The organism is Luteococcus japonicus (assembly GCF_003752415.1).
Lineage (GTDB): Bacteria > Actinomycetota > Actinomycetes > Propionibacteriales > Propionibacteriaceae > Luteococcus > Luteococcus japonicus.
Window position 1 is genome coordinate 112,639 of record NZ_RKHG01000001.1, and the last position, 56,020, is coordinate 168,658.

General features: G+C 67.1%; 56 protein-coding genes and 1 tRNA gene (2 of these 57 running past the window's edge). 37 read left to right on the plus strand and 20 right to left on the minus strand.

Annotated elements, in window-relative coordinates; translation table 11 throughout:
• A protein-coding gene (locus tag EDD41_RS00505; RefSeq protein ID WP_123574623.1) for a zf-HC2 domain-containing protein crosses the window boundary here: on the plus strand, positions 1–141 show its 3' portion. Its footprint begins 129 nt before the window's first position; only the last 141 of its 270 coding nucleotides appear in the window; its start codon lies beyond the left edge, outside the window; the stop codon is at positions 139–141.
• 68 nt (positions 142–209) lie between these two features.
• On the opposite strand, the gene EDD41_RS18030 is transcribed toward EDD41_RS00505, so the two are convergent.
• A complete protein-coding gene (locus EDD41_RS18030) occupies positions 210–284 on the minus strand; it encodes a 50S ribosomal protein bL37 (RefSeq protein ID WP_123576733.1) in 75 nt (24 codons plus the stop codon).
• Positions 285–434: 150 nt separating this feature from the next.
• On the opposite strand from EDD41_RS18030, the gene EDD41_RS00515 reads away from it, so the two are divergent.
• Positions 435–1,910, plus strand: coding sequence for a sensor histidine kinase (locus tag EDD41_RS00515; RefSeq protein ID WP_094764719.1), 1,476 nt, complete (start codon positions 435–437; stop codon positions 1,908–1,910).
• A 65-nt stretch (positions 1,911–1,975) separates the two neighbouring features.
• Here the strand turns inward: EDD41_RS00515 and EDD41_RS00520 are convergent, their stop codons facing one another.
• Complete coding sequence (locus tag EDD41_RS00520) at positions 1,976–2,227, minus strand: WhiB family transcriptional regulator (RefSeq protein ID WP_094764718.1); 252 nt, start codon at positions 2,225–2,227, stop codon at positions 1,976–1,978.
• A 188-nt stretch (positions 2,228–2,415) separates the two neighbouring features.
• On the opposite strand from EDD41_RS00520, the gene EDD41_RS00525 reads away from it, so the two are divergent.
• A complete protein-coding gene (locus tag EDD41_RS00525) occupies positions 2,416–2,811 on the plus strand; it encodes a hypothetical protein (RefSeq protein WP_143813932.1) in 396 nt (131 codons plus the stop codon).
• On the opposite strand, the gene galK is transcribed toward EDD41_RS00525, so the two are convergent.
• The 6 genes from galK to EDD41_RS00550 all read right to left on the minus strand — a co-directional run bounded on the left by galK (position 2,802) and on the right by EDD41_RS00550 (position 10,911).
• Positions 2,802–3,953 (minus strand): galactokinase, encoded by a 1,152-nt coding sequence (gene galK / locus EDD41_RS00530; RefSeq protein WP_094764716.1) that lies wholly within the window; start codon positions 3,951–3,953, stop codon positions 2,802–2,804. The two genes, EDD41_RS00525 and galK, sit on opposite strands and share 10 nt — an antisense overlap.
• A complete protein-coding gene (locus EDD41_RS16685; protein ID WP_094764715.1) occupies positions 3,953–4,129 on the minus strand; it encodes a DUF6104 family protein in 177 nt (58 codons plus the stop codon). Before EDD41_RS16685 ends, galK begins: the two co-directional genes overlap by 1 nt.
• Positions 4,130–4,145: 16 nt before the next feature.
• Positions 4,146–7,994: a multifunctional oxoglutarate decarboxylase/oxoglutarate dehydrogenase thiamine pyrophosphate-binding subunit/dihydrolipoyllysine-residue succinyltransferase subunit gene (locus EDD41_RS00535; RefSeq protein ID WP_425454325.1), complete on the minus strand. Its 3,849-nt coding sequence runs from the start codon at positions 7,992–7,994 to the stop codon at positions 4,146–4,148.
• Between the two features lie 70 nt (positions 7,995–8,064).
• Complete coding sequence (locus EDD41_RS00540) at positions 8,065–9,381, minus strand: glycosyltransferase 87 family protein (RefSeq protein ID WP_094764713.1); 1,317 nt, start codon at positions 9,379–9,381, stop codon at positions 8,065–8,067.
• A gap of 9 nt (positions 9,382–9,390) precedes the next feature.
• Positions 9,391–10,752, minus strand: a complete 1,362-nt coding sequence (locus EDD41_RS00545) for a glycosyltransferase family 87 protein (protein WP_123574568.1) — start codon at positions 10,750–10,752, stop codon at positions 9,391–9,393.
• A gap of 84 nt (positions 10,753–10,836) precedes the next feature.
• A tRNA-Arg gene (locus EDD41_RS00550) sits at positions 10,837–10,911 on the minus strand.
• Positions 10,912–11,045: 134 nt separating this feature from the next.
• Between EDD41_RS00550 and lysA the strand changes: the two genes are divergently transcribed.
• From lysA to EDD41_RS00650, 20 genes are all read left to right on the plus strand, one after another.
• Positions 11,046–12,449, plus strand: a complete 1,404-nt coding sequence (gene lysA / locus EDD41_RS00555; RefSeq protein WP_123574569.1) for a diaminopimelate decarboxylase — start codon at positions 11,046–11,048, stop codon at positions 12,447–12,449.
• A 46-nt stretch (positions 12,450–12,495) separates the two neighbouring features.
• A complete protein-coding gene (locus tag EDD41_RS00560; RefSeq protein ID WP_094764710.1) occupies positions 12,496–13,830 on the plus strand; it encodes a homoserine dehydrogenase in 1,335 nt (444 codons plus the stop codon).
• 13 nt (positions 13,831–13,843) lie between these two features.
• Positions 13,844–14,749 (plus strand): homoserine kinase, encoded by a 906-nt coding sequence (thrB, locus tag EDD41_RS00565; RefSeq protein ID WP_123576719.1) that lies wholly within the window; start codon positions 13,844–13,846, stop codon positions 14,747–14,749.
• 343 nt (positions 14,750–15,092) lie between these two features.
• Entirely contained in the window at positions 15,093–17,084 is a 1,992-nt protein-coding gene (gene rho, locus EDD41_RS00570; RefSeq protein ID WP_281273071.1) for a transcription termination factor Rho, read from the plus strand.
• Between the two features lie 145 nt (positions 17,085–17,229).
• Complete coding sequence (gene rpmE / locus EDD41_RS00575; RefSeq protein WP_094764776.1) at positions 17,230–17,436, plus strand: 50S ribosomal protein L31; 207 nt, start codon at positions 17,230–17,232, stop codon at positions 17,434–17,436.
• Between the two features lie 140 nt (positions 17,437–17,576).
• Entirely contained in the window at positions 17,577–18,647 is a 1,071-nt protein-coding gene (gene prfA, locus EDD41_RS00580) for a peptide chain release factor 1 (protein WP_123574571.1), read from the plus strand.
• Positions 18,644–19,483, plus strand: coding sequence for a peptide chain release factor N(5)-glutamine methyltransferase (gene prmC, locus EDD41_RS00585; RefSeq protein ID WP_245995477.1), 840 nt, complete (start codon positions 18,644–18,646; stop codon positions 19,481–19,483). Before prfA ends, prmC begins: the two co-directional genes overlap by 4 nt.
• Positions 19,484–19,528: 45 nt before the next feature.
• Positions 19,529–20,290, plus strand: coding sequence for an L-threonylcarbamoyladenylate synthase (locus tag EDD41_RS00590; protein ID WP_245995478.1), 762 nt, complete (start codon positions 19,529–19,531; stop codon positions 20,288–20,290).
• On the plus strand, positions 20,290–21,387 hold the full coding sequence (locus EDD41_RS00595) for an MraY family glycosyltransferase (protein WP_094764707.1): 1,098 nt from the start codon (positions 20,290–20,292) through the stop codon (positions 21,385–21,387). Before EDD41_RS00590 ends, EDD41_RS00595 begins: the two co-directional genes overlap by 1 nt.
• A gap of 130 nt (positions 21,388–21,517) precedes the next feature.
• Entirely contained in the window at positions 21,518–21,991 is a 474-nt protein-coding gene (locus EDD41_RS00600) for a hypothetical protein (RefSeq protein ID WP_094764706.1), read from the plus strand.
• A 112-nt stretch (positions 21,992–22,103) separates the two neighbouring features.
• Complete coding sequence (locus EDD41_RS00605) at positions 22,104–22,298, plus strand: hypothetical protein (protein ID WP_094764773.1); 195 nt, start codon at positions 22,104–22,106, stop codon at positions 22,296–22,298.
• Positions 22,299–22,339: 41 nt separating this feature from the next.
• Positions 22,340–23,110, plus strand: a complete 771-nt coding sequence (gene atpB / locus EDD41_RS00610) for a F0F1 ATP synthase subunit A (RefSeq protein WP_245995698.1) — start codon at positions 22,340–22,342, stop codon at positions 23,108–23,110.
• A 57-nt stretch (positions 23,111–23,167) separates the two neighbouring features.
• On the plus strand, positions 23,168–23,380 hold the full coding sequence (locus EDD41_RS00615; protein WP_094764771.1) for an ATP synthase F0 subunit C: 213 nt from the start codon (positions 23,168–23,170) through the stop codon (positions 23,378–23,380).
• An 11-nt stretch (positions 23,381–23,391) separates the two neighbouring features.
• Positions 23,392–23,952 carry a F0F1 ATP synthase subunit B gene (locus EDD41_RS00620; protein WP_094764705.1) on the plus strand — a complete coding sequence of 187 codons (561 nt, stop codon included), beginning with the start codon at positions 23,392–23,394 and terminating at the stop codon, positions 23,950–23,952.
• Positions 23,949–24,749 carry a F0F1 ATP synthase subunit delta gene (locus EDD41_RS00625; protein WP_123574626.1) on the plus strand — a complete coding sequence of 267 codons (801 nt, stop codon included), beginning with the start codon at positions 23,949–23,951 and terminating at the stop codon, positions 24,747–24,749. Before EDD41_RS00620 ends, EDD41_RS00625 begins: the two co-directional genes overlap by 4 nt.
• 71 nt (positions 24,750–24,820) lie before the next feature.
• A complete protein-coding gene (atpA, locus tag EDD41_RS00630; RefSeq protein WP_094764703.1) occupies positions 24,821–26,449 on the plus strand; it encodes a F0F1 ATP synthase subunit alpha in 1,629 nt (542 codons plus the stop codon).
• A gap of 4 nt (positions 26,450–26,453) precedes the next feature.
• Positions 26,454–27,371, plus strand: a complete 918-nt coding sequence (locus tag EDD41_RS00635; RefSeq protein ID WP_094764702.1) for a F0F1 ATP synthase subunit gamma — start codon at positions 26,454–26,456, stop codon at positions 27,369–27,371.
• Positions 27,372–27,387: 16 nt separating this feature from the next.
• The gene (atpD, locus tag EDD41_RS00640) at positions 27,388–28,869 is read left to right on the plus strand and encodes a F0F1 ATP synthase subunit beta (RefSeq protein WP_094764701.1); all 1,482 of its coding nucleotides are present in this window, start codon (positions 27,388–27,390) and stop codon (positions 28,867–28,869) included.
• 2 nt (positions 28,870–28,871) lie between these two features.
• Positions 28,872–29,285, plus strand: coding sequence for a F0F1 ATP synthase subunit epsilon (locus tag EDD41_RS00645; RefSeq protein WP_123576739.1), 414 nt, complete (start codon positions 28,872–28,874; stop codon positions 29,283–29,285).
• Positions 29,286–29,409: 124 nt separating this feature from the next.
• Positions 29,410–29,865 carry a DUF2550 domain-containing protein gene (locus tag EDD41_RS00650; RefSeq protein ID WP_170165174.1) on the plus strand — a complete coding sequence of 152 codons (456 nt, stop codon included), beginning with the start codon at positions 29,410–29,412 and terminating at the stop codon, positions 29,863–29,865.
• A gap of 1 nt (position 29,866) precedes the next feature.
• Here the strand turns inward: EDD41_RS00650 and EDD41_RS00655 are convergent, their stop codons facing one another.
• Entirely contained in the window at positions 29,867–30,499 is a 633-nt protein-coding gene (locus EDD41_RS00655; protein ID WP_123574627.1) for a cob(I)yrinic acid a,c-diamide adenosyltransferase, read from the minus strand.
• Positions 30,500–30,568: 69 nt separating this feature from the next.
• On the opposite strand from EDD41_RS00655, the gene EDD41_RS00660 reads away from it, so the two are divergent.
• The gene (locus tag EDD41_RS00660) at positions 30,569–31,267 is read left to right on the plus strand and encodes a peptidylprolyl isomerase (protein WP_094764697.1); all 699 of its coding nucleotides are present in this window, start codon (positions 30,569–30,571) and stop codon (positions 31,265–31,267) included.
• Positions 31,268–31,315: 48 nt separating this feature from the next.
• On the opposite strand, the gene EDD41_RS00665 is transcribed toward EDD41_RS00660, so the two are convergent.
• From EDD41_RS00665 to EDD41_RS16470, 3 genes are all read right to left on the minus strand, one after another.
• Entirely contained in the window at positions 31,316–32,101 is a 786-nt protein-coding gene (locus EDD41_RS00665; RefSeq protein WP_123574628.1) for an alpha/beta fold hydrolase, read from the minus strand.
• A complete protein-coding gene (locus EDD41_RS00670) occupies positions 32,101–32,379 on the minus strand; it encodes a hypothetical protein (RefSeq protein ID WP_094764695.1) in 279 nt (92 codons plus the stop codon). The genes EDD41_RS00665 and EDD41_RS00670 overlap by 1 nt, the downstream gene beginning before the upstream one ends.
• A gap of 93 nt (positions 32,380–32,472) precedes the next feature.
• Positions 32,473–33,105 (minus strand): hypothetical protein, encoded by a 633-nt coding sequence (locus EDD41_RS16470; protein WP_148060427.1) that lies wholly within the window; start codon positions 33,103–33,105, stop codon positions 32,473–32,475.
• Between EDD41_RS16470 and nucS the strand changes: the two genes are divergently transcribed.
• The 4 genes from nucS to EDD41_RS00690 all read left to right on the plus strand — a co-directional run bounded on the left by nucS (position 33,089) and on the right by EDD41_RS00690 (position 35,441).
• Entirely contained in the window at positions 33,089–33,844 is a 756-nt protein-coding gene (gene nucS, locus EDD41_RS00680) for an endonuclease NucS (RefSeq protein ID WP_094764693.1), read from the plus strand. The two genes, EDD41_RS16470 and nucS, sit on opposite strands and share 17 nt — an antisense overlap.
• Positions 33,845–33,945: 101 nt before the next feature.
• On the plus strand, positions 33,946–34,227 hold the full coding sequence (locus EDD41_RS17295; protein WP_245995699.1) for a sigma factor: 282 nt from the start codon (positions 33,946–33,948) through the stop codon (positions 34,225–34,227).
• Positions 34,191–35,054, plus strand: a complete 864-nt coding sequence (locus tag EDD41_RS17030) for a sigma factor-like helix-turn-helix DNA-binding protein (RefSeq protein WP_245995479.1) — start codon at positions 34,191–34,193, stop codon at positions 35,052–35,054. Before EDD41_RS17295 ends, EDD41_RS17030 begins: the two co-directional genes overlap by 37 nt.
• A gap of 174 nt (positions 35,055–35,228) precedes the next feature.
• Positions 35,229–35,441 carry a hypothetical protein gene (locus tag EDD41_RS00690; protein WP_123574630.1) on the plus strand — a complete coding sequence of 71 codons (213 nt, stop codon included), beginning with the start codon at positions 35,229–35,231 and terminating at the stop codon, positions 35,439–35,441.
• A gap of 14 nt (positions 35,442–35,455) precedes the next feature.
• On the opposite strand, the gene EDD41_RS00695 is transcribed toward EDD41_RS00690, so the two are convergent.
• Both EDD41_RS00695 and mce read right to left on the minus strand, forming a co-directional pair.
• Positions 35,456–36,889 carry a coiled-coil domain-containing protein gene (locus EDD41_RS00695; RefSeq protein ID WP_123574631.1) on the minus strand — a complete coding sequence of 478 codons (1,434 nt, stop codon included), beginning with the start codon at positions 36,887–36,889 and terminating at the stop codon, positions 35,456–35,458.
• A gap of 120 nt (positions 36,890–37,009) precedes the next feature.
• The gene (mce, locus tag EDD41_RS00700; RefSeq protein ID WP_094764689.1) at positions 37,010–37,468 is read right to left on the minus strand and encodes a methylmalonyl-CoA epimerase; all 459 of its coding nucleotides are present in this window, start codon (positions 37,466–37,468) and stop codon (positions 37,010–37,012) included.
• A 267-nt stretch (positions 37,469–37,735) separates the two neighbouring features.
• Between mce and EDD41_RS16690 the strand changes: the two genes are divergently transcribed.
• From EDD41_RS16690 to EDD41_RS00710, 4 genes are read left to right on the plus strand one after another with little or no spacing between them, the layout of a single operon-like run.
• The gene (locus tag EDD41_RS16690) at positions 37,736–37,885 is read left to right on the plus strand and encodes a hypothetical protein (protein ID WP_170165175.1); all 150 of its coding nucleotides are present in this window, start codon (positions 37,736–37,738) and stop codon (positions 37,883–37,885) included.
• 39 nt (positions 37,886–37,924) lie between these two features.
• On the plus strand, positions 37,925–38,500 hold the full coding sequence (locus EDD41_RS00705) for a PH domain-containing protein (RefSeq protein WP_094764688.1): 576 nt from the start codon (positions 37,925–37,927) through the stop codon (positions 38,498–38,500).
• On the plus strand, positions 38,500–38,622 hold the full coding sequence (locus EDD41_RS17705; protein WP_256763236.1) for a hypothetical protein: 123 nt from the start codon (positions 38,500–38,502) through the stop codon (positions 38,620–38,622). Before EDD41_RS00705 ends, EDD41_RS17705 begins: the two co-directional genes overlap by 1 nt.
• A gap of 26 nt (positions 38,623–38,648) precedes the next feature.
• Positions 38,649–39,272: a potassium channel family protein gene (locus EDD41_RS00710; protein ID WP_123574632.1), complete on the plus strand. Its 624-nt coding sequence runs from the start codon at positions 38,649–38,651 to the stop codon at positions 39,270–39,272.
• On the opposite strand, the gene pgm is transcribed toward EDD41_RS00710, so the two are convergent.
• The gene (gene pgm, locus EDD41_RS00715) at positions 39,185–40,819 is read right to left on the minus strand and encodes a phosphoglucomutase (alpha-D-glucose-1,6-bisphosphate-dependent) (RefSeq protein WP_123574633.1); all 1,635 of its coding nucleotides are present in this window, start codon (positions 40,817–40,819) and stop codon (positions 39,185–39,187) included. The two genes, EDD41_RS00710 and pgm, sit on opposite strands and share 88 nt — an antisense overlap.
• An 85-nt stretch (positions 40,820–40,904) precedes the next feature.
• Here pgm and EDD41_RS00720 point away from each other — a divergent pair, with 85 nt between their 5' ends.
• Positions 40,905–41,843 (plus strand): tetratricopeptide repeat protein, encoded by a 939-nt coding sequence (locus EDD41_RS00720; RefSeq protein WP_123574634.1) that lies wholly within the window; start codon positions 40,905–40,907, stop codon positions 41,841–41,843.
• Positions 41,844–41,850: 7 nt separating this feature from the next.
• Positions 41,851–42,483, plus strand: coding sequence for a DUF4232 domain-containing protein (locus EDD41_RS00725; protein WP_123574635.1), 633 nt, complete (start codon positions 41,851–41,853; stop codon positions 42,481–42,483).
• 8 nt (positions 42,484–42,491) lie between these two features.
• Here EDD41_RS00725 and EDD41_RS00730 read toward each other — a convergent pair whose 3' ends face one another.
• The 4 genes from EDD41_RS00730 to EDD41_RS00745 are packed head-to-tail and all read right to left on the minus strand — an operon-like array spanning position 42,492 to position 48,711.
• Positions 42,492–43,268 (minus strand): NUDIX hydrolase, encoded by a 777-nt coding sequence (locus EDD41_RS00730; RefSeq protein ID WP_123574636.1) that lies wholly within the window; start codon positions 43,266–43,268, stop codon positions 42,492–42,494.
• Between the two features lie 4 nt (positions 43,269–43,272).
• Entirely contained in the window at positions 43,273–45,207 is a 1,935-nt protein-coding gene (glgB, locus tag EDD41_RS00735; RefSeq protein ID WP_123574637.1) for a 1,4-alpha-glucan branching protein GlgB, read from the minus strand.
• Position 45,208: 1 nt separating this feature from the next.
• On the minus strand, positions 45,209–46,630 hold the full coding sequence (locus tag EDD41_RS00740; protein WP_094764683.1) for a phosphotransferase: 1,422 nt from the start codon (positions 46,628–46,630) through the stop codon (positions 45,209–45,211).
• 29 nt (positions 46,631–46,659) lie between these two features.
• Positions 46,660–48,711, minus strand: coding sequence for an alpha-1,4-glucan--maltose-1-phosphate maltosyltransferase (locus EDD41_RS00745; RefSeq protein ID WP_123574638.1), 2,052 nt, complete (start codon positions 48,709–48,711; stop codon positions 46,660–46,662).
• A gap of 141 nt (positions 48,712–48,852) precedes the next feature.
• Between EDD41_RS00745 and EDD41_RS00750 the strand changes: the two genes are divergently transcribed.
• Positions 48,853–51,417 carry a glycogen/starch/alpha-glucan phosphorylase gene (locus EDD41_RS00750; RefSeq protein ID WP_245995480.1) on the plus strand — a complete coding sequence of 855 codons (2,565 nt, stop codon included), beginning with the start codon at positions 48,853–48,855 and terminating at the stop codon, positions 51,415–51,417.
• Between the two features lie 92 nt (positions 51,418–51,509).
• On the opposite strand, the gene glgX is transcribed toward EDD41_RS00750, so the two are convergent.
• Complete coding sequence (gene glgX, locus EDD41_RS00755; protein ID WP_123574640.1) at positions 51,510–53,714, minus strand: glycogen debranching protein GlgX; 2,205 nt, start codon at positions 53,712–53,714, stop codon at positions 51,510–51,512.
• Positions 53,715–53,999: 285 nt separating this feature from the next.
• Here glgX and EDD41_RS00760 point away from each other — a divergent pair, with 285 nt between their 5' ends.
• Together EDD41_RS00760 and mnmA are read left to right on the plus strand one after the other, a co-directional pair.
• Positions 54,000–55,196 (plus strand): cysteine desulfurase family protein, encoded by a 1,197-nt coding sequence (locus EDD41_RS00760; RefSeq protein WP_094764679.1) that lies wholly within the window; start codon positions 54,000–54,002, stop codon positions 55,194–55,196.
• A protein-coding gene (gene mnmA / locus EDD41_RS00765; protein ID WP_123574641.1) for a tRNA 2-thiouridine(34) synthase MnmA crosses the window boundary here: on the plus strand, positions 55,193–56,020 show its 5' portion. Its footprint extends 267 nt past the window's final position; the window shows 828 of its 1,095 coding nt (coding positions 1–828); it begins with the start codon at positions 55,193–55,195; its stop codon lies beyond the right edge, outside the window. The genes EDD41_RS00760 and mnmA overlap by 4 nt, the downstream gene beginning before the upstream one ends.

The window sequence follows — 56,020 nt, forward strand, 5'->3', positions numbered from 1 at the left end:
GCGTGCGAGAAGTGCCTGGAGAACTACGACATCGAGCAGACCATCGCGACTCTGATCAAGCGTTGCAATCCGCCGCAGGCCGCCAGCACCCAACTGCGGATGAGGATCATCAGCATGTCGCTGACCCTGCACGAGCGTTGAACAGCACGCATCACAGGAAGAAGCCCCCGATCATCAGACCGGGGGCTTCTTCGTTCACAGTTGCGGAATCAGGCGTTGGGACGCTTGCCGTGATTCGCGCCACTGTTCTTGCGAGACCGACGCTTGCGTCCACGCTTGCTCATGACAACTCCTCGTTCAAGAAATCTGTGGTCAGTAGACGGCCACCGTGTGGTGGCCTCCCCCGGCCGAGCCGGGCACGAGTACTGATTATTCCATCTGCTGCGCCCCAGACCAAGTAGGACCATCGGTCGGGCGCTGGCTAGGGTGGGGTCATGTTGTCGATGGCGCACGTGATGACCGAGCACACGGACCTGTCCGAGAGCGACAGGCAGTGGCTCAGGGGCCTGGTCAACGAGTGGCACCTGTTCGCGGACGTCTCCTTCTCAGACCTGATCCTGTGGGTCCCCGACGTCGACGACAACATCTTCTGGGCCGCCGCACAGATCCGCCCCACGACCGGCCCCACCGCGTTGGAGGACGACGTGGTGGGCGATGACATCTCCTACGACGCTGAACACCTGGTCACCGCGGCGTACATGTGCCAAGAGATCAGCGAGACCAGCGACAACCAGCTCAGTGCCGGCATCCCGGTGGACGTCTGGGCCATCCCGGTGATGCGCGGCGGACGCTGCATCGCCGTCGTCGAACGGCACACCAACCAGATGGGTGTGCGCGCCCCCGGTGCGCTGGAGGACTGCTACCTGGACACCGCGGACATCCTCGCGCAGATGCTGCAGCACGGGGCGTTTCCCATCTCCCCACCCAGTGAGCACACCTTCAGCCCGCGAGTGGGTGACGGGCTGCTCAGCCTCGACGACTGCGGGGTCATCCGTTTCGCAAGCCCGAATGCCGTCTCCGCCTACCGCAAGTTGGGTCATGCCGGAGACCTGGAGGGTGAGGAGTTCCGGCAGCTCACCCAGTCCCTGGTGGAAGGTCTCGAGGACGTCGGTCAAAGCTTCGGCCAGGACCTGTCGGGCCGAGCGGCGCGGGAACTGGAGGTCTCGAACTCCCGGGCGAGCGTCCGCTTGCGGATCATCCCGCTGCTCTCCTACGACGACCGGCCGCCGGGCATCCTGGTGCTCTGCCGCGACACCACGCAGCTGCGTCTGCAGCAGCGCCAGCTGGTCACCAAGGACGCCACGATCCGCGAGATCCACCACCGCGTGAAGAACAACCTGCAGACCGTCGCCGCCCTGCTGCGCCTGCAGTCCCGCCGCATCCAGTCGGAGGAGGCGAAGGGCGCCCTCAAGGACGCGATGAGCCGGGTGAGCGCCATCGCAGTGGTGCACGAGATCCTGTCCCAGGCCTTCGATGAGGCGGTGGCCTTCGACGACGTCGCGGACCGCATCCTGCGGATGGTGGGCGACGTGTCCGCCTCCTCCGGCAAGGTGCACGCCCGACGGGAGGGAAGCTTCGGGATGATTCCTGCCGACGTGGCCACCAACCTGTCCCTGGTGGTGACCGAGCTGTGCCAGAACGCCGTCGAGCACGGCCTCGAGTCCTCCTCCGGGGACGTGACGGTGCGGCCCGTGCGCACCGGCGACGAGCTGGTCGTCGACGTGCTGGATGCAGGCCTGGGCATTCTCGAGGACTTCGACATGCGTGCCAGCCACAGTCTGGGCCTGTCCATCGTGCGCACGCTGGTGGAGGACCTGGGTGGGACCTTCACACTGGGCAACCGTGACGACGGTCCGGGAGCCCGTGCGCGCGTGGTGCTGCCGCTGGCGGAGCACCGGGGTGGCAACTGAGCCCACACACGAGGACAGCCGCCCGGCGAACCGGGCGGCTGTCCTCGTTGATCAGCTGTGTGGGGTCAGGAATTCCGGAGGCGGGAGCGGGCCTGGCGACGCTTCATGGCTCGTCGCTCGTCCTCGCTGAGGCCTCCCCAGACACCGTGGTCCTGACCGGCCTCGATGGCCCAGGCCAGACACTGTTCACGCACCTCGCAGCGTCGACAGACCTTCTTGGCCTCCTCGATCTGGAGGATGGCCGGGCCCGTGTTGCCGATCGGGAAGAACAGCTCCGGATCCTCGGTCAGGCAGGCAGCCTTGTGGCGCCAATCCATCAGTACTACTCCTTTGGAGAAAATTGCGACGGGCCGTAGTCCAGAACCTCTGACGAACAGAGGGAAACCCGGCAACCCACTGGATCCACGAACGAACCGTGAAACCAGCCTAGATGAGTTTGGCAACTCGGAGGCCCGTTGACAAGAGATTCTGCAATCCAATGCTCAGGGCGCATACAGTAATGCAGGTGACTGACACCCGAACCAGCCCGCGCCGCTCGCTCGCCCAGACCTGTGCCACCGGTGGAACGGTCCTGGCGGCCCTGGTATTCCTGTTCGTCGGAGTCGGATCCCTGGGCGTCAACAATGGCGTCTTCTCCGCCGGGATCGCGCTGATGCTGATCGGCTACGCAGCCCTGCTGGGGCTCATCGCGCAGGCAGCGCACACCGGCTGGGGCCCGGGCAATGGTGCCGTGGTCGCCAGCTCACTGCTGCACATGTTGGTCGGTGTGTCCACCGCGCGGGGCTCGAACCAGTGGTGGCTGTGGATCTTCGTGGCGCTGGCCGCGGCCACCCTCGTCGGGGCGCTCAAGGCGCACCTCGACGAGGTGAAGGCCGACGGCCAGTCTGCCGCTCAGAGCTGACGGGCTCCCTGCGCCGGAGTGACGCAGAACCAGCTCGGGGCATTGAAGCCGGCCTCCGCGAAGGCTGCGGCCACGCTCTGCCCAATCCGGTCACCGTCCCCCTGCTCACACAGGGCGATGATGCAGCCGCCGAATCCGCCGCCCGTCATCCGGGCGCCCAGGGCGCCGTTGGCCCGCGCCGTGTCCACGGCGAGGTCGACGGTGGGCACGGTGATCTCGAAGTCATCGCGCATCGAGGCGTGGGAAGCGTCGAGCAGGGAACCCAGCTCGCGGAGCCGGCCGGCCCTGCCCAGCTCGACGGTCTGCAGCACGCGCTCATCCTCGGTCACGACGTGGCGGGTGCGCTTGCGCTGCAGCTCGTCGGTCAGCGTGGCCAGTGCGGCATCCAGATCGGTCACGTCACGCAGGGCGGGCACGCCCAGGGCCTTGGCGGCCGCCTCACAGGTCGTCCGACGCTCGGCGTACTCGCCGTCGACGTGGCTGTGCGGGGTGTGCGTGTCCAGCACCAGGATCTCGAGGCCTTGGTCACCGAGCGGCAGGGGGACGGGTGCCGTCTCGAGGCTGCGGCAGTCCAGGAAGAGTGCCTGGTCCTCCTGACACAGGGTTGAGGCCGCCTGGTCCAGCAGGCCCGTGGGCGCCCCGACGAAGTTGTTCTCCGCCACGCGCGCCAGCTTGGCGCGGTCGATGGGGGAGATGTCCAGGCCGAACAGGTCACAGCATGCCGCGACGACGGCGCACTCGATGGCGGCGGAGCTGGACAGTCCGGCGCCGATCGGCACGTCGGAGCACAGGACCAGGTCAACGCCGCTCACGGCGTGCCCTGCCTGGCGCAGGGCCCAGACGACGCCGGCAAGGTATGCGCTCCACCCGGTGGTGGCGGCCGGCTGGTCATATGGACGGAGCACGTCGAGCTCGACGGTCTCCTTGAGGTCCACCGAGTCGACCCGGATCCGGTCGTCGTCGCGGACACCGGCGGCGAGGGTGGCGCCGAGCTCGAGGGCGAAGGGGAGCACGAAACCGTCGTTGTAGTCGGTGTGCTCGCCAATCAGGTTGACCCGGCCGGGCGCGAACCAGACACCGGCCGGTACGTGACCGGTCAGCTCGGTGAAGCGTTCGGTCACGGTCTGTTCAGCGTTTGCCATCAATCGTCCTCGTCATCCAGCCGGGCGAGCCAGGTCGCCAGTCTTTCCACGCTGACCTCGAACTCGGGGTTCAGGTCAACGAAGATCTTCATCTGGTCTGCAAGCCAAGAGAAGCTGACTTCCTCGTCTCCTCGACGGGAAGCCAGCTCCTCCAGGCCACGGTCGGTGAAATACACGACCCACAAACTACTACTACTGGGCCAGGGCGCGCTCCATCAGGTCCTTCTCCTGGTCCGTGTGCACCTTGTGCGAGCCGACCGACGGGGCCGCGGCGACCTCACGGGAGATGACACGCATGGTGGACAGGTCGCGGGAGGGCAGGTGCTCCTTGACCGCGGCGGGCAGGTTGAGCGCCATGAAGGGCCACGGACCCTGGTTCTCGGGCTCGTCCTGCACGAAGCGTATGTCGGTGACGTGCTCGTAGGCCTTGAGCTCCTCGGCCAGCTCCTGCGCGGGCAGCGGGTAGAGCCGCTCGAGCGAGAGGATGGCCACCTGTCCGTCCAGACCGGCCTTCGCGCGGGCCGCGACGAGCTCCCAACGAACCTTGCCGGAGCAGAGCAGCACCGTGCGCACGGCGCTCGGGTCGCTGATCGTCGGATCGCCCAGCGCCGGATGCCACTTGCCGGAGGTGAACTCCTCGGGCTGGCTGGTGGCCAGCTTGTTGCGGAGCATGGACTTCGGGGTGGCGATCACCGTCGGGCGGTGCCAGTTGACGTAGGCGTGCTGGCGCAGCAGGTGGAAGTGGCTGGCCGGCGTCGACGGCTGGCAGACCGCGAGGTTGTTCTCGGCGCACAGCTGCAGCCACCGCTCGATGCGGCAGGAGCTGTGGTCAGGACCCTGACCCTCGTAGCCGTGCGGCAGGAGGAGCACGACACCGGACTTCTGGCCCCACTTGGCGAAGCCGGAGCTGATGTACTCGTCGGCGATGCTCTGGGCACCGTTCGCGAAGTCACCGAACTGGCTCTCCCACATGACCAGCGCCTCGGGCGCCGCAACGGAGTAGCCGTACTCGAAGCCCATCACTGCGTACTCGCTGAGCAGCGAGTCGTAGATGTCGAAGTTCGCCTGGTCCTCGGTGAGGTGCTTCAGCGGGACGTAGGCCTCGTTGGTGCGACGGTCCACGATCGCTCCGAAACGCTGGCTGAAGGTGCCCCGGCGCGTGTCCTGACCGCTCATCCGGACCGGACGGCCCTCCATCAGCAGGGAACCCACCGCCAGCAGTTCGCCGGTCGCCCAGTCGATCGGGCCCTCCTTGATCTGCTTGGCGCGACGGGCCAGCTGCGGCAACACCTTCGCGTGGCCCTCGAAGCCCTCGGGCATCTCGAGATGAACCCGCGCCACCTGCTCGAGCATCTCCTGGGTGATGGCGGTGTTGTTGTCGCCCTCGTCCCATCGGCTCGGCTTGGTGGGGTAGAAGGGCACGCGGGTGTACTCGTCGTCGGGACCGGTGAGTTGCTTGGCCTCCTTGAAGACATCCTCCAGACGGGCGCGGAACTTGTTCATCACGTCTTCCGCATCCTGGGTGGTGATGTCACCTCGGCCGATCAGGCTCTCCGTGTACAGCTTGTGCGTGGAGCGCTTCTGCTCGATCAGGTCGTACATGTTCGGCTGGGTGAAGCTCGGGTCATCGCCCTCGTTGTGGCCGCGACGGCGGTAGCAGACCAGGTCGATCACTACGTCCTTGTTGAACCGCTGCCGGTACTCGAAGGCGATCCGGCCGGCGAGCACGCAGGCGTCCGGGTCATCGCCGTTGACATGGATGACGGGCGCCTGGATCACCTTGGCCACGTCGGTGCAGTAGACACTGGAGCGGGACTCCACCGGCGAGGTGGTGAAGCCCACCTGGTTGTTGACCACGACGTGCACCGTGCCGCCCACGCGGTAGCCGCGCAGCTGGCTCATCTGCAGCACCTCGTAGACGACGCCCTGGCCGGCGAAGGCCGCGTCACCGTGCAGCAGGATCGGCAGGACCGGGTAGCCCTCGCCGTCGTTCAGTGCGCTGGGCAGGCGGTCCAGCTTGGCGCGGGTGATGCCTTCCAGCACCGGGTCCACGGTCTCCAGGTGCGACGGGTTGGCCGCCACCGAGGTGCGGATGGTGGCGCCGCTGGCGGCGGAGAACTTGCCCTCCGCGCCGAGGTGGTACTTCACGTCGCCCGAGCCCTGGGTACCGGCCATGCCGATGTTGCCCTCGAACTCCCGGAAGATCTGGCCGTAGCTCTTGCCGGCGATGTTGGCCAGCACGTTCAGACGGCCACGGTGCGGCATACCGATGCAGACCTCGTCCAGCGAGTTGTCGGCGGCCAGCTCGCAGATCTCGTCGAGCAGCACGATGGTGGACTCGCCACCCTCGAGGCTGAAGCGCTTCTGGCCGACGAACTTGGTCTGCAGGAAGGTCTCGAAGATCTCCGCCTCGTTGAGCTTGTCGAGGATGCGCAGGTGCTCCTCGCGGGGCAGGGGAGTGTGCGGCTTCTCGAACTTCTCCTGGAACCAGCGACGCTGTTCGGTGTCCGAGATGTGCATGTACTCGATGCCCATGGTGTGGCAGTAGGAGTCACGCAGGATGTCCAGGATCTCGCGCAGCGTCATGTAGCTGCGGGCCTCGCCAGCGAAGGTGCCGACCGCGAACTCGCGGTCCAGGTCCCACACAGTCAGGCCGTGGGTCTCCAGCTCGAGTTCGGGGTGGGTGCGCTGGCGGTACTCCAGCGGGTCGACGTCGGCCATGAGGTGGCCCAGGCTGCGGTAGGCCTGGATCAGCTCGACGACACGGGCCTCCTTGGGCACCTGACTGTAGCGGTGGGCGCTGACGTCGGTGTCCCAACGCAGCGGCGGGTAGGGGACGCGCAGGCTCTCGAAGATCTGGTCGTAGAAACCGTCCTCGCCCAGCAGCAGCCGGTGCATCTTGCGCAGGAACTCACCGGACTGTGCGCCCTGGATGACGCGGTGGTCATAGGTGGAGGTCAGCGTGGTGATCTTGCTGACGCCCAGCTCGTTGATCCGGCTCTCGCTGGTGCCCTGGAACTCCGGCGGGTAGTCGATGGATCCGACGCCGACGATGACTCCCTGGCCATTCATCAGGCGGGGCACCGAGTGGTTGGTGCCCAGGCCACCGGGATTGGTCAGCGAGGCGGTGACGCCCTGGAAGTCCTCGACACCGAGCTTGCCGGTACGGCCCTTCTTGACGACCTCCTCGTAGGCGGCCCACCACTGCATGAAGTCGAGCTGCTCGCAGCCCTTGATGGCGGGCACGACCAGGTTGCGGGTGCCGTCGGGCTTGACGAGGTCCATGGCCAGACCGATGTTGATCGACGGGTTCTCGATCAGGACGGGCTTGCCGTTCTCCTCGCCGTAGGCATTGTTCATGGCCGGGATGGCCTTGAGCGCCTGCACCATCGCGAAGCCGATGATGTGGGTGAAACTGACCTTGCCACCCTTCGAGCGCTTGAGGAAGTTGTTGATCACGGTGCGCTGGTCGATGACCAGCTTCATCGGGACCGACCGCACGGTGGTGGCCACCGGCATGGTCAGCGAGGCGTCCATGGCCTTGGCCGTGCGCATCGGCACGCCCTTCATGACCGTCTTCTTGGGCTCCTGGCTGGCCACCTTGGGGCGGTTGGCGGGATTCGGCGCATTGGCGCTCAGGCCCGAGGCGTGTCCGGGCGTGGACGGCGTCTCGGTGCGCACCTCGCGCTGCTCGACCTTGGTGGGCTTGGGGGCCTCGGCCGGGGCGGACTGTTTGGGCTGCGCTGGGTCGGACTGTTTGGGCTGCGCTGGGGCGGACTGTTTGGGCTGCGCTGGGGCGGACTGTTCGGGCTGCACCGGGGCGGACTGTTCGGGCTGCGCCGGGGTGGCCTGCTGCGGGGCGGCAGCAGGAGCGGGTGCGGCGGCGGGCGTCGCCTGCTGCGCCTGCGCCGGCGAGTTCTTGGCGAAATAGGCCGCCCACGCGGCATCCACGCTGCTCGGATCGGACTTGTACTGCTCGTACATTTCCTCGATCAGCCAGTCGTTGGCGCCGAAGTCACTGGAGGAGTCGTTGTTTGACATGTGTTGTGCGGTGGCTCGGGCCACCATCGCCTTCTTCCGGTGTGTGTTGGCCTGCGGCAGGCCCCTGCGCCTACCTGGATGCGATGTTATCCGTTACCCGGGTGGCTTGGGCAAACCTGTTTGTCATCAATCCTTCAACAGTCCACCAGACGGTGATGGCCGTCAAGCCCACGAGCCCCAGATTTCGGCCGACGAGCGCCGCCGTCGCGCCCCGGTCGGCTGTCTCGGGCACGATCAGGCCGAGGTAGTGGTTGGGGTAGACGTACTGGGTGGCCCAGGCGATCGCCAGGCATGTGACGGCCACCAGAGTGGCCCTGGCCCGGTGCTTGCCGCGGGGCGCGAGTCCAAGCCAGGCAGCGCTGACGGCCCCCAGCCACGCGACATATTGCGGGCTGAGGGTCTTGTTCGCGCTCAGCATGACGAGCACGATGGACAGGCAGGCCAGAGCCCGCAGGTCGGGGCTGGCCCCCTCCCGGAAGACCAGCACGGCGATGACTCCGGTGTAGAGGACACCCAGAGCCATGGCGACGGAGGAAAGTCGAAGAAGTGTTTCGACGTGCGGACCGAAGACCTCGAAGGCATTGAAGGGAGACATCCTCACGTCCCACCGGACCGCTGCATTGCCCGCCTGTTCCGGCCCGCCGAAGGCGCGCAGGAGGATCGGGACGCTCGCCCAGGCGCTCTCGATCTGAAGTCCCCGTCCGGACTGCCAGGACAGGGGTGAGACGAGCCGCATCGGGCCGGCGACGAGCAGGGAGGCCAGGGCCAGGCCCATGCCCGTCGCGCTGAACCAGACGAGGCGTTCCCGGGAAGAACGGTCACGCCCCAGCAGGGGGGCAATCAGCAGCGCCGGCCACAGCTTGATGCCGGCTCCCAAGGCCATCAGGGCCCCGGACAGCCCTGGCCGACGGGCCACCAGGAAGACCGCGACGCCCACCACCACGCCGGCCAGCAGGTCATAGCGGAACCAGATCAGTGGCCCCATCGCAAAGGTGAAGACCATCCAGTAGATGGCCGCCACCTTGGAGCGGCCCTGCCACAACCAGACCGAGAAGCCTCCGTCGAGCACGGCCATCAGCAGCGCGAAGAGCAGGCAGTAGAGCGAGACGTCGTCATCGATGGGCTGGCGCAGCACGTCCAGCAGCCAGACCACCGGCATCGGGTACTCGCGCAGCACCGTGGAGTAGTCCTGTGCGCCCTGCAACTGACCGAAGTAGTAGCGCACGTCGTTGATGATGAAGGTGTAGTCCTTCGCCCACTGGTGGAGCATCCAGCAGCGGGAGAGCACCCAGAGCGCCACCCACGGGACGGCACTGCCCAGCAGCAGCCGACGGATGTCGGTGCCGAGCAGGGACGGGGGACTGGATTCGGGGGCGGGGGAGCTCACGTTCTCCGTTCAGCGTTCGGCGTCTGTGGCCAACCGGGTGGCCTCGATCTGGCGCGGATGCAGGAAGCTCCAGATCCACGCCGCGATCTTGAACAGTACCCAGCACAGGACCACATTGCGGGCGGCCAGCACCAGCGTGGCGCCGTGCATGCCGGGCCGGTGACCCACCAGCGACGCATATCCGATGGGGTAGATGATCTGGGTCAGCAGGGTGATCACCAGCGTCCACTCGCTGATCTCCGCCAGATGGTGCTCGTCGCTGCGGGCCCGGTGGCTGCCCTTGGGGTTCTCGCTGGCCATGGCCCAGCCCGCGGCCAGCGGGCCACCCACCCAGATGATGTACTGCGGACTGAATGTCTTGTTGGCCACGATCATCACGAAGATGACCAGCAGCATCAGGGCAGCTCCCTCGATCAGGCGCTGGTCCCCGCGGCGCAGCCACAGCAGGTAGCAGGCCACAGTGGCCAGCAGGCCCAGCGCCATTGCCGCGGAGGCGAGGGTCTGGAAGAGCTCGGTGGCGGGCCCGGAGATCTCCCACGCGTTGAAGTCGCTGACGGCCACCCAGAAGGTCTCGGGGGTCATCATCCGCCACAGCATCGGGATCGTGGCCCACACGCTCTCGATCTGCAGTCCGCGCTGACCCTGCCAGCCCAGGGGGGAGACGAGCCGGTCCCAGCCGGCCCAGACCAGACTGGCGATCGCGAGCAGGCATCCCGATCCCCAGAAGCCGAGGCTGGTGAGCAACCGGTTTCGCCGTGGTGAGCCGTGCTCCCGGTCCCCCAGGAGCGCTGGCCACAGCAGCGCCGGCCAGAGCTTGATTGCCGCGCCGATCCCGATCATCGCGCCCGACGCGACGGGTTGCTTCTTGCGCAGCAGGAGCAAGGCCCAGCCGGCCAGGACAGCCGTGATGATGTCGAAACGCAGGTAGGCGGTGGTGCCCACGAGAGGTACGAAGGCGGACCAGAAGGCGACGGCCTTGCCGCGCAGCCGCCCAGCGTCGTGCCACAGCGTCCAGGTGAAGGCGGCGTCCAGCAGGAACATCAGGCAGAAGAAGGCGGCCACATAGGCCCACCGGTGGCCGAAGCTCACCAGGTCCGGGAGCTTGAGCAGCCACAGGACGGGGGTGGGGTATTCGATCATCGTCGACTGGGGGCCGTTGAGGCCCATCCGGGTGATGTTCTCGTGGTAGTAGCGAGTGTCTCCCAGGGTGAAGAGCATGGCTGCCCATTCAAGGAAGAGGACGATGCGGCTGAACAGCCACACCTTCTTCATCAGGCGGGCATCGTTGAGCCGTTCCGAGTCCCACCAGGCCCGCCACGGTGAGGTGGGGGTGAGGAAGCTGGCTTGTTCACTGGTGGAAGTCTGGCTCACTGGGGCCCCCGGTCGGCGGGCCGCGCCCGGGCCCAGTCACTACATGGACGAACACTGCTCTTGATGGACGAGAATCCGTCCTTCTGGCGCCCCCGGCAGGATTCGAACCTGCGCTCCCGCCTCCGGAGGGCGGTGCTCTATCCCCTGAGCTACGGGGGCCAGCCCCTGTTGGGGCGTGGACCACAGTAGCAGGCTCCGGCAGTGCTTCGTCACAAGGGTCGGGGTGGCGCGTCGCGTGTCAGCGTCTGGAACGTGGTCGAGGGTCGGTGGTGGCTTCTGGAAGGATCAGGGGTATGACGCACACCCATGTCGCCGGCTCCATCCATGCCGACGCCACCGCGGCGGGACCGCAGTGGCTCAACCGCCCCACCGACGTCAACGAACTCGATCCCGCGCTGTGGAGCGCTTCGGTCGAGCGTGTCGATGGAGGAGAGGTGAGCGTGGCTGGTCTGGGCGTCAAGGAGATCGCCGAAGAGGTGGGCACTCCCGCCTATGTGGTCGACGAGGCGGACTTCCGCGCAAGGGCTGCCGCCTTCCGTGAGGCCTTTGCCGGTTGGCAGGTCTACTACGCAGGCAAGAGCTTCCTGACCCGGAGCGTGGCGCGCTGGATCCGGGAGGAGGACCTGTACCTCGACGTGTGCAGCGGGGGAGAGCTCACGGTGGCCCTGGCCGGCGGCATGGACCCGGCACGCATCGGCCTGCATGGCAACAACAAGTCCGTCGACGAGCTGGCCCTGGCCTTGTCGAAGGGTGTGGGCAGGATCATCGTCGACTCGCTGGACGAGATCGGCCGGATCGAACAGCTCTGTGCGGCCAATGGCTGGCGCGCCCGGGTGATGGTGCGGGTGACCACCGGCGTGGAGGCACACACCCACGAGTACATTGCCACCGCGCACGAGGACCAGAAGTTCGGCTTCAGCATCACCAATGGGCAGGCGATGGTCGCAATGGTGCGCTGCCACTACAGCGAGCACATGGACCTGCTGGGGATCCACTCACACATCGGCTCGCAGATCTTCGACACCCACGGCTTCGAGGTGGCTGCCCGCCGCACCATGAAGCTCCTGGCCCAGTTCGCCGCGGCGACCGGGACGGAGCTGCCCGAGTTGGACCTCGGTGGCGGCTTCGGCATCGCGTACACCCATGCCGACACCCCCGCAACGCCCGACGCCCTGGCCACCAGTCTGCGGGAGATCGTCGAGCATGAGGCGCGCGGATACAACATCGCCATCCCACAGATCAGCATCGAACCGGGCCGCGCCATCAGCGGCCCCACCACCATGGCGCTCTACACCGTGGGTACGGTGAAGGTGGTCGACATCGACGGGGGACAGAACCGGGTCTACGTGAGCATCGACGGTGGGATGAGTGACAACATCCGTCCCGCCCTCTATGCCGCTGAGTACTCGGCGGCCGTCGTCTCGCGCGCCTCCCGGGCCGAGCCCGTCCTGTGCCGCGTGGTCGGCAAGCACTGTGAGGGTGGCGACATCCTGGTCCGCGACGTCTTCCTGCCCGCGGACATCGCCCCCGGAGACCTGCTGGCGGTTCCCGCGTCGGGTGCCTACTCCCGGGCGATGGCCAGCAACTACAACATGCTGACCAAGCCTCCGGTCGTCGCGGTGCGCGACGGCGAACTGACCACATTGCTGCGCCGTGAGAGCCTCGAGGACCTGATGAGCCTCGACGTCGGCAACTGAGCAGCACTCCCCGCCCGAAACAATCCACGAAGGACGAAGGACGACGATGAACAGGCTCGAACCCGTAGACCCCGCGAAGCTCGCGCCCCTGAAGGTTGCCCTGTTGGGCTGTGGCGTGGTGGGCAGCCAGGTGGCCCGCGTGATCACCGAACAGGCAGAGGACCTCACCAACCGGATCGGCTGTCGGCTCGAGCTGGTCGGCATCGCGGTGCGCAACCTGGACCGGGACTTCGGCGGCCTTGACCCGGAATTGTTCACCGATGACGCGAAGGCGCTGGTCTCGCGCGATGACCTGGACATCGTGATCGAGGTCGTCGGCGGCATCGAGCCCACCCGCGAGCTGGTGCTGACCGCCATCGACCACGGTGCCAGCATCGTCACCGCCAACAAGGCCCTGTTGGCCCAGGACGGGGAGGCACTGTTCACAGCTGCCGAGAGCCGGGGCGTCGACCTCTACTTTGAGGCGGCCGTCGCTGGCGCCATCCCGATCGTGAGGCCGCTGCGAGAGTCCCTGGTGGGTGACGAGATCACCACCGTGATGGGGATCGTGAACGGCACGACGAACTACATCCTGGACCAGATGACCACCACGGGGGCGGACTTCGACGATGCCCTCGCCGAGGCGCAGCGCCTGGGATATGCGGAGGCGGACCCCACCGCAGACGTGGAGGGCTATGACGCCGCGGCCAAGGCGGCCATCATGGCGACGCTCGCCTTCCACACCCGGGTGCGGGGTGCGGACGTCTACCGCGAGGGAATCACCTCGGTGACCAGCAACGACATCGTCCTGGCCCGCAAGCTGGGCTGCGTGGTCAAGATGCTGGCCGTCCTCAAGACCGACGTGCAGGGAGCGGTGAGCGTGCGGGTCCACCCCGCACTGGTTCCCTCCAGCCACCCGCTCGCCAGCGTCGGCGGTGCCTACAACGCCATCTTCGTGGAGAGCAGGGATGCCGGGCGGCTGATGTTCATGGGCCCCGGCGCAGGCGGCTCCCCGACCGCGTCAGCCGTGATGGGTGACCTGGTCACCGTGGCTCGCAACCGCGTTCGCGGTGTCGCTGGTCCCGGGGAGTCCGTCTACGCCCAGCGCGCGATGACCCCGATGGGTGAGGTCGAGACGCGCTACCTGGTGCGGATCAATGTCGTCGACGAGCCCGGCGTGCTGGCTGCAGCCGCCGCCATCTTCGCCAACCACAACGTCTCGGTGCAGACGGTGGACCAGTCGCCCGCCGTCGCGCGTGACGGGGAGGACGAGGAGATTGCAGTGCTGGCCATGATGACCCACCAGGCCAGGGAATCGGACCTCCAGGCCGTCGTGCGTGAGCTGGAGGAACGCAGCTTCACGCGGGGCACGGTGGAGGTCCTGAGGGTCGAGGGAAAGTGAGATGGAGCCTGCGATGGTGAGCCTGCCGGCGGGGCGCCGGGCGCGAGTGCGAGTGCCCGCCACGAGCGCGAACCTGGGGCCCGGCTTCGACTGCATGGGTCTCGCGGTGGACCTGGTCGACGAGCTGTCTGCCGAGGTGTTGGAGGAGGGCGTCGAGGTGCAGGTCACCGGCGAGGGCGCCGATCAGGTACCGCGGGACGGCTCGCACCTCGTGGTGCGTGTGCTCACCGAATCCCTTGCGGAGCTGGGCTCTTGGCTGCCGGGTGTGCGCCTGGATGCGCACAACGTCATCCCACACAGCCGCGGCCTGGGTTCCTCGGCAGCCGCCATCGTGGCCGGGCTCGCCCTGGCCTGGGGGTTGGCCCGGCCGGGTGAGCCGCTGGACCTGGACTGGGCCTGTCGGGTGAGCACCCGGTACGAGGGTCACCCGGACAATGCCTGTGCGGCCGTGCTGGGCGGCATCGTGTTGGCCTGGCCCGGCGTCGGGGACGACGTCGAGGTGGTCCGCCTCGAGGCGGCACCGGGGCTCCGGGCCATCGCCTGGGTGCCCGGATTCGAGGTCCGCACCGCGGGAGCGCGACAGGTCCTGCCCGTCGACGTGCCGCGGGTGGATGCGCTGGCCCAGGCCATCAGTTCAGCCCTCCTGGTGCACGCCCTCACCAAGGATCCGTCGAAACTCCTGGACGGTACGCGGGACAGGCTCCACCAGCCCTATCGTGCTCCGCTGATGCAGCCCTCGGCGGACCTGATGGCTGAGCTGCGCTCGCAGGGGATTGCGGCCTTCATCTCCGGGGCCGGGCCCACGGTGTTGGCGATGGGCACCCCGGACCAGTTGGCGGCCGCCGAGGACGTCCGGGCGGACGGGTTCACGCGGCATGACCTGTCCCTGGGGCGCGGCGTCGAGATCTTGCGGGGCTGAAGGCCTCCGGAACCGTGCCGCGGGGTAATTGCGGGCTGGCGAGGGCGGGATGCTACGCTCTTCTGCAGGATGAGGACCGCATCGCGGAATCGTCCGCACCTCACAGGTCAGGTGCCATCTCGACCCAGGTTCTGGGCCGGAGAACCACTGGAGAACAACCCCGTCAGTCTCGTCGGGTCCCTTCCCTTGCTCATCAGCGTGGTCCTTCCCCTCTTGCCATTCGAGACGTGAACCATGTCCGCCAGCGCGGCGACGCGGTCCCGACCTGAATCGACATCGGGCGATGCCCGGCAAGCACTGTGCTGCCACCACCATCCCGCGCCCGGTTCGCGAAAGGAATCCAGTGACTGACAATGTGACCGAGCCTTCTGCCGGCACCGGGCTGTCCGCGAAGAAGCTGCCCGAACTCAAGGCCATGGCCTCCTCCATGGGCATCAAGACGACCGGCCTCAAGAAGGCCGACCTGATCAGCGCGATCGCCGGAGGCGGCCAGCCGCGCTCTGAGGCGCCCGATCGCACTCGTCGCGCCAGCCGTCCGGCGGGGGCACCCGAGGGCAGTGAGTCGAAGACCGAGCGGCCCGTGGTGGCGTCCCAGCCGAGAAATGAATCCCAGCCGAATGCGGAGCAGTCGCCGGCCGGACAGGACGAGCGTGCGGGGGAGCAGCCGGAGCAGCGTCGTCGCGGTCGCCGGCGCGCCGAGCAGCCGGAGGGCGTTCAGCCGCAGGTCTCGAACACCCAGCGGGAGCAGGAGGCTCCCCAGGGGGAACCCGATGTCAGCGCCGAGGTCGGTGCGCGTCTGGCCGAGCTGAGCAACCAGAGCGGACGCCAGCGTCGTCGCCGTGGCGGCAATGCCGACGGCGAGGCCCAGAACGCCGGACAGCAGAGCCAGGACAATGACGCCAGCACAAGCGGTGGCAACAACAATGCCGGCGGCAATGGTGGCGGTCAGGGCAACAACCAGAGCAGTAACCAGAACAACCAGCAGAACAGCAACCAGGGCAACGGCGGGGGCAACAAGCAGAGCAACCGCGAGAACAACCGCGACAACAACCGCGACAACAACCGCGACAACAACCGGGACTTCGACGACGACAACGGCGGCCGGCGCGGGCGTCGGCGTCGCCAGCGGGACCGGGGCAACCGTCGTCAGCGGGGCGGGAACCAGGCCATCGACCGCTACGAGGCCGAGCCGGTCATCAGTGAGGACGACGTCCTGCTGAACATCGGCGGCATCCTCGACGTGCTCGACAGCTACGCCTTCGTCCGTACCTCCGGCTACCTGCCCGGCAGCAATGACGCCTATGTCTCCCTCTCGATGGTGCGCAAGTACGGCCTGCGTCGCGGCGACGTTGTCACCGGTGCGATCCGTCAGCAGCGTGAGGGGGAGCGCAAGGAGAAGTTCAACCCGCTGGTTCGTCTGGACACCATCAATGGTGCCGACCCGGAGCAGATGAAGGTCCGCCCCGAGTTCCAGAAGCTCACCCCGCTCTACCCGCAGGAACGCCTGCGCCTGGAGACGACCCCCACCAACATGACCGGCCGCATCATCGACCTGGTCAGCCCCATCGGCAAGGGCCAGCGTGGCCTGATCGTCTCGCCGCCCAAGGCTGGCAAGACGATGATCATGCAGAACATTGCGAACGCGATTGCCGAGAACAATCCCGAGGTCCACCTGATGGTGGTCCTGGTGGACGAGCGTCCCGAGGAGGTCACCGACTTCCAGCGCACCGTCGCCGGCGAGGTGATCGCCTCGACCTTCGACCGCCCGGCCGACGACCACACCACGATCAGTGAGTTGGCCATCGAGCGCGCCAAGCGCCTGGTGGAGCTCGGGCATGACGTGGTCGTGCTGCTGGACGGCATCACCCGTCTGGGGCGTGCCTACAACCTGGCCGCTCCGGCGTCGGGGCGCATCCTGTCCGGCGGTGTCGACTCGGCCGCCCTGTACCCGCCGAAGAAGTTCTTCGGTGCCGCGCGCAACATCGAGGACGGCGGCTCGCTGACCATCCTCGCGACTGCCCTGATCGAGACCGGCTCCAAGATGGACGAGGTCATCTTCGAGGAGTTCAAGGGCACCGGCAACATGGAGCTGCGGCTCAAGCGCAACCTGGCGGACAAGCGCATCTTCCCGGCCATCGACGTGGATGCCTCCGGCACGCGTCGCGAGGAGCTGCTCCTGGGCCGCGAGGAACTGGCGATCATCTGGAAGCTGCGTCGGGTGCTGTCCGGCATGGACGACCAGCAGGCCCTGGAGATGCTGCTCAAGCAGATGCGCAAGTCCCAGAGCAATCCAGAATTCCTGGTCCAGATCTCGAAGACCACGCCGGCGGAGTGATCCGGATGGCCAGACCCACCCGGGAACAATCCGGGTGGGTTTGGTGTTGGACACTCCGCACGGCATAATTGACCGTCGGTGCCGGTTCACGTCCACAATCCATGTCAGGACGACCCGGTGCATCCATCATCAAGGAGACATGACCATGAAGCAGGGTATTCACCCCGATTACGTGGAGACCACGGTGACTTGCACCTGTGGCAACACGTTCACCACCAAGAGCACCAACAAGTCCGGCTCGCTGAGCGCCGACGTGTGTGCGGCCTGCCACCCGTTCTACACGGGCAAGCAGAAGATCCTCGACACCGGTGGCCGCGTGGCCCGCTTCGAGCGTCGTTACGCCAAGAAGTAACTACTCCGACGAGCGCTGGGCGGCAGGGAAACCTGCCCCCGGCGCTCGTTCTTTTTGTCCAGCCACGGGGTGCCAGCCCACACCCCACGATGCCCGCCCCGCCCCACGATGCCCGAGCCTGTCGAGGGCCAGGAGACGCCATGTTCGAGAATGCCGATCCACTGCGCGCCGAGTTCGCCGATCTGGAGCACCAGATGGCAGATCCGGCGCTGCACGTTGACATGGCGCGCTCGCGGCGGGTCGGGCGACGGTATGCGGAGCTGACCCCCATCATCAAGGCGCTCGCCGAGTACGAGCAGGTGGCCGAGGATCTCCAGGCAGCCCTCGAACTGGCCGACGAGGATCCTTCCTTCGCTGCAGAGGCCCAAGAGCTCACCGTGCGGCGCGAGGGGGTCACGGAGCGGCTCAACCGCCTGCTGGCCCCGAGGGATCCACACGACAGCCTGGATGCCCTGCTGGAGATCAAGTCCGGCGAGGGCGGCGAGGAGTCGGCCCTCTTCGCCGGTGACCTGTTGCGGATGTACTCGCGCTACGCCGAGAGTCAAGGCTGGAAGGTGGAGCTCCTCGACGAGCAGACCACTGACCTGGGTGGCTACAAGAGTGTCACTGTCGCGGTGAAGGCAGGGGCCGGCGCCGCCCAGACCCCCTTCGGTGCCTTGAAGTTCGAGGGTGGTGTGCACCGGGTCCAGCGGGTGCCGGTCACCGAGAGCCAGGGCCGGATCCACACCTCTGCCGCGGGGGTGCTGGTGATGCCCGATGTGGAGGACGACGACGAGGTCAGGATCGATGACGAAGACCTGCGCATCGACGTCTACCGCTCCTCGGGCAAGGGCGGGCAGGGCGTGAACACCACGGACTCCGCGGTGCGGATCACCCACCTTCCCACCGGCGTCGTGGTGACCTGCCAGAACGAGCGTTCGCAGCTGCAGAACAAGGAACAGGCCATGCGGATCCTGCGCTCCCGCCTGGTGGCCTTGGCCGATGAGCAGGCCGCACAGGATGCCTCCGCGGCGCGCGCCTCGCAGGTGCGCACAGTGGACCGCAGCGAGCGGATCCGCACCTACAACTATCCGGAGAACCGGATAGCCGACCACCGGATCGGCTTCAAGGCGCACAATCTCGACGCAGTCCTCGACGGGGACCTGGGCCCGCTGGTGGAGGCCCTGCAGGCGGCAGACCTCGCGGAGCGCCTCGAGCAGGTGGGGGAGTGAGCCGCCCGGCCGGCCAGGTCATGCGGGAGGGCAGCGCGCGTCTCGCGGAGGCAGGCACGGCCTCGCCGATGGCCGAGGCGCGCACCCTGCTCAGCCATGTCCTGCATCGTGAGCCTCGTGACCTGGTCCTGGCCACCGTCGACGACGACCAGGCCGCCGCCTTCTCCGCGCTGTTGGACTCCCGTGTCGCCGGCATTCCGGTGCAGCACCTGACGGGGGAGGCCTGGTTTCGCACGGTGCGGCTGGAGGTCGGCCCCGGAGTCTTCGTTCCGCGTCCCGAGACCGAGGTGATGGTGGGCTGGGGTCTGCAGCGGATCGCAGCCGTGGAGGCTCCGGTTGTCGCGGAGCTGTGTGCCGGGTCCGGCGCCATCAGCCGGGCCATCGCCGCAGAGCACCCGGGGGCCCGGCAGTTCGCCATCGAGCTGGATCCGGCGGCCCACCAGTGGGCCTCCCGGAACCTGGCCGACACGGACGTGCAGCTGGTGCTGGGCGACATGGCGGACGCCTTCCCGGAACTGGACGGCGGCGTGGACCTCGTGATCGCCAACCCGCCCTACATTCCCCTGGAGGCGTGGGAGTCGGTCGCGCCCGACGTGCGTGACCATGACCCGGCTCTGGCCCTGTGGTCCGGGGATGACGGACTGGACGCCACTCGCGTGGTGGCGGCCGTGGCAAGGCGGCTGCTGCGGCCGGGAGGTTGGGTGTGCAGCGAGCACGCGGAGGTGCAGGAGCACTCTGCGCCGGAGGTCTTCGTCCGTGAGGGGGACTTCGACCAGGTGCGTGACCAGCCTGACCTGGCGGGACGCCCACGGTTCGTGACCGCTCGGCGTCGCTGAGCCGGCTTCGTCGGCGTCGACGCCCATGCGTGGCAGGATGTACGGGTGAGTGAGCTGGACCAGACCCCCGACGAGCCGACGACGTCCCCCGATGAGCCCCAGTGGGCACGTTTCGATGCCATGGCACAAACCTCCGAGGCCCTCGCGGCGGCCCAAGCCGCCATCGCGGAGGGGCGATGCATCGTGCTCCCGACGGACACGGTCTACGGCATCGGTGCGAATGCCTTCTCCGCAGAGGCGGTGCAGGGCCTGTTGGATGCCAAGCACCGCGGCCGGGACATGCCGCCCCCCGTGCTCGTGGCGGAGACCGGAATGCTCGAGGCCCTGGCCGATGAGCTGCCCTCGCACGCGATCCGTCTCGCCGAGGCCTTCTGGCCCGGGGCCCTGACGCTGATCGTGCCGGCACAGAAGCACCTGCGGATGGACCTGGGCGAGACCAGGGGAACCATTGCGGTGCGTGTCCCTGACCACGACTTCACCCGGGACCTGCTGCGCCGCACCGGCCCGCTGGCCGTCAGCTCGGCCAATGTCTCGGGGCAGGAGGCCAGCACGGACATCGACGAGGCCCTGCGGCAGCTGGGGGACAGCGTCGCCGTCTACCTCGATGCGGGAGCCACGGCGGGCCCCACTCCGTCGACGATCATCAACTTCGTCAGCGAGCCGCTGGGACGCATCGTACGGATGGGCGCGTTGGGCATCGACCAGCTGCGTGAGGTGGACCCCTTCCTGGTCTGGGAGGACGAGCCCAGCGCCGAGCCGAAACCTGACCTGGCTCCCGACGCCGAGGATGAGGCCCCGGCCAGCTGATGCGCGAGTACTCGCTGGTCCTGCTCACGGCATTCGCGACCACCTATCTCTTGGCGGGACTGTGCCGTCGGCTTGCCCTGCGGGTGGGCGCCGTCGCCAAGGTGCGCGAGCGTGACGTCCACGCCATCCCCATTCCCTACTTCGGTGGACTGGCGATGCTGGGCGGTGTGGCCGCGGCCCTCTTGCTCGCGGCGCAGTTGCCCTTCCTGGGGCGCCATGCGGTGGTCTCCCACGACGCGTCGGCGATCCTGGTGGCCGGGGCGGTGATCTGTGCCGTCGGTGTGCTCGACGACATGTTGGACCTGCCGGCCATGGTCAAGGCCGCGGGGCAGGTGCTCAGCGCCGGGATCGTCGTTCTCAACGGGGTGCGGATGTTCTGGATCGCCCTGCCGAACCGGATCATCGTGCTGGACACCGCCAGCTCGATCCTGATCACGGTCATCTTCATCTTCCTGTGTGTGAATGCCATCAACTTCGTCGACGGACTGGACGGTCTGGCCAGTGGCGTGGTGGCGATCGGCAGCCTGGCCTTCTTCAGCTACACCTACCTGCTGGCGCACGAGCAGGACCTGGTGCTGGCGACCACCTCGAGTCTCGTGACGGTGGCCATCGGGGGAGTGTGCCTGGGATTCCTGCCGCACAACTTCTTCCCGGCGCGGATGTTCATGGGGGACTCCGGGGCCATGCTGCTGGGGCTGTTGATGGCGGCCTCGACGATCTCATTGACCGGGCAGATCGACTCGGCGGCCCTGTCTGCCAGTGGCGGAGGACTGTTGCCCAGCTACCTGCCGATCGTCCTGCCGCTGGCCATCATGGCCCTGCCCTTCCTGGACCTGGTCCTGGCCTATACGCGTCGCACGATGGCCGGCACATGGTGGTTCGTGGCGGACAAGCAGCACCTGCACCACCGGCTCCTGCAGCGCGGCCACTCCCAGGTGCGCGCCTGCCTGCTGATGTACCTGTGGACTGGGCTGATCAGTTTCGGTGCGGTCCTGATCGGCACCACGGGCCGGTGGTGGGTGGCGGTGGTCGTGTTGTGTCTGGCAGTGCTTGCGGCCTGGTTGACCTGGTACCCGTCGCTTCGTCGCGGGCGGTGAAGCCGGATGCGTGCCATGGACCGGAAAGTATTTCGACATCAAGAGATCGATTGTGCTAGGTTTCACAAGCACCCCGAGAAGGATCTCGGGCGAGGTTCCGGAAGACGGGAAACAGCAGCGGATGAGCGCCATGTCAGTGCCTGATCAGCGGGTTGCGCTGTGGCACATGCCGCACCTGGCTGCCTCCTTCCGCATGATGGGCGGAGCCTTGTTGGCTTCCCTGGTCGCACTGCTCCCGGTGGGTACCTTCGGCTGGTTCAATGCCGGGCCGAATGGTCTCGTGTCGGGACTTCTTGGTGCAGTCACCGTGATCGCCTTCCTGGGTGGGGGAACGCCCATCCAGTTGGCGGCAATGGGGCAGGGCTCCCACCAGGCCGTCGGTCTGGTCCTGGTCGGCTATGTCTCACGGGTGGCGATGCTGGGTCTGGTGCTCGGCGCCCTGGGCCCTGGCAGAAGCCATTGGAATCCGGACGTGAACTCGGCCGTGGTAGGCATTGTCCTCACCTCGTTGGCCTGGATTGCGGGTCTGGTCATCACCCATTCGCGTACTCGTATCCCGGTCTTCGACACCGAATACCGGGCACCGGCACGGGACGGTGATTGAGATGGTAACCGCTGCCCAGACTGATATAGTCCAGCACGAGATGGACGAGCAGCCGCAGCCCCGAGAATCACACCATCGAGCCCCGAAGAAGGGACCGAATGGGGACGAGGGCATGGTTGCGCTCAGCTACGTGCTGTCCGGAATGATCTTCTACGGCGGCCTCGGGTGGCTCGGTGCCCGTTACCTCCACCACGGCTGGATGCTGCCCGCCGGACTGCTGGTTGGTCTGGGCGCGAGCATGTACCTCATCATCAAGCGCTACGGAAAGTCGGACGTGAACATGAACTCCCGGGGAGTTGACCAGTGATGCTGCACCTGATGACCACACTCCCGCTCAAGCTGGTTCCCATGGAGGGCGACGGAGGCTACAAGGCGCCCGGCGTCGAGGACTTCCAGTTCCACGGCAACTGGGGCCATGAATGGCTCACGAAGCCGACGCTGCAGGCCATCCTCGCCGCCCTCGTGGTGATCGGATTCTGGCTGTGGGCCTCGCACGGACTCAAGGTGCGTCCCACCAAGAAGCAGGTGGTGATGGAGCGGATCTACGAGTTCGTCCGCAATGGCATTGCCCGCGACACGCTGGGTCATGACTACCGCAAGTTCCTGCCCTACCTGCTGGCACTGTTCAGCTTCATCCTGATCAACAACTGGTACGGCCAGATGTTCTTCACGATGTTCCCGACCTTCTCAAACATCGGCTACGCCTACGGCCTCGCGCTGGTCACGTGGCTTGTCTACGTGGGTGCTGGCATCGCCAAGCACGGCCTGGGTGGCTACCTGAAGCACTCGCTGATGCCCGAGGGCGTCCCGTGGTGGATCATGCCGCTGATCATCCCGCTGGAATTCCTGTCGAACTTCATCACCCGCCCGCTGACCCTGTCGATGCGACTGTTCGCCAACATGTTCGCCGGTCACCTGGTCATCATGCTCTTCGTGGTGGGAGGCGCCTTCCTGGCCACCTACCCGGACAACCTGTTCTTCAATGTCTCCGGCGCGCTGTCCCTGGTCTTCAGCTTCGCGCTGTTCGCCCTGGAGCTCTTCGTCGGCGCCCTGCAGGCCTACGTGTTCACTGTGCTGACAGCACAGTATGTGTCGTCCTCCATCGCGGACGAACACTGACCCCCTAGCTTTCTTCGCCCGAAGAAAAACCCGAAAGGAACCACAATGCTGTCCCTCATGGAAATCAGTGGCTCGATCAACGTCATCGGCTACGCCCTCGCCACCCTCGGCCCGGCTCTTGGTGTTGCCTGGATCTTCGCCTCCGTGATCAACGGCACGGCTCGTCAGCCCGAGGCCCGTAGCGCCATGTTCAGCACCGCCATGATCGGCTTCGCCGTGGTCGAGGCCCTCGCGCTGTTCGGCTTCGCCCTCGCCTTCGCCGTCAAGTAATGAGTCCTCTGATGGTGCCCATCATGTGGGTGCCGCTGGAGTCTGCCCTGGGCCCGCTGTGGCCGCATCACCCGTCCGAGGCGATCGTCGGCGTCGTGCTGATCCTGATCATCACGGCGGTCTTCGCCAAGAAGGTGGTTCCCGCCTTCGAGACGATGTATGCGGAGCGCAGCGAGGCGATCCAGGGCGGTCTGGAGCGCGCCGAGCGTGCCCAGGCCGAGGCGGAGGCTGCTCGCCAGCAGTACGACGCCCAGCTCGCCGCGGCACGTGACGAGGCGGCAGGCATCCGTGAGGAGGCCAAGAACCAGGGTGCGCAGATCCTCGCGGAGATGCGTGACCAGGCCACGGCCGAGTCCAATCGGATCGTCGAGACCGCCCAGACCAAGATCGCCGCTGAGCGCCAGCAGGCGATGCAGAGCCTTATCAGCGAGGTCGGTGGCCTTGCCACTGCGCTGGCCGGACGCATCGTCGGCGAGTCGCTCACCGACGACCAGCGCGCCCGCGCAACTGTCGACCGCTTCCTGGCCGATCTCGAGAGCCAGCCCGTCCGTTCCGGGGGGCAGCAGGCATGACCTTGACTGCAACCGAACAGGCCCGGCGCACGGATCTGGACAAGGCTCTTGGTGATCAGTCCTTCGACGGCGTCACGCCGGGGGAGTTGTTCGCAGTCGTCGACGTGCTCGACTCCCAGTCGGCACTGAAGCGGGCCCTGACCGACCCGGCCACCCCGGCCGAGGCGCGCGCGCAGATGGCCGAGCGGTTGCTCGAGGGCAAGGTGGGCGGCCAGACGATCTGGATCGTCAAGCAGGCCGTCGCGCAGCGCTGGAAGTCCGGGCGCGGCCTGGCTGACGCACTCGAGCGTCAGGCCGTGCGCGGCCAGCTGCGCCAGGCCCAGGATGCGGGCTGTCTCGACGAGGTCACCGAACAGCTGTTCGGCTTCCTCAAGACCGTCACCTCGACGCCGGAACTGCGGGAGGCCCTGGCTGACCGCAGCAAGCCGCTGACCGCGCGTCAGCAGCTGGTGCACCGGCTCCTCGAGGGCAAGGCCCACGGCTGGACCGAGGCCTTGGCCGCGCGAGCCGCGGCCGGTCGCGAACGCACCTTCGAGCTGACCCTCGAGAAGGTCCTCGAGGAGGCCGCCGAGGTCCGCAACCGCAATGTCGCCCACGTGACGGTCGCCCGTCCCATGGACGACGACCAGGTCAACCGTCTGCGTTCTGCACTGGCGCGGATCCATGGCCGGGAGGTTGACCTCCAGCTCACGATCGACCCGTCGGTGATCGGAGGTGTCCGCGTCGAACTCGGCAACGACATCATCGAGGGCACGATGGCTGATCGTCTCGACCAGGTGCAGCGCCAGCTGTCCTGACGGACGGCTCGGGACCAACCCACAATCCAGCGCTCCCTCGCGGGTGCGCACATCGAAAGAGTAGGGACGCAATGGCGGAACTGACGATTCGTCCGGACGAGATCCGCGACGCACTGGACAACTTCGTCCAGAACTACACCCCCGCGGCGGCCGAGCGCGAAGAGGTCGGCACCGTGGTCACCTCGGGCGACGGCATCGCCCGCGTCGAGGGCCTGCCCTCCGTGATGGCCAATGAGCTGCTGAAGTTCGAGAACGGCACCACCGGTATCGCCCTCAACCTCGACACCCGTGAGATCGGCGTCGTCGTGCTCGGCAATTCGGAGGGCATCGAGGAAGGCTCCAAGGTGCGTGGCACCGGCGAGGTCCTGTCGATCCCCGTGGGCGAGGGTTACCTCGGCCGCACCGTCGACGCGATGGGCAACCCGATCGACGGCCTGGGCGAGATCGCCAACCCTGAGGGCCGTCGTGCCCTGGAGCTGCAGGCCGCCGGCGTGATGGACCGCCAGGAGGTCCGCGAGCCCCTGCAGACCGGCCTGAAGGCCATCGACGCGATGATCCCGATCGGCCGTGGCCAGCGCCAGCTGATCATCGGCGACCGCAAGACGGGCAAGACTGCCATTGCGATCGACGCGATCATCAACCAGAAGGAGAACTGGAAGTCCGGAGACCCGAAGAAGCAGGTCCGCTGCATCTACGTCGCCGTCGGCCAGAAGGGCTCGACGATCGCCGAGGTGCGTGGCACTCTGGAGGCCGCCGGTGCGCTGGAGTACACCACCATCGTGCACGCTCCCGCCTCCGACGCCGCCGGCTTCAAGTACATCGCCCCCTACGCCGGTTCGGCCATCGGCCAGCACTGGATGTACCAGGGCAAGCATGTCCTGATCATCTTCGACGACCTGACCAAGCAGGCCGAGGCCTACCGCGCGATGTCGCTTCTGCTGCGTCGTCCCCCGGGCCGCGAGGCCTACCCCGGCGACGTCTTCTACCTCCACAGCCGTCTGCTGGAGCGTTGCGCCAAGCTCTCCGACGAGCTGGGCGGCGGTTCGATGACCGGTCTTCCGATCATCGAGACCAAGGCGAACGACGTCTCGGCCTACATCCCGACCAACGTGATTTCGATCACCGACGGCCAGATCTTCCTGCAGTCTGACCTGTTCAACGCCAACCAGCGTCCCGCCGTGGACGTCGGCATCTCGGTCTCCCGAGTTGGTGGCGCTGCCCAGATCAAGGCGATGAAGTCGGTTGCCGGCACGCTGAAGATCAACCTTGCGCAGTACCGCGACATGCAGGCCTTCGCGATGTTCGCGTCGGACCTCGACGAGACCTCGCGTCGCCAGCTGGCTCGTGGTGCTCGTCTGACCGAGCTGCTGCGCCAGAAGAACAACCAGCCCTATGCGGTGGAGGACCAGGTCATCAGCGTCTGGGCCGGCATCAAGGGCCTGTTCGACGAGGTTCCGGTCGAGGACGTGCTGCGCTTCGAGCAGGAGCTGCTGGAGCACCTGCGTCTCAACACTCCCATCCTGAAGACGATCGTCGAGACGCAGAAGTTCGACGACGACACCGCCAAGGCGGCCGAGGACGAGATCGTGAAGTTCAAGAAGGGCTTCCGCACCTCTGACGGCAAGCTGCTCGGCCAGGATGCTGCATCGGGCGAGGCGAAGGACGTCTCGAACGAGCAGATCGTCGTGAAGCGGAGCTGAACGCATGCCGGCAAGCCTGAGGGAACTGCGACAGCGCAAGACGTCTGTCGCCACGACCCAGAAGATCACCAAGGCCATGGAGCTCATTGCGGCCTCTCGCATCGTGAAGGCAGACCGCGCCGCGCGTGCGGCCCTGCCCTACACGAGTGTGCTGAACCGCGCTGTAGCCACCGTGGCCAACCACACCGACATCGAGCACCCGCTGACCCAGGAGCCCAAGGAGCGTCGACGCGCTGCGGTGGTCCTCTTCACTTCGGACCGAGGGCTTGCCGGCGGCTACTCCACCAATGCGATCAAGTCCGCGCTGCAGCTGAAGCAGAAGCTGGAGTCGGAGGGTCTCGAGGTGGACATGTATGTCAGCGGCCGCAAGGGCGCCGACTTCCTGGGCTTCCGTGAGATCCCCGTCGCGCAGGACTGGCAGGGGTACACGGACGCGCCGACCTATGAGGATGCCTCGAAGATCAGCGATGCCGTGCTGGAGACCTTCCTCAAGCCCTACGAGGAGGGCGGCGCCGACGAGGTCTACGCCGTCTACACCCGGATGGTCTCGATGCTCGTGCAGGAGCCCCGCGTGCGTCGCGTCCTGCCGATCGAGGTCGTCGAGGAAGGCCCGGACACCGAGAAGGCGGACAGCGGCGACGAGCTGCTGGAGTACACCTTCGAGCCCGACGCCGAAACCGTCCTCGACCAGCTGCTCGGGCTCTACGTCCGCAACCGCATCTGGTTCTACCTGCTGGAATCCGCAGCCTCCGAGCTGGCGAGCCGGCAGAAGGCCATGAAGTCTGCAACGGACAATGCGCAGCAATTGATCAACAGCCTCACGACCGAGATCAACCAGGCACGTCAGGCCCAGATCACCCAGGAAATCACCGAAATCGTCGGCGGCGCCTCCGCGCTGACCGAGGCCTCCGCGGCCGAGTGAACAAGGAAGAGCGAAAATGACTGACACCCTTGTCAATCCCACCACCGAGCAGCGCGCCGGTGGCACCGGCCGCGTTGCCCGGGTCATCGGCCCCGTCGTGGACGTCGAGTTCCCGGCGGACGCCATGCCGGACATCATGAATGCCCTGACCGTCACCGTCGATGACATCGACACCGACAGCAATGGCCAGGCCCGCAAGCGCAGCTTCACCCTCGAGGTGGCCCTGCACGTCGGCGACAACATCGTGCGCGCCATCTCGCTGAAGCCCACCGACGGCCTGCGTCGTGGTGACCTGGTGACCGACACCGGCGCCCCCATCAGCGTGCCCGTCGGCGATGTCACCAAGGGCCGCGTCTGGAACGTGACCGGCGACTGCCTGAACCAGGACCTCAAGGCCGAGGGCGTCGAGATCAGCGAGCGCTGGCCCATCCACCGCGATGCGCCAAAGTTCGACGAGCTCGAGAGCAAGACCGAGATGCTGCACACCGGCATCAAGGTCCTCGACCTGCTGACCCCGTACGTGCAGGGCGGCAAGATCGGCCTGTTCGGCGGCGCCGGCGTCGGCAAGACGGTTCTGATCCAGGAAATGATCTACCGCATCGCCCACAACTTCGGTGGCACCTCGGTCTTCGCCGGTGTCGGCGAGCGTACGCGTGAGGGCAATGACCTCATCATGGAGATGGACGAGGCCGGCGTTCTGAAGGACACCGCCCTGGTCTTCGGCCAGATGGATGAGCCGCCGGGCACGCGTCTTCGCGTGGCCCTGTCGGCCCTGACGATGGCGGAGTACTTCCGCGACGTGCAGAACCAGGACGTGCTGCTCTTCATCGACAACATCTTCCGCTTCACCCAGGCTGGCTCCGAGGTCTCGACCCTGCTGGGTCGCATGCCCTCCGCCGTGGGCTACCAGCCCAACCTTGCTGACGAGATGGGCCAGCTGCAGGAGCGCATCACCTCGGTTCGTGGTCACTCGATCACGTCGATGCAGGCCATCTACGTGCCCGCCGATGACTACACGGACCCGGCTCCGGCGACGACCTTCGCGCACCTCGATGCCACCACGGAGCTCAGCCGTGACATTGCCTCGCGTGGTCTGTACCCGGCCGTGGATCCGCTGACGTCGACCTCGCGTATCCTCGACCCGCAGTACGTCGGTCAGGACCACTACGACACCGCGGTGCGTGTGAAGCAGATCCTGCAGCGCAACAAGGAACTCCAGGACATCATCGCCATCCTCGGCGTCGATGAGCTGAGCGAGGAGGACAAGATCATTGTCAACCGCGCCCGTCGCATCCAGCAGTTCCTGAGCCAGAACACCTACATGGCCACCAAGTTCACCGGTGTCGAGGGCTCGACCGTCGACATCAAGGAGACCGTCGAGTCCTTCAAGATGATCTGCAATGGCGATGTGGACCACATCCCCGAGCAGGCCTTCTTCAATGTGGGTGGCATGGAAGACGTCGAGCGCCAGTGGCACGACCTGAAGAACGGCAAGTGAGCATGGCAGATCCCATGAACGTGGAGGTCGTCGCCGCGGACCGCAAGGTCTGGGAGGGCACCGCCACCAATGTGATCGTGCGCACCACGGAGGGCGACATCGGCATCCTCCCGGGTCACGAGCCGATGCTCGCGGCCCTGGTGCCCTGTGCCGCGGAGATCGTCACCGGCGAAGGCCGTCGGAAGATCGTCGCCCTGGAAGGCGGCTTCCTCTCGGTGGCGCAGAACAAGGTGAGTCTGGTCTCCCAGAAGGCCTCACTGTCCGACGAGATATCCACCGAAGAGGCCCAGGCCGAGGTGGATCGTCTGACGGAGGTCCTCGATGACGGTGACGCCACGGACGAGGAGCTCCACCGTCTCCACCTCGCCCAGGCGCAGCTGAAGGCTGCCGCCAAGATGAAGGGCAAGCAGGGCTGATCTCACCGGATCATCCACGAGGGGCTCGACCATGAAGGTCGGGCCCCTCGTTGCGTCCTGACCGCGCGGGTGGAATTCGGCACCTGATGCTGCCGACCCCGGGATGATCAGGTATTTTGGCTCCATGGGGTGGACCGAGACGTTCGAGCTGACAGGCCTGGTTCTGATGCTGGCCGTGCTCGCCCCCTTGGCCGGCCTGTATGCGCGGCGCCGGTGGTTGTCCAGCCGCGGCGGGGTCTTCGACTGCGCACTGCGGATGCGCAACGGTTCCTGGGCAACAGGAGTGGCCCGCTATGCAGCCGAAGAGCTGCAGTGGTTCCGGATCTTCTCCTTCAGCGCCCGGCCCAAGTTGGTGCTGCGCCGGGAGCACACCATGTCCATCGGCCGTCGCAGCCCGGAGGACGCCGAAGCGGTCGTGCTGTTCAGCGACGACCAGATCATCCGCCTGCGCAACCGGGACACCACCGACGAGACGGTATGGGAGCTGGCCATGAACCCGCAGTCGGTCACGGGGCTGATGAGCTGGCTCGAGGCCGCGCCTCCGGGCGGGGATCGCTACAGCGGCCTCGAGCGGGACTGACTCAGCCCTCTCCGTGGGCGGTGTGCGCCGGATTGCGTTCGCCTCCGGGCACCCACAACACCTCTTGGTCGCCATTGGCGGCGCGGCTCATGATGAACAAGAGGTCCGAGAGCCGGTTCAGGTACTTGATCGCCAAGGGATTGATGCCCCCCGGGATGTCATCCTCCAATGAACCCACCTCCATGCCGTACTGATCGGCTGCCTCCCATGCCGTGCGCTCGGCGCGGCGCACGATGGTGCGCGCAACGTGCAGCTGTGCGGCGGCCATCGTTCCCCCGGGCAGGATGAAGGAGCGCAGGTTCGGCAGCGGCTCGCCGAACTCGTCACACCACGCCTCCAGCCGATCGATCGATGACTGGATGATTCGCAGCGGTTCCCACTGGGGATCCTTGACCAGTGGGTTGGACAGGTCCGCGCCGACGTCGAAGAGCTCGTTCTGCACGACGGCCAGCGCCGCGGCGATCGCTGTGGGGAGCCCGGGGGTGGCCAGGGCCACCCCAATCGCGGAGTTGGCCTCGTCGACATGGCCATAGGCCTGCACGCGCAGGTCCGTCTTGCGGGCCACGGAATTGTCGCTCAGCCGGGTCTCGCCAGCGTCGCCGGTACGGGTGTATATGCGCGTCAGGTTCACCATGGGACCACCCTAGCCCGGTGCGGTGTGTCAGGGCCTCGGTGTGGGGCCGGATCTGGCTAGGCTGACCGCATGTCACGTCTGCCTGTCTTCTCGACCGCCCTGTTGGCCGCCAGCCTGGCCCTCGTGGGGTGTGCCCAAGGGGAGAAGACTGCTGATTCGGCGGGAGGCGGCCAAGCCGGCACGTGCAGCTATCCGAGCGCTGGGCGGCCGGCCAAACCGGTGGATCCGCCATCCGGCGGGAGCGTGGCCAGCGCCGGGAAGACCGCCATCACCCTCACCCTGGATGGCGCACCGGTGGTCCTGACCCTTGACCGAGGACAGGCTGCGTGCGCCGTGAACTCCTTCGAGTCGCTGGCCAAGCAGGGGTGGTACACCAAGACCCAGTGCCATCGACTGACCGACCAGCGCATCTTCGTGCTCCAGTGCGGCGATCCGACGGGGACGGGCAGCGGTGGCCCGGGCTACACCTTCGCCGACGAGCTGGGGGGAGCGGCGACCTTCGCGAAGACCGGTCAGCAGTACCAGGGGCGGGACATGGTCACCTACCCCAAGGGGACGGTCGCGATGGCCAATTCCGGACCGAACACGAATGGCTCGCAGATCTTCCTGGTCTGGCAGGACAGCCCGCTTCTGCCGGACTACACCGTGCTCGGCACGATGGACGAGGCCTCGGTGGAGAATGTGGCCAAGGTCGCGGCCGAGGGTGTGGCAGCCGACGGCACCAAGCCGAATGCCCCGGGCCTGATCAGCGACGTCACGATGGGTTGAGTCCTCGACAGGCTCGGGGAACGGGGAGACGAGCTCGGGGGACGGGGATCAGATCGTCAGGAAGTGCCGCAGGACGGTGATGAAGGGCCCCGGCTGTTCGGAATGCACCCAGTGGCCGGCTCCCTTGACGGTGACCTGCACGTACTTCGGGAAGAGGGCACGCATCGTCGGTGCCGCGTCCTCGCGGACATAGGGCGATGTCTCCCCGGCGACCCACAGCACAGGCCCGTCGTAGATCGCGTCGGTGACCGGCCAGTCGGCGATGCCGCCGTCGAGTTCTCGTCGCAGCACGTCGAGGTTCATCTGCCAGCGCCAGTGGCGGTGCCCGTCCGGGCCCATCTCGTGGCGCAGGTTCTGCATCAGGAAGCCGCGGACCGTGTCACTGGGGATCCCGTCGCGCAGCAGCTCGTCGGCCTCGAAGCGGCTGGACAGGGCCGCGAGGTCCAGCCCGCACATCGCGTCGAAGAAGGGGCCGAAATTGCTCCCCAGTCCGACGGCGGGGGAGATGTCCACCACCATCAGGCGCTCCACCAGCTCGGGAAAGTCCAGAGCTGTGCGCATGGCCACCTTGCCGCCCATCGAGTGGCCCACCAGGCAGACCGGAGCGTCGAGTTCCCTCAGCAGCTCGGCGACGCTCGCGGCCAGCGCGGGGTACGTGTGGTCCTCGGTCCAGGGGGAGCGGCCGTGGTTGGGCAGGTCGACCAGGGTGCTGGTGGCCAGGTCGGAGATGGCCTTGGCGACGGCGGTGAAGTTCTTGCCCTGACCGAACAGGCCGTGCAGGAAGACGACGCGTGCAGGGCCGTCTCCGATCGTGGTGGTGTGCAAAGTGCTCATCAGTGCTTCCTGTTCCAACAGCCGGAGTGCCAGTGACGGCGTTCGTCGATGGGGGAGGCGGACTGGTTCCAGCCCGTCGGGCTCGACGGCCACGCCACCACGTGGGGGACGCCGATCCCGATCGTCTGCAGGCAGCCGGGGCAGACGTAGGTCTTGGTGGCCCGCGAACCTGGGATGCTGCGCACCACCCATCGACCGTCGGCCTTGTGCGCGCTGGTGGCGTGCCCGCCGTTCAAGGGGCGCGCCGGACGCAGATGCTTGCTTGGTCTCTTGGCCACCCACACAGCCTATCCGGGCCGGGGCAGGGTTAGCCGGGCTACTTCGCCCAGTGGAAGGAGTCGAGCACGGGGTCGATCGCCGCCTGTCCGTCCTCACCAGACAGGTTGGGAGCAACCATCACCGCGTAGTCGGTGCCATTGTGCTGGACCATGTAGAAGGGCGCCACGGCCCTTGGCACGGCCGTTGTCCCCCTTGGGCACCTCGAGCAGGCAGCCCTCCGCCTTGGCACCGTCGATCAGTCGGGGCTTGGCGGAGATGGCGGAACCGCCCATCTCCTTGACACCGGTGGTGCACAGCTCGCGCAGCTTCTTCAGCTGGGAGGCGCGCTTGTTTGCCGGAATCGCCCCCACCAGAACCTGCCTGCCGTCCTTTGCCAGCGCGACCTCATCGGCGCCGTAGGTCTCCTTGGCGGGCTTGAGATCCGCCGGCACCTCGATGGTGAAGCCACCGGACTTGGCCGTGACCTGGGTGGTCGCACCGCTTGACGCGTCCGGGACGGCGGAATCCGTACTGCTCTCGGGCGTTGCGGCGGCGTCGGAGCTGGAGCTGGTGGTGCTGGCCGTCGGGGTGGTGGCGCTGGAACCACTCGAGCTCGTGGCCGGTACGTCGCTGCCGCCGCACGCGGTGATGGCCAGGGCGAGCGGAAGGAGAAGCGGCGTGGGACGTATTTGTGCATGGAGGCCGTCTATCTGGGCGCCAGATTCGCCGATGCTGGTCCGGGGCACGGTGTCCGGTAGGTTGTCCCAAGTGCGTTTGGTGATTGCCCAGTGTCAGGTCGACTATGCCGGTCGGCTCACGGCCCATCTGCCCATGGCGAAGCGTCTGATCATGGTGAAGTCCGACACGTCGGTCTCCATCCATGCCGACGACCGTGCCTACAAGCCCCTCAACTGGATGAGTCCGCCGTGCACCATGACGGTGCAGGAGGTTCTGCCAGGCACTGACCTGCCGGCGACGACCGACGACGTCGACGCCCACATCACGCAGGTCTGGGACGTGACGGGTCCGCACGGCGACACCCTCAAGATCTCGATCGGCAAGGTCTTCCACGATTCCGAGCACGAGTTCGGGGTGGACCCTGGCCTGCAGAAGGACGGCGTCGAAGCCCACCTGCAGGCACTGCTGGCGGAGAATCCGACCACTTTTGGCGAGGGCTACCGGCTGGTGCAGCGCGAGTTCTTCACCCCGATCGGTCCGGTGGACCTGCTGCTGCGCAGCGACGAAGGGCAGTACGTCGCCGTGGAGGTGAAGCGACGCGGGGAGATCGACGGAGTGGAACAGCTCACCCGCTACCTGGAGCTGATGAACCGCGATCCGCAGATGGCTCCCGTCGCGGGCGTCTTCGCGGCCCAGCAGATCAAACCGCAGGCCCGTACCCTGGCCGCGGACCGTGGGATCACCTGCGTGACCGTGAACTACGACGAGCTGCGCGGGCTGGACAATCCCGAGGACCGGCTCTTCTGACCTCCCGGGGGATTCGTCTGCCCCCGATGGCAACCTTTCGGGCCACTTCTCCGTAGTGCGGGGTGAGAACCCACCATGAGAGGAGGGGGCAGGTGTTCGGAATGTCGAAGGCGGAGCGCGACGAGGACTTCGCACGCTTCGTGAGCGAGTCACAACCCTCGCTGACCGGCACTGCCTGGTTGCTGTGTGGCAACCGCGAGCAGGCGGCCGACCTGGTGCAGGCGGCGCTGGTGAAGGTCTACGTGGCCTGGCCGAGGGTACGGCACTACCGGACGCCCGTGCGGGGGAGACCCTCGTCGTGCCGGACGCCGCGCGGCATGCCGACGGCCACGACCAAGTGGTCAGGATGTTGGACGAGCTCCCTCCAGCCCAGCGACGGGTGATCGCCCTGCGCTATTTCTGCGACCTCTCCGAACGTGAGACCGAAGCGACCCTCAGAATCTCCATCGGCGCAGTGAAGTCGGCCACCTCACGAGGTCTGGCCACCCTGCGCACCCTGCACCCGGAAGGAGCAGTGGCAAGAACGAGGATTTCGAGAGCCTCCCTGCGCACCAGCCTTCGTGCCGCCGCAGACCGCCATGCGCTGGAGCTGGACGTGGACGACGTGATCGACGCCGGGCAGGAGGTGCTGACCCGTCGCACTCGTCGCTGGGCCGCGGCCTCCGTCGGCTTGGTCGCCGCGGCCGCGATGGTCGCGGGCGGCGTCTGGCAGGGGAGCGCGAAGACCTCGCAGGCACCCGCGTCCACCCCGAGCGCCGCCAACGCTGCCACGTTGGTGCTGGACCTCAATGACGTCGTCCCCGGCCGGCCTGCGAAGCTCCAGGTCAGGACCAAGCACGTCCCCGGCGCTACGGAGGTGGAGCTGGCTGGGCTGGCCGAGGACGGGGCCCGCGTCGGTCCCAGCCCACGCGGCACCATCCCGGCGACCCGAGCCGCGGACCACTTGGTGCTGGACCAGCGGTTGGCGGACCATTGCGCCCTCGTCCTGGTGCGCGGGGCCGCCACTGACATCCAGAGAGTCACCGCAAGCAACGCCACGGGCGGTGGCCCGGGGAGGACGTATTCCGGACCGACGCATCGCGGGGACCGACATGACCGTCCAGTTGTTGTGCGAGGTCGGCCTGGACGGAGCCAGGACGACTGGCCGCTACCTGCAGTACCTGTGGGGCTTCGTCTGGAGGTCCGGCGACGGGTCCATGAAGGACTCTGAGGGACGCACGGTGCCCCAAGCAGACCTGACCGTCGCAGGCAAGACCTTCCGCGTCTACCAAGACCTCCCGCTGGACACCTTCGGCGTGATCGGCGAGCCGTTCACTGCCAGCAGCTGGCCGTCACGGGTGAAGCAGCGGATCCAGATGCCGGAGCGAGCGATGACCACTGGGTGGTGGCCGCCACCCTGCCGAAGGGAGCTCGGCTGGAGCGGGTGTCGTGGGCGCCGAGCCGAAAGGTCGTCAAGTTCGGGCAGGGCGAACGGACCGCCGACGGTGGCACCTTCTTCGTCGCCCACACCCGGTCCGGCCTGCCGGCCGAGCAGATGAAGGACCCGGCGATCACCTACCGCACGGCCGACGGGCGCACCGTCACCGAGCGGTCATGACCGGCCGGTGGTGATCAGTTGCGGTCCTCGAGCTTGATCACCGTGGTCTGCTCGGCATCGGGGAGCTGGATGACGTGGGTCTCGGATTCCGCGTCGGAGAGCTTCGCCGTGGCGGAGCCCTCGACCACCTGGGTCTTCTCGGGGGCCGTCGCCGCGGTGGCACCGGCCTGGGCAGCTGCGGCGAGCGTCGGGTCCACTGCGGGGGCATCGACGCTGAGGTTCTTGCGCCACGAGGCGTTGTCGTCGTCGCGGGGATCGGAGGTGCCCAGCGGGTCGTCGTCGGGGTAGTCCAGCGGCGCATCGCCGGCGAGCTGGCGCAGATTGGACAGCTGCGCCACGATCGAGCCCTTGCGGGTGATCAGTGCGGCGACCTCACGCTCCAACTGCTCCTTGCGCCAGGCGTACTGCTCCTCCAGACGATCCTTCATCATCGCGGCCTGGCGGTGCGCAGCAGCGATGGTGCCCTCGGCATCACGGGCCGCGTCGGTCTTGGTCTTCTCGGCATCCGCCAGCGCCGCGGAGCGGAGCTGCTGGGCGGCCTCGGACTCACTGCTCAGCAGGGCGGTGGACTCCTCGTGGTGACGCGTGGCCTCGGCGAGCAGACTGTTGGTCTTCTCGGTCACGTCGGTGTGCCGCTGCTGGGCATCGGTGAGCAGCTTCTCGGCCTGGCTGCTGGCCAACTCCTTGGCCGTGGCCGCCTGCCTCTCGGCATCGGACAGCAGCTGGGCCGCGCGGGTCTGCGCGGCCGCCATGATGGCGGCGGCGGCCGTGGCGGCCTCGGCCACCTTCTTCTCGATGGTGGCGGCGGTTTCGCCCAGCTTCTCGTCGGCCTGGCGCTGCGCGTCGGCGGCGAGCCGGGTGGCCTCGACCTCGGCGGAGTGCGTGGTGGCATTGCCCTTCTGGGTGGCTTCGGTGGTGATCGCGTCGGCCTGGCGCTGCGCGGCCGCGACGACGGAAGCGGCCTCCGCGCGCGCCTTCTCCAAGGTTTCGGTGGAGTCCTTGTCCAGTGCCTCGCGCAGCTGGCGCAGGTTGGCGAGCCCTGCAACCCGAATGTCGTCGGCCTCGGCCTGGGCATTGGCGCGCAGGTCTGCGGCGACCCGGCGACCCTCCTCCTTGATCCGCTCGGCCTCGAGCTCGGCCTTGTGCACCAGGTCCTTGCCCTGGGCCTCGGCGGCACGCAGGATGCCGGTGGCGTGGGAGCCGAGCCGGGTGAAATCGGTGGTGCCATTCGCACGCGCCGTCTGGGCGGCCTCGCGGCGCAGGTGGCGAGTGAGCTGCTTGAGCGTCGAGAGTTGCATCTCGATCTCACGGACATAGTTGTCCACGCTGGCGCGGTCGTAACCCATCATCGCCTTGGGGAAGGACCCCGCGACCGAAGCCGAGTCGTCGAACAGGTTGAGGCCCGTCTCCTCGTTGTGGACGGAGTCCTCGTCGTAGTACTCGCTCACGCGTCAGGTCCTTTCGCCAGGGCTGGCAGCCCATACCTTTGCCAGATTAGCGAACCCCTGGCAACAGAGGACGGCGGCACTCCGTGGGGAGTGCCGCCGTCCATCGAGTGCTGGTCGTGCTCAGTGGGCTGCCTCGGCCGGGGGCTGGGTCAGCTCGAGCAGGACGCCGCCGGCATCCTTGGGGTGCACGAAGTTGATCCGGGCGCCGCCGGTGCCGGTCTTGGGCTCGGGGTAGAGCAGGCGCAGGCCGCGCTCACGCAGGGTGGCGCAGACCGCGTCGATGTCCGCGACGCGGTAGCACAGCTGCTGCATGCCGGGGCCACCGTTGCGGGTCAGCCACTTGGCAATGGTCGAGTTCTCGTTCAGGGGAGCGAGCAGCTGGATCTGGGCGCTCTCGGGCTGCTGGGTGCCGGTGCCCAGCATCGCCTCGGCGACGCCCTGCTCCTCGTTGACCTCCTTGTGCAGCACGCGAAAACCGAACTTCTCGGTGTGGAACTTGATGGCCTCGTCGATGTCGGCGACAGCCAGGCCGACGTGGTCGATGCAGATGAAGAGATCGCTATTGTCCATGGGCACCATGTTTCCACAGGGCCCCGGCGGCGCCAATGGTGGGGCGGACATTCGGCTGTGGTGAGACCATTCTCACCAGCGCCTTCCGCGGGCTCCGCTTCTTCAACTGGTGATGCAGACTTGGGCGTGCTGACTCGGCCGGGGCGGGTGACTTGCGGCATAGTGGACTCGACTGCGCCAGGCGACCTTCCGAAAGATCGGGGTGAGGGAGTGTGGGCGCGGGCCGCGACAACTTCCCCAAGGACCCGCGGGTCAACCTGAACGAGGAGACATGCCATGCCCGAGTGGGCCAAGAAGATCCTGTGGACACTGGTCATCGCCTTCATCATCTACTACATCGCCACGCAGCCCGAGGAGTTTGCGGCGGGCGTGAAGTCCGTGGTCGAGGCCATCGGACGGCTGTTCAGCGCTCTGGCCGGGAATTGAGCCTGTGGTGGGCCTGAGCCCGCACCCGGGGCTCCCGCGATGAGTTTTCTCTCCCGCTTCCTGGCCCCCGAGGTGGACCGTCACCTCCTGGTGGACCAGGGCGAGTTCATCATCGACGAGGTGGCCAAGCACTGGGTCACCGTCGTCCTGCCGGCGATGGGCATCGCCGCTTGCATCCCCATCTTCTGGGCAATGCCCTTGCTGGGCGCCTTCTGGTGGCTCGCCCTGTTGGTCGGTCTGGGGCTGTTCAGCTACTGCATGCTCCTGATCCACCTGCAGTTCATGGACCGCTTCGTCATCACCAACATGCGTGTTTTCCGGGTGCACGGCGTCCTGGACCAGAACCTGGCCACCATGCCGATGACCCGCATCCTCGACATCTCCGTCTCCCAGCCTTTCCTGGGACGGCTGCTCGGATACGGCCACTTCACCTTCGAGTCCGCCGCCCAGGACCAGGGGCTTCGTGACATCCGCTTCGTCGGGCGCCCCGAACAGCGAGACCTCACCATCCAAGGCGTCATCCAGCGGGCGGGCCTGCGCAAGGCCGTCGAGCCGCTGTTCAGCCGCCAGGACTATGAGGGCGAGGATTCCGACCACCTGGACGACGGTTCCTGATGACCATCCTCGTGGTCGGTGCGAGCTCCACGGCCATTCGCCTTGCCAATGAGCTGGTGCGGGGCGGGGAGCGCGTCGTCGCCCTGGTGCTCCCGGACTCCCAGGACTGGATGCTCGACTAGCTGGGCCGGTCTGGAGCCACTGTGCGATGCGTCGCGAGCATCGCGACGATGACCTGAGCAATGCCGGGGTGCAGCGGGCCGACGATGTCGTCGTCCTAGGCCTGGACGAGATGACCACGGTTCGGGTGGCCCTGACGGTGGAGGAGATGAACCCGTCGGCTCGCATCGTCCTCGAGCTGGACAACCCAGCCTTCGGACGGCGCCTGAGCCGACCCGTTGGGTGTCGCGGCTGGCGGCACCCTGCCTTCGCGGCGGCCGCGTTGGGGCGTTCACCCGAGACGGTGGTCCCGGTGGGCCACCGGGTCGTCATCTTGGCCGAGCTCGAGGCCCGGCGGAGCGTGCCCGTGGGAGCCCTCCACAAGCCCGGGCAGGTGCGAATCCTCGCGCACCATCGCGACGGCCGCTGGTCCTGGCATCCACGGCGTGCGGAGCTGCTGCAGCCGGGTGACCTGGTGGCTGTGGCCGCAACCCGGGAGGCATGGCGCAGACCAGCCGAGCCGTGGGGGAGTGACGCGACGAGCCCCGGGAGGGTGTCCTCCCGGGGCTCGCTGAGTGCCGTGGGTCAGGCGTTGAGGGCCGCGTTGACGACGTCCTTGGCCTCGGTCTGGATGGCCGCGAGGTGCTCGGCCGACTTCAGGGACTCGGCATAGATCTTGTACTTGTCCTCGGTACCCGACGGGCGGGCCGCGAACCAGCCGTTCTCGGTGGTGACCTTCACACCACCGATGGCGGCGTCATTGCCCGGTGCCTCGGTGAGGATCGCGGTGATGGTCTCGCCGGCCAGCTCCGTGGCGGTGATGTCGGCGGGGGAGAGGGCCTTGAGGCGGGCCTTCTGCTCACGGTCCGCGTCGGCGTCGATCCGGGCGTAGTAGCTCTTGCCGTACTTGGCCTCCAGCTCGGCATAGTGCTGGCTGGGGGTCTTTCCGGTGACGGCGAGGATCTCGCTCGCCAGCAGGTCCAGGATGATGCCGTCCTTGTCGGTGGTCCAGGTCTGGCCGTCGAGGGTGAGGAAGCTGGCGCCTGCGGACTCCTCGCCACCGAAGCCCATCTCGCCACTGATCAGGCCGGGAACGAACCACTTGAAGCCGACCGGAACCTCGACCAGTTCACGGCCGATCTCGGCTGCGACCTTGTCGATCATCGAGCTCGACACCAGCGTCTTGCCGACGCGGGCCTGCTCGCGCCACCCGGGGCGGTGGGTGAAGAGGTACTGGATGGCCACGGCCAGGTAGTGGTTCGGGTTCATCAGGCCGGCGTCGGGCGTGACGATGCCGTGGCGGTCGGAGTCCGCGTCATTTCCGGTGGAGATGTCGAACTTGTCCCGGCTCTGGATCAGGCTCGCCATCGCATTGGGAGAACTGCAGTCCATCCGGATCTTGCCGTCGGTGTCCAGGGTCATGAAACGCCAGGTGGGATCCACCTCGGGGTTCACGACGGTGAGGTCCAGCCCGGACTTCTCGGCCAAGTACTGCCAGTACTGCACGGCGGCACCACCCATCGGGTCGGCGCCGATGCGCACACCCGCCTTCTTGATGGCGTCCATGTCGATGACGTTGACCAGGTCCTCGCAGTAGGCCGTGCGGTAGTCGAAGCGGGTCACCTCGGCGGAGGCCTCGTCGTAGGAGACACGCTTGATGGCCGAGGCGTCACGCATCAGCTCATTGGCGCGGTCGGCGATCCAGCTGGTGGCATCCGTGTCGGCCGGGCCACCGTTCGGCGGGTTGTACTTGAAGCCACCGTCGCGAGGCGGGTTGTGCGAGGGGGTGACGACGATGCCGTCGGCCTGCGGCTGGCCGACATGGTCACGGTTGTACACGATGATGGCGCGGCTGACGGCCGGCGTCGGGGTGTACTCGTCCTCCTTCTCGGCCATCACGGAGACAGCATTGGCGACGAGCACCTCGGTGGCGGTCTTCCACGCCGGAAGGCTCAACGCGTGAGTGTCCTTGCCGATGAACAGCGGGCCGGTGGTGCCCTGTTCGGCGCGGTACTCGACAATCGCCTGTGTGGTGGCGGCGATGTGGAGCTCGTTGAACTTGCCGTCGAGGCTGGAGCCACGGTGTCCTGAGGTGCCGAAGACCACCTGCTGGTCGACATTGTCGACGTCGGGAGTGATGTCGTAGTAGGCCGACAGAACCTCGTCGACATTGATCAGGTCTTGTTCCTGGGCAACCTGCCCAGCGCGTTCGTGTGCCATGGCACCCATCTTGCCCGCATTCGCGGTTCGCGGACAGGCCGCGCCCGTTTTTGTCATCGTTGACCGGCACGGGAACAATGGGGCCATGACTTATGACAGCTTCAACCGTCCTGGCGCCATCGACCTGTCTGCGTTGGGTTCCAGCGCGCAGGCGAGCAGCAACGCCGGGGCCGGCTCCACCGGGGCCGCGGCCGGCAGCTATGTGCAGCAGGTGGGGGAGGCCGATTTCGACGCCATGGTCCGCAAGTCCGTGACCCACCCCGTCGTGATGGAGCTCTATTCTCCCCGCGCCAATGCGCAGGAGCTCTCCGACACCCTGATCGATGCCACCAACAAGGCTGGTGGACGCTGGCTGCTGGCGCGGGTCAACATCGACGCCGAACAGCGCATCGCCCAGGCCATGGGCGTGCAGGCCGTGCCCACCGTCGTCGCCATCATCGGTGGGCAGCTGGCACCGCTCTTCCAGGGCACCAAGACCGCCGAGGAGGTCCAGGCCTACCTCGACCAGCTGGTGCAGGTGGCCGTCGCGAATGGTCTGACCGGCCGCGCCGAGCCCGTCGGCACCGCGGCACCTGATCCTGCGGGGGACCAGCCGACGGATCCCGCCACCGACCCGCGCTTCGCGGAGGCGGATGCCGCCCTGCAGGCCGGTGACTACGCCAAGGCCGTCGAGGAGTTCCAGAAGGTGCTGGACCAGAGCCCCACGGATCCCGAGGCGACTCAGGGGCTGGCCCAATCCAAGCTGCTGGAGCGCTCGACGCGCTTCGACCCGCAGGCCATCGTGCAGACCGCCAACGACGAACCCACCAACTGGGACGCCCAGCTGGATGCCGCGGACCTGGAACTGATCAATGGTGACCCCGCGGCCGCCTTCAATCGGGTGCTGCAGATGATCCGGGAGACCCGCGACGAGGACCGCGAGCGCGCCCGGCTGCGCCTGCTGGAGCTCTTCGACGTCGTCGGCAAGGCCGACAAGGCCGTGCTGAAGGCCCGCCGCCAGCTGTCCACCGCGCTGTTTGCCTGATCCAGGCATGACCCCCCACGGCTGGGCAGCATCGATGGTTGGCCTCCTGCTCGCCGGCGCCCTGGCCGGTTGCGGGCAGGGGCTCGGCATGGGGCCCCGAGCCGCCATCCCGAGCGAGGACTCCTCGCGGGCTCCCGTGAGACCGACACCCACCGCGGGGCCGTCCACGGTGCGTGTGGGCCCACGGCCCGGAGAGCAAGCCGAGACGGGCACCTGGCCGCCGACCTGTGAGGGGGCATCAACAGGACAGCGGCTGGCATGGTCCCCCGTCGATGCCGGTCTGGGACACCGGTACCTGACGCTGGCAGTACGCAATTGCGGCCCGGGCACGCTCACCCTGCCCGAACGCCCGACCCCGATGGCCCGAGATGCCGTGGGGCAAGCGCTTGCCCTGCGCATGGACTGGCAGAAAGCCACGCGTTCGTTGGATCTTGCCAGGGGTGAGGTGGCCTACCTGAGCCTGCACTGGCTGAGCAATGGCCACTGCGAACAGGGAGCCGCCAGCCTGCGCACCACCGTGGTGGGCGAGACGGTCACCGCCACCGGGTGCCTGCAGCTCGGAGACTTCGAGACTGAGGAGGCCTCCTCCGACATCTCGTCGACGATCCGCGTGGGCTGGACCGCCTCACCCCAACAGTGAGCGAAGCCCTAGCCGATGGGAACGCCGTCCTCGGTGAAGCCCGTGAAATCGTCGAGGACCAGGGCGATCCGTCGGGCCGACAGCGGTGAGACGTGGTGCGGAACATCGGCGGGATCAACCCAGTGGATGGAGTGGATCTCGAGCTCCTCACGCACCAGCGACTCGATGGCGACCTGGCCGAGCACCCCGCCGTCGTAGATGAACTCCAGGGCGTCACTCCATCCCAGGCTGGGCGGCATCCAGTCCACCACGGCCGGGGCGCCCAGCAGCACGGACAGCCCGAGCTCCTCGGCGATCTCTCGTTCGGCCCCGACGCGCGGAGGTTCACCGGGCTCCACGACGCCACCCGGCAGTTCCCAGTCGCTCTTGTACGTGGTCTGCAGCAGCAGGACCTGACCCGACGGGTTGCGGAAGACCGCATGCGCGATCAGCCGCTTCATGGGCAGCACGGAGTCCATCACCCCGCTGAAGCCCTCGGGGCCGTAGACCACGTCACCTGACAGCCGCGAGTACTGATGCACGTCGACGAACTGACCCTCATCGACGGACATGGCGTGACGCCGGATCCCTTCGCGACGGAAACCCGCCAGGTGCAGCGCACGGCGGGCCATCTGGTCGGTGGCAGGAACCGAAACCTCCAGACGGCGCACCTCGTGGCCCAGCAGGATGTCATCGCTGGCCATGCTCACGGCCCGGGCCAAGGTGCCGGCGTCGGTGGCGCCACTCCACATGACGACACCGACATCACCGGACACCTGGACCTGGACCGTGAACTCCGCTTCCATGGGGTCAGGCCAGACCCATGTCGCCGGGCAGCTCGGCCGTGGCGCTTGCGTCGTACTTCAACCAGATGGCACCCAGCGGCGGGATGCACACCGTCGCACCGGCACCATCGCCCCACGGCGAGGCGCCCTCGCGGGCGATGACCTGGCCGTAGTTGCCGAAGTTGCCGTCGCCGTCGTAGGCGGGGGAGTCCGTGTTGAGGATCTCCTTCCAGACGCCGGCCTGGGGAAGCCAGATGCCGTAGGTGTTCTTCGGCTCCGCGGAGAAGTTGAACAGGCAGGCCACCTTGTTGCCCACGCCGTCCGTGCGGGCCCAGGCGAAGACATTGCCCGCGGCATCATCGGAGGCGATCCACTCGAAACCGGCCGGGTCACTGTCCAGCGCATACAGCGCGGGTTCATTGCGGTAGATGTCGTTCATGTCCTTGAACAGGCGCTTGAGGCCGCCATGGCCCCACATGTCGGCCACCCACCACTCGAGACCCCGCTCCTCGCTGAACTCGCTGCGCTGGCCGAACTCCTGGCCCATGAAGATCAGCTGCTTGCCCGGGAAGGACCACATGTAGGCGTAGAAGGCGCGCATGGTGGCGAACTTGCGCCAGTCATCCTGAGGCACCTTGTTGACCATCGATCCCTTGCCATGCACGACCTCGTCGTGGCTGATCGGCAGGATGAAGTTCTCCGAGTAGGCGTAGACCATCGCAAAGGTCATCAGGTGGTGGTTGTACTGGCGGTTGACCGGATCCTCTTCAATGTAGCGAAGCGAGTCATTCATCCAGCCCATGTTCCACTTGAAGCCGAAACCCAGGCCGTCGTGGTGCACCGGACGGGTGACTCCGGGGAAGCTGGTGGACTCCTCGGCGATCATCAACACCCCGGGATGGCGCTCGTAGAGGTGCTTGTTGGTGTAGCGCAGGAAGTCGATCGCCTCCAGGTTCTCGCGGCCGCCGAAGACATTGGGCACCCACTCGCCCTCCTTGCGGGAGTAGTCCAGGTAGAGCATGGAGGCGACGGCATCCACGCGCAGGCCGTCGATGTGGAATTCGCTGACCCAGTACAGCGCATTGCTGACCAGGAAGCTCTTCACCTCATTGCGGCCGTAGTTGAAGATGTAGGTGCCCCAGTCCATGTGCTCGCCCTGGCGCGGGTCCGCGTGCTCGTAGAGGGCGGTGCCGTCAAAGCGTCCCAGCGCCCACTCATCCTTCGGGAAGTGCCCGGGAACCCAGTCGAGGATGACGCCGATACCCGCCTGGTGCAGCGTGTCGACCAGGTGACGGAAGTCATCCGGACGGCCGAAGCGGCTGGTGGGAGCGAAGTAGCCGGTGACCTGGTAGCCCCAGGACGGTTCGAAGGGGTGCTCCGAGACCGGCATGAACTCCACATGGGTGTAGCCCTGCCACTTGACGTACTCGACCAGCTCGTCGGCCAGCTCCAGGTAGGTCAGCCCCTTGCGCCACGAGCCCAGGTGGAGCTCGTAGATGCTCATCGGCTCCTGGTGGGCCTGCGCCTTCTCGCGGCGGGCGATCCACTCGTCGTCGCTCCAGATGTACTGGCTCTCGTAGACGATCGAGGCGGTCGACGGGGCGGACTCGCAGAAGGTCGCCATCGGGTCGGCCTTCTCCCGCCACACACCGTCCGGGCCCTGGATGCGGAACTTGTAGAGCGTGTCTGTGCCGCGGTCCTCGATGAAACGGCTCCACACACCGGTGCCGGGCAGGCGGTACATCTCGTCGCCGCCCCAGTAGTTGAACTCACCGATCAGCTGCACAGCCTGGGCATTGGGCGCCCAGACGGAGAAGCGGGTTCCGGTGACCGTGCCGCCGTCATCGGTGGGAATGGTGACGACGTGGGCGCCGAGGCGCTTCCACAGCTCGGTGTCTCCACCGCTCTGGAAGCCCTCCATGTCCCAACCGGTCAGGCCACCTGCAAGGTCGTATCCCATATCAGTTCTCCTGGTCTGCAGCCGGGGCGGCCGCGTCAGACGTCGCATCCGACGTCGTGTCAGCACTCAAGGCAATTGCCTCCAGTGCACTCAACGGGATCGTCACCCAGTCGGGTCGATTCCTCGTCTCGTAGACCACCTCGTAGATGGCCTTGTCTGCTTCATAGGCGGCCAGGGCCGCCGGGTCGATCGGGCCTGCATCCCGGGAATAGGCGTCGAGGAAGGCCTCGCGCGCCTCCGCAAGCCACGCCCGGGCCTGCTCCCCGGTGGGGTCGTCGAAGACACTGGTCACGTAGCCGAAGCTGCGCAGCAGGCCGGCGACGTCACGCAGAGGACTGTCGGGCAGCTGGCGCTCCGCGAAGGACTTCATCGGCTCACCCTCGAAGTCGATGATCTTCCAGCCATCGGGTGTCAGCAGGGTCTGCCCCAGGTGGAAGTCACCGTGCACCCGCTGGGCGCGCAGGGCATCCGCCTCGAGCCCGTCGAAGACCGACGAGAGCGCCTGCCGCCGATCCCGCAGGTCAGGGGCCTGGGCGGACGCCGTCTCCAGACGGGCCCGCATGGTGGCGGCAACATCGGTGCCGGTCAGCGTGCTGGCCCCGAAGGTGTCCGCCAGGGCCAGGTGGACCTCCGCCAAGGCGGAACCCAGTGCCGCAGCATGCCCGGCGAAGCCCTCGCCCGACTGCGCCAACCCACAGGCCAGCTCCCAGCCGTCACGGGCGTCGCGGAGCAGCTCGCTGATCATCATCAGGTCAACGCGCTGGGCCTCGGGCGGCTCGGCGCCGTCAACCCAGTCCTCGTCGCTGAAGGGCGTCAGCAAGCCGCTGACCCAGCCATAGAGCCGGGCAGCCGAGCTGACGCGGGCTCGTCCGAGGGCATCGTGCATCTGGATGTCCAGGTTGGGTCCGACCTCCAGCTTGCGGAAGATCTTCATCAAGGCGACGTCGCCGAGCAGCACATTGGTGTTGGACTGCTCGCCACCGAAGACCCTCGGCGTGAGGTCGCCACGCAGCTTCGCACCGTCCGGCAGGCTCTCCGCCCACGCATGCGGCACCTGGGAACCGGCCAGGACCGACTGCAGCACGGCGCGCATGGCCTCGACGTCACGCGGGGCGTCATGGGCATAGCCCAGGTCCGGGTCGAGTGCGGGGCCGATCAGGAACTCACCCACCGGCTCCGGACGGTAGCTGACCAGCAGCTGGTAGTACTCGTGGCTGTCGTCGGGGTAGACGACCGTCACGTACTCCGCGCGGACCGCGGGGGCCTGTCCTCCGGGCTCGACGATCCAGTCGGGCTGCTCCAGCCCGGCCAGTTGGCCGTCGCGGCCCTTGCCGGCGAACCAGCGCGCCCCCAGGACGAAGTCCTGCAGGCTCTGCAGGGCCTCGGTGCCGTCGGGCTGATCGGGGGTGTTGTTCTCGCTCATCGTGTCCTTGGTCGGGTGCGGACGGGGCGTCACTTCGCGGTCACGCGGAAGATGTGGGCCGGGTTGCCCGGGTGCAGGCTGACGAAGCTGCGGGCGCCCCAGGTCCAGGTACCGCCGCCCAGTTCGTCGTGGACCTCGAGCACGGCGTGCTGGTCCAGCCCCAGCTTCGACATGTCCAGGTAGACCTCGCTGCTCACGGCATCCCACGGATTGAGCGAGCAGACCACCAGGACACGGTCCTCCCCGTCGGTCTTGGAGAAGACGATGACCTGGTCATGCGGGGCATGGTGGAAGTCGATCTTGCGCAGCTGATGGAGAGCGGTGTGCTCCTTGCGGATCTCGTTGAGCCGCCCGATCAGCATCGACAGGTTGGGCTGGTGGTTCTTCCAGTCGCGCGGCCGGTACTCGTACTTCTCCGAGTTCAGGTACTCCTCGCCGCCGGGGCGGAAGACCTCGTGCTCGCACAGCTCGAAACCGGAGTAGACGCCCCAGCTGGGCGAGAGGGTGGCCGCCAGGATCGCGCGGATTGAGAAGGCGGCCGGATTGCCGGACTGCAGGAAGGCGGGATTGATGTCCGGCGTGGTGACGAAGAAGTTCGGCCGGTACATGTGGGCTGACTCACGGGACAGCTCGGTGAGGTAGGTCTCCAGCTCCCACTTGGTGTTGCGCCAGGTGTAGTAGGTGTAGCTCTGGTGGAAGCCCACCTTGCCCAGCGCGTGCATCATCTCGGGCTTGGTGAATGCCTCGGCCAGGAAGATGACCTCCGGATTCGTCTTGTGCACCTCGCTCATGATCCAGGCCCAGAAGTCGATGGGCTTGGTGTGCGGGTTGTCCACCCGGAAGACCGTGACGCCGTGGCCGATCCAGAACTGCAACAGGCGCAGCGACTCGCGGTAGATGCCGTCGCGGTCGTTGTCGAAGTTGATCGGGTAGATGTCCTGGTACTTCTTGGGCGGGTTCTCCGCATAGGCGATGGTGCCGTCCAGACGGGTGGTGAACCACTCGGGGTGCTCGGTGACCCAAGGGTGGTTCGGGGATGCCTGGAGCGCGAAGTCCAGGGCGATCTCCAGGCCCAGGCCCTTGGCCTTGGCCACGAAGGCGTCGAAGTCCTCGATGGTCCCCAGGTCCGGATGTACCGCGTCATGGCCGCCCTCGGCGCTGCCGATGGCCCAGGGGGAACCGGGATCGTGCTCACTGGGCGTCAGCGAGTTGTTGCGGCCCTTGCGGAAGGCGGTGCCGATCGGGTGGATCGGGGGCAGGTAGACGATGTCGAAGCCCATCTGGGCCGCGGACTCGAGCCGTTCGTGGGAGGAATTGAAGGTGCCGGAGTGCCAGCACTGCTTCTCCTCATCCCACCACGCGCCCTGGCTGCGCGGGAAGAACTCGTACCAGCTGGAGAACAGGGCGAGGCGACGGTCCACCCGCAGCCCGTACTCGCGGGTGGGGGTGACCAGCTCGCGCGGGCCGTAGATCGTCATGGCACGCGCGAGGGCGGACGCGTTCAGCGCCTCGAGCAGCTCGTGCGGCGGACGCTCGGGCAGCATCAGGGCCGCCGAGGCCTTCAGGACGGTGGCCTGCACCTCGTCGCCGGCCTGCTGCGCATTCGCGGCGGCGCGCTGGATCACGTCGTCCAGCTCCAGGCACACCAGCTCGACGTCCATCCCGGCCTGCAGCTTGGCTGAGGCATTGTGGTGCGTGGTGTGCCACAGGTCGGACCAGCCCTCGACACGGAAGGTCCAGTCACCCTCGACGTCGGCGCAGGCCCAGCCTTCCCAGATGTCCAGGCCCACGGGCTCCTGCTGCACCATCGAGAAGTCCACGCGCCGCCCGTCGGGAGCGGTCAGCACGATGGTCGCGTTCACCGCGTCGTGGCCCTCCCGGAAGACATTGGCGCGCACTGGGAACCACTCACCGGCAACCGCCTTGGCGGGATAGTTGCCTCCCTCCACGACGGGAGAGACGTTGGTGACCGGGATTCGGCCGAAGCCCGCCACGGGCGTGATGGGCTGCGCAGCCGCGGCGGATGCCTTGGGCTGCTGCGTGACGGGGGCGGCCTTGGGGCTGGGGTTCAAGTTGCTCACGCGGTCAGCCTAGCCACGCAGGGCCGCACTGGCGAGGGAATGCCACCCGCTGTTCGCGATGCGCAAAGAACGCGTGAACGTCTGGCGGAATGCAGGTGGGCGGGCGGGCCCCGCCCCGCAAAGTCGGTTAGGCTCCCTTGCGTGTCAACTACCAATGAAGAAACCCGCACCGCTGCCCCGGAGCACTCGGACGAGTCTCCCCGCACCGGCCGCACCTTCGGCCCGCAGTGGGACCCCACCCACCCCGTCGCCAAGGCGCCCGTGGGCACCCCGCCGGTCACCGTCGACGGATTCGTGCGCGAGTTCCTGCACGAGCTGAACTCCAACCAGGGTGTCTCGCTGTCCAATTCCAGCGTGAACGACCAGTACATGGCGCTGGCCTCCACCGTGCGCAACTACCTCATGGCCCGTTGGCTCGAGACCGAGCGCCTCCAGCGGGAGAACCCGCACAAGACCGTGGGCTACCTGAGCGCCGAATACCTGCTGGGCCGCCAACTGGGCAATGACCTGCTCTCCAGCGGTCTGATCGACATCGCCGAAGAGGCCCTCAACCAGTGCGGCATCGACTTCGCGGTGCTGCGTGCCCAGGAGGTGGAGCCCGGCCTCGGCAATGGTGGCCTCGGCCGTCTGGCCGCCTGCTTCATCGATTCGCTGGCCACCATGAACGTCCCGTGCATCGGATACGGCATCCGCTACGAGTACGGCATCTTCCGTCAGACCTTCGTCGACGGCCGCCAGGTTGAGCAGCCCGACAGCTGGCTCTCGCTCGGCTCCCCGTGGGAGTTCGCCCACCCCGAGCACGGCGTCCAGGTCAACTTCGGTGGACACGCCGAGAAGACCGTCGACGAGAACGGCAACGAGAAGACCACCTGGGTGCCGGACTGGAATGTCCTCGGCGTGCCCTACAACTACATGGTTCCCGGTTACCTCAACGGCCGCGTGAACACGCTGCGGCTGTGGAGCGCCCAGGCCACCAAGGCCTTCGACCTGCAGATCTTCAACTCCGGCGACTACGCCGATGCCGTCCGGGCACAGACCTTCGCGGAGAACATCTCCAAGGTGCTCTACCCCGAGGACTCCACCCCGCAGGGCAAGGAGCTGCGTCTGCAGCAGCAGTACTTCTTCGTCGCCTGCTCGCTGCACGACTTCATCGCCAACCAGCTGGAGGAGGGCTTCGACCTCCACAAGCTGGACGAGCGGATCATCTTCCAGCTCAACGACACGCACCCCGTGATCGCCGTGCCGGAACTGATGCGCATCCTGGTCGACGAGCAGGGCTTCGGCTTCGACGAGGCGTGGGAGGTCACGCAGAAGTGCTTCGCGTACACCTGTCACACCCTGCTGCCCGAGGCCCTCGAGGTCTGGCCGGTCTCCCTGCTGGGACGCCTCCTGCCCCGTCACCTGGAGCTGATCTACCAGATCAACGACGCCTTCCTCGAGGACGTGCGTGCCAAGTTCGGCAATGACGAGATGCGTGTTCGTCGCATGTCCATCATCGCCGAGCACCCCGAGCGCTCGGTGCGGATGGCCTACCTGGCCACTGTCGCGGGCTCGAAGGTCAACGGCGTGGCGGCCCTGCACAGCCAGCTGCTGCGCGACAAGGTGCTGCCGGACTTCAACGAGATGTGGCCGATGAAGTTCACCAATGTCACCAATGGCATCACCCCGCGTCGCTTCATCCGGCTGGCCAACCGTTCGCTGTCCACGCTGATCAGCGACTCGATCGGCAAGGGCTGGGTCAACGACCTGGAGCGGCTGCGCGAGCTGGAGCCCTATGCGGAGGACGCCGAGTTCCGCAAGGCCTTCCGCGAGGTCAAGGCCTTCAACAAGGAGCGGCTGGCCCGCACGCTGGAGCAGCGCGACGGCATCCAGATCGACCAGAACCACATGCTTGACGTGATGGTCAAGCGACTGCACGAGTACAAGCGCCAGTCCCTCAAGGTGCTGCACGTCGTCACCCTGTACAACGAGATCATCTCCGGGCGCCTCGACCCGGCCGATGTCCAGGGCCGCACCGTCGTCTTCGGCGCCAAGGCGGCTCCCGGCTACAAGATGGCCAAGGACACCATCCACCTGATCAACAAGGTGGCCGAGGTGGTCAATGCCGACGAGCGCGTCCAGGGCAAGCTGCACGTGGCCTTCCCGGCCAACTACAACGTGACGCTGGCCGAGAAGCTGATCCCGGCGGCGGACCTGTCCGAGCAGATCTCGCTGGCCGGCATGGAGGCCTCCGGCACCGGCAACATGAAGTTCGCCCTCAACGGCGCGCTGACCATCGGTACCGATGACGGCGCGAACGTGGAGATCCGCGAGCACGTCGGCGACGAGAACTTCTTCCTGTTCGGCATGACCGAGCCGGAGGTCGCGGACCTGGGGGCCAAGGGATACAACCCGGGCTCCTACTACGAGGGTGACGAGCGGCTCAAGGGCGCGATCGACCTGATCGCCTCGGGCGCCTTCTCCGACGGGGACCGTCGCGTCTTCGAGCCCATCGTGTCCAACTGGCTGACCTCGGACCGTTTCATGGCACTGGCCGACTACGCCAGCTACATGGACGCCCAGGCCAAGGTGGAGGCCTCCTACGCCGACGAGGATGCGTGGACCAAGTCCGCGATCCTCAACATCGCGTGCAGCGGCTTCTTCTCCAGCGACCGCTCCATGAAGGACTACATCCGCGAGATCTGGCACACCATGCCGGTCCTGTGATCCGATAGTCCACGCGAGACGTCGAACGGGCGGCTCCCCCGAGGGGGAGCCGCCCTTTCGTCATGCCAGGAGGCGATGCGGCCGGTGGCCGCTCAGTACTCCTGCTCGTCCAGCTTGGCCAGCGTGGCGGTCGCCTCGTCGGTGGCGGTCGTCTCCTCGGCGGGCAGCGGCTCCTCGAACTCGTCGACGATCGGCTTGGGCGCCTGGGAGGGCACCTCGCAGCGCAGCAGGGTGACGCTGCGGCCGGGCAGGTCGAACTCCTGGCCCGGGCCGATCGGGGACTCCGGCAGCTCGTCGCGGTGCGCCGTGGTGGCCACCACCTGGTATCCCTTGGCCCACGGTTCCCCGGGAAGCCGGATCAACACGTCATTGGCGGCGCCGTTGAACAGGGTCAGGAAGGCGCAGTCCGCGTCGGAGACGTACATGCCGAGGTTGCGACGGCCAGCGTCATGCCACTGCTCGTCGCGCATCTCTCCGTCCCACAGGTCCAACCACGCCAGGTCATAACGGCCCAGGCCATTGCCATCGGCATCCAGGACCTCGAAGTGGTTGCGGAACTGGGTGGCACGCAGTGGCGCGAACTCCCGTCGCGCCTTGAGCAGGGTGCTGGTCAGCTCGGAGAGGTCCCCCCAGCTGTCCAGCGTGTCCCAGTGCACCCAGCTGAGCGGGGAGTCCTGGCAGTAGGCATTGTTGTTGCCGCCCTGGGTTCGGCCCAGCTCGTCACCCGCGGTGATCATCGGGACGCCCGAGGACAGGATGAGGGTGGCCATCATGTTCTTCACCTGGCGGTGGCGGAAGTCGTTGATCCCGGGATCGTCGGTCTCCCCCTCCCAGCCGCAGTTCCAGGAACGGTTGTCATCGGCGCCGTCGCGGTTGTTCTCGCCATTGGCCTCGTTGTGCTTGATGTCGTAGGTGACCAGGTCACGCATCGTGAAGCCGTCGTGCGCGGTGATGAAGTTGACGCTCGAGTGCAGGCCACGGCCGTCATGGTTGAAGATGTCCGGCGAGCCGGACAGCCGGGTGGCCAGCGTGGCGACACCACTGGTGGCACCGCGCCAGAAGTCCCGCATGAAGTTGCGGTACTGGTCATTCCACTCGCTCCAGCCGTCCCCCCAGGCACCCACCTGGTAGCCGTAGGGACCCATGTCCCAGGGCTCGGCGATCATCTTGATTCCGTCGAAGGCGGGATCTTCGGCGATGCGACGCTTGAACTCGTGGTTCTGGTCCACGTGGTGCTGCTCATTGCGGATCAGCGTGGTGGCCAGGTCGAAACGGAAGCCGTCGACGCCCATCTCCGTGACCCAGTACTTCATCGAGTCGATGATCATGTTCAACACACCCGGATGGGAGGTGTCCACCGAGTTGCCGCAGCCGGTGACGTCGTAGTCATTGCGCAGGTCATTGGTGAGGCGGTAGTAGCCGAGGTGGTCCAGGCCACGGAAGCTCAGCGTCGGACCCTCATGGCCACCCTCGGCGGTGTGGTTGTAGACGACGTCGAGGATCACCTCGATGTCGTTCTCGTGGAGCTTGCTCACCATCCGCTTGAACTCCTCGACCTGCTCGCCGAGCGTGCTCACCGAGGAGTAGGCAGCGTGCGGGGCGAAGAAGCCCAAGGTGTTGTAGCCCCAGTAGTTCGTCAGGCCACGGCCGACGATGAAGGGCTCGCTGACGAAGTGGTGGATGGGCAGCAGCTCAATGGTGTTGATACCCGTCTCGACCAGGTAGTCGATGACGGCGTCATAGGCCAGGCCCGAGTAGGTGCCACGCAGGTGCTCGGGCACGCTGGGGTGCAGATTGGTGAATCCCTTGAGGTGCGTCTCGTAGATCACACACTCGGACAGCGGACGGCGCCTCTGGATGGGCGTCGGGGCGGGGGAGGGGGCCACGACGACGCTGAGCGGGACGGACTCGAAGGAGTCGCGCTCGTCCGGCAGGTAGTTGGACTCCGCGGTGTGGTCCAGGATCGGGCCGGAGTAGTCGACACCCGCAGTGATGGCGCGGGCATAGGGGTCGAGCAGCAGCTTGGCGGGGTTGAAACGCATGCCGGCGTCGGGATTCCAGTCACCATGGACGCGGTATCCGTAACGCTGGCCGGCTTGCACGCCGGGCACGTGCACGATCCACACGCCGTCGGGATTCCTGGCCATGTCGACGTTGTGCTGGCTGCGGTCCGCTGCCACAAGAGACAGCTCGACGCGGGTCGCGCGGGGCGCCCACAAGGCGAAGCGACAGCTACCATCGAGGAGCTGGGCACCGAGGATCGACGAGTCGACCGGCGAGGGTGTCTCAGAGTTCATTGAGCGTTTGCCTTCTTCTGCGGTGTCGGACGGACCCGAACCACCATTGTTGACCGGACGAGGCATCCGACCTCATCCGGCCTCACTGCCTTGCACCCGGTGTGCCCGGGAACTTCTGGTGATGAATGCCCCGCGCAGGCGCAATCCGCATGTGCGATTTGGGCACGACTAGCCATTCTGCCACCGCTGGACAGTGTACGGCGATTCCTCGGCTGTGACTGCTCACAGCAGTCCACGAAGCCCCTCCGCTTGCGATGGAGGGTGCAGCCGGGGACGATGGTGCAAATGGACGAGCGAGCGAAGACCGAGAACGCACCCGAACGCGCACCGGGGCGGATCCACCTGGACCATGCCGCCTCCAGCCCGATCGTGCCGCGGGCGCTGGAGGCGATGGTCCGGCAGTCCGGACTCGTCGGCAACCCCGCCGCGCTGCACACCTCGGGGCGGGCGGCACGCGCGGTGCTGGAGGATGCCCGGGAGCAGCTGGCGGAGGCGATCGGCGCCCACGCGTCCGAGGTCATCTTCACGTCCGGAGGTTCCGAGGCGGACACCATCGCCCTTAACGCCGGAACAAGGCGCCCCGGCCGTCGCACGGTGCTGATCGGTGCCACCGAGCACCCCGCCGTGGCCACCGCGCGCACCCGGATGGCCGGCGTGGAGGTGCTGTCCTGTGACCGTGACGGAATCGTGCACCTGAAGGACCTGGACGAGCGGCTGGACGCGTCGACCTCCATGGTCAGCGTGATGACCGTGAACAACGAGACCGGCGCCATCCAGCCGGTGTCCGAGGCGGCGGAGCGCGCACACCGCGTGGGAGCGTGGTTCCACACGGACGCCGTGCAGGCGCTGGGGCACGTCCCGCTGGACTTTGCCACCAGCGGTGCGGACCTGATGAGCCTGTCGGCACACAAGGTGGGTGGGCCTGTCGGGATCGGTGCCCTGGTGGCCCGGCGCGACGTGGAGCTCTCGCCCTGGGGCCTGGGCGGGGGACAGGAGCGCGACGTGCGCTCCGGTACCCAGTCCGCCGTGCTGGCCTCGGCCTTTGCCGCGGCCGCGACAATGGCCGTCGAGAACCTCGAGACGGAGCACGCCCGCCTGAGCGGGATGCGCAATCGCTTCGTCGAGCGAGTCCGCAGCACGATCACCGGCTGCTACGTCAATGCCCCCGCCGAGGCCAGCCCGGCCATCGTCAACCTGACCTTCGACGGCACGCGCGCCGATGACGTGCTGATGCTGCTGGACCACGCGGGCATCGACTGTTCCACGGGATCTGCCTGCCGCGCCGGGGTCCACCAGCCCAGCGACGTGCTGCTGGCGATGGGCCGCACCCTGGAACAGGCCTCGGCCTCCATCAGGTTCAGCTTCGGCCCGACGACCACCGCCGACGAACTGGCCACCCTGGCGGGTCTGCTGCCCGACGTGGTCTCGCGGGCCCGGGCCGCAGCCAGCGTGGCCGTCGACGTGACCCAGGACCCCTCATGAGGGTGCTCGTCGCCATGTCCGGCGGGGTGGACTCGGCCGTGGCCGCCGCGCGGACGGTGGCGGCCGGGCACGACGTGACCGGCGTGCACCTGGCGCTGTCCAAGAACCCACAGAGCTTCCGCACAGGTGCCCGGGGGTGCTGCTCCCTGGAGGACAGTCACGACGCACGTCGGGTGGCGGACCGGCTGGGCATCCCCTTCTATGTCTGGGACCTGTCGGACCGTTTCAAGGCTGACGTGGTGGACGACTTCGTCGCCGAGTACGCCGCCGGGCGAACTCCCAATCCCTGTCTGCGCTGCAATGAGAAGATCAAGTTCGCCGCCGTGCTGGAGCGTGGCATGGCGCTCGGTTTCGACAAGGTGGTCACGGGCCACTACGCGCGGCTGGAGGAGTGCGACGGACGCTTCAGCCTGTACCGGGCCGCGGATGCCGCCAAGGACCAGTCCTATGTGCTCGGGATGCTGGACCAGGCACAGTTGGCCCACTCGCTCTTCCCGCTGTGTGACGTGCCCAAGAGCCAGGTGCGGGCCGAGGCCGCCGAGCTGGGCCTGGGCGTGGCCAAGAAGCCGGACAGCCACGACATCTGCTTCATTCCGGACGGTGACACCGCCGGATACCTTTCCCGGGCCCTGGGGGAGCGCGAGGGGGAGGTCGTCGACCAGGACGGTGCCGTGGTGGGCAGCCACAGCGGTTTCCACCAGTTCACCGTCGGGCAGCGCAGGGGCCTGCACCTGGGCGTGCCCGCGGCGGATGGTCAGCCCCGTTTCGTGCTGGAGGTCGAGCCGGTCAACAACCGCGTGGTGGTGGGCCCCAAGGAGCTGCTC

Coding starts and splice junctions, on each gene's coding strand:
- EDD41_RS00515 (WP_094764719.1), top strand. CDS start 435: ATGTTGTCGATGGCGCACGTGATGACCGAGCACACGGACCTGTCCGAG.
- EDD41_RS00520 (WP_094764718.1), bottom strand. CDS start 2,227: ATGGATTGGCGCCACAAGGCTGCCTGCCTGACCGAGGATCCGGAGCTG.
- galK (WP_094764716.1), bottom strand. CDS start 3,953: ATGGCAAACGCTGAACAGACCGTGACCGAACGCTTCACCGAGCTGACC.
- EDD41_RS00535 (WP_425454325.1), bottom strand. CDS start 7,994: ATGTCAAACAACGACTCCTCCAGTGACTTCGGCGCCAACGACTGGCTG.
- lysA (WP_123574569.1), top strand. CDS start 11,046: ATGACGCACACCCATGTCGCCGGCTCCATCCATGCCGACGCCACCGCG.
- EDD41_RS00560 (WP_094764710.1), top strand. CDS start 12,496: ATGAACAGGCTCGAACCCGTAGACCCCGCGAAGCTCGCGCCCCTGAAG.
- thrB (WP_123576719.1), top strand. CDS start 13,844: ATGGTGAGCCTGCCGGCGGGGCGCCGGGCGCGAGTGCGAGTGCCCGCC.
- rpmE (WP_094764776.1), top strand. CDS start 17,230: ATGAAGCAGGGTATTCACCCCGATTACGTGGAGACCACGGTGACTTGC.
- prfA (WP_123574571.1), top strand. CDS start 17,577: ATGTTCGAGAATGCCGATCCACTGCGCGCCGAGTTCGCCGATCTGGAG.
- EDD41_RS00595 (WP_094764707.1), top strand. CDS start 20,290: ATGCGCGAGTACTCGCTGGTCCTGCTCACGGCATTCGCGACCACCTAT.
- EDD41_RS00600 (WP_094764706.1), top strand. CDS start 21,518: ATGTCAGTGCCTGATCAGCGGGTTGCGCTGTGGCACATGCCGCACCTG.
- EDD41_RS00605 (WP_094764773.1), top strand. CDS start 22,104: ATGGTTGCGCTCAGCTACGTGCTGTCCGGAATGATCTTCTACGGCGGC.
- atpB (WP_245995698.1), top strand. CDS start 22,340: ATGGAGGGCGACGGAGGCTACAAGGCGCCCGGCGTCGAGGACTTCCAG.
- EDD41_RS00615 (WP_094764771.1), top strand. CDS start 23,168: ATGGAAATCAGTGGCTCGATCAACGTCATCGGCTACGCCCTCGCCACC.
- EDD41_RS00620 (WP_094764705.1), top strand. CDS start 23,392: ATGGTGCCCATCATGTGGGTGCCGCTGGAGTCTGCCCTGGGCCCGCTG.
- EDD41_RS00625 (WP_123574626.1), top strand. CDS start 23,949: ATGACCTTGACTGCAACCGAACAGGCCCGGCGCACGGATCTGGACAAG.
- atpA (WP_094764703.1), top strand. CDS start 24,821: ATGGCGGAACTGACGATTCGTCCGGACGAGATCCGCGACGCACTGGAC.
- EDD41_RS00635 (WP_094764702.1), top strand. CDS start 26,454: ATGCCGGCAAGCCTGAGGGAACTGCGACAGCGCAAGACGTCTGTCGCC.
- atpD (WP_094764701.1), top strand. CDS start 27,388: ATGACTGACACCCTTGTCAATCCCACCACCGAGCAGCGCGCCGGTGGC.
- EDD41_RS00645 (WP_123576739.1), top strand. CDS start 28,872: ATGGCAGATCCCATGAACGTGGAGGTCGTCGCCGCGGACCGCAAGGTC.
- EDD41_RS00650 (WP_170165174.1), top strand. CDS start 29,410: ATGGGGTGGACCGAGACGTTCGAGCTGACAGGCCTGGTTCTGATGCTG.
- EDD41_RS00655 (WP_123574627.1), bottom strand. CDS start 30,499: ATGGTGAACCTGACGCGCATATACACCCGTACCGGCGACGCTGGCGAG.
- EDD41_RS00660 (WP_094764697.1), top strand. CDS start 30,569: ATGTCACGTCTGCCTGTCTTCTCGACCGCCCTGTTGGCCGCCAGCCTG.
- EDD41_RS00665 (WP_123574628.1), bottom strand. CDS start 32,101: ATGAGCACTTTGCACACCACCACGATCGGAGACGGCCCTGCACGCGTC.
- nucS (WP_094764693.1), top strand. CDS start 33,089: ATGCTGGTCCGGGGCACGGTGTCCGGTAGGTTGTCCCAAGTGCGTTTG.
- EDD41_RS17295 (WP_245995699.1), top strand. CDS start 33,946: ATGTCGAAGGCGGAGCGCGACGAGGACTTCGCACGCTTCGTGAGCGAG.
- EDD41_RS17030 (WP_245995479.1), top strand. CDS start 34,191: ATGTTGGACGAGCTCCCTCCAGCCCAGCGACGGGTGATCGCCCTGCGC.
- mce (WP_094764689.1), bottom strand. CDS start 37,468: ATGGTGCCCATGGACAATAGCGATCTCTTCATCTGCATCGACCACGTC.
- EDD41_RS16690 (WP_170165175.1), top strand. CDS start 37,736: ATGCCCGAGTGGGCCAAGAAGATCCTGTGGACACTGGTCATCGCCTTC.
- EDD41_RS00705 (WP_094764688.1), top strand. CDS start 37,925: ATGAGTTTTCTCTCCCGCTTCCTGGCCCCCGAGGTGGACCGTCACCTC.
- EDD41_RS17705 (WP_256763236.1), top strand. CDS start 38,500: ATGACCATCCTCGTGGTCGGTGCGAGCTCCACGGCCATTCGCCTTGCC.
- EDD41_RS00710 (WP_123574632.1), top strand. CDS start 38,649: ATGCGTCGCGAGCATCGCGACGATGACCTGAGCAATGCCGGGGTGCAG.
- pgm (WP_123574633.1), bottom strand. CDS start 40,819: ATGGCACACGAACGCGCTGGGCAGGTTGCCCAGGAACAAGACCTGATC.
- EDD41_RS00720 (WP_123574634.1), top strand. CDS start 40,905: ATGACTTATGACAGCTTCAACCGTCCTGGCGCCATCGACCTGTCTGCG.
- EDD41_RS00725 (WP_123574635.1), top strand. CDS start 41,851: ATGACCCCCCACGGCTGGGCAGCATCGATGGTTGGCCTCCTGCTCGCC.
- EDD41_RS00730 (WP_123574636.1), bottom strand. CDS start 43,268: ATGGAAGCGGAGTTCACGGTCCAGGTCCAGGTGTCCGGTGATGTCGGT.
- glgB (WP_123574637.1), bottom strand. CDS start 45,207: ATGGGATACGACCTTGCAGGTGGCCTGACCGGTTGGGACATGGAGGGC.
- EDD41_RS00740 (WP_094764683.1), bottom strand. CDS start 46,630: ATGAGCGAGAACAACACCCCCGATCAGCCCGACGGCACCGAGGCCCTG.
- glgX (WP_123574640.1), bottom strand. CDS start 53,714: ATGAACTCTGAGACACCCTCGCCGGTCGACTCGTCGATCCTCGGTGCC.
- EDD41_RS00760 (WP_094764679.1), top strand. CDS start 54,000: ATGGACGAGCGAGCGAAGACCGAGAACGCACCCGAACGCGCACCGGGG.